We start from the raw sequence: 55980 nt of genomic DNA on the forward strand, positions 1-55980 counted from the left end.
ATGCGTGCCGATCTCCAGTGACGTCGACTGCGCTGGCGGCAGCGGGAACGGACCGGCGTATGTGCAGGGCCCGGTGCAGATCGTCGGCTCGGACATCTACGACCTCGACCGCGACGGAGACGGGATCGCCTGCGACTAGTCTCTAGTCTCCCGCCTCGAGCGACCGGTAGAAGTAGAACGCGCGCTCGCCGGAGTCCGGGTCGACGCCACTGAACCCGTGCCGCTCGTAGAAGCGCATCGCTCCGGCGTCCGACTCGTCGACGTTGATCTCGATCGCCGCGACGCCGAGCTCGCGGCAGATCTCGACCATGTGCTGCAGGATCGCACTGCCGATTCCGGTGCCCCGCTGCTCGGGCTCGACGTACATCTCGTCGAGCAGCGCGACGGGCCCGTCAGACCACACGTTCGAGCGCAGGGTCACGAGGGCGACGCCGACCGCGGGTTCGCCTCCGAGCACGGCGAACGTCGATGATTCAGCGAGCAGCACCTGCAGGCGTTGTGCGAGAACCTCGGCGCCGGGAGTCTCGGTGTCGAACTCCGTGTTGAACGCGTGCAGCATCACGGCGAGGCGGTCGGCGTCCGAGGGATCGGCCCGTCGGATGCGGGGAGTCGGGGTCATGCGGGGGCGCCTTTCTTGTGTCGTGGTGCGTTTCGTCTCGGGCCGCTCCGCGGGCCTCGCTCAACGGACAGATCACGGTCGTTGAGCGAAGACGACGAAGTCGACTGAGACGAAACGTCGACCGCGGGGGCGTTTCGTCTCGGCCTCGCTCGACGAGCGAGGTCCGCGGCACCCTCAGCGATCAGGCGCTGTCCGAGTCGGCCTTTCGCGACCCGGCCTCGAGCACGTCGCCGGCCGGAAGCTCCTGGTGTCCGCCGAACTGCAGGCGCATCGCCGACAGCACCTGGTTCGCGAACTTGTCTTCGTCGCGCGAGGCGAAGCGCTCGAACAGTGACGCCGCGAGCACCGGCACGGGCACGCCCACGTCGACAGCGGCCTTGACCGTCCAGCGGCCCTCGCCGGAATCGGAGACCCGACCGGCGAGACCGTCGAGCTGCGGATTCTCTGCCAGCGCGGCGGCCGTCAGGTCGAGCAGCCACGACGAGATGACGGACCCTCGGCGCCACAGCTCTGCGACCTTCGACGTGTCGATCGGGAACTGGTAGAACTCGGGCTCCTCCAGCGGGGCGATCTCGGCCGAGTGCTCGGCCTCGCGCACTCCGGCATCCGCGTTGTGCAGCAGGTTGAGGCCCTCGGCGATCGACGCCATGATGCCGTATTCGATGCCGTTGTGCACCATCTTCACGAAGTGCCCCGCGCCCGACGGCCCGCAGTGCAGATAGCCCTGCTCCTCGGGGGTGAGATCTCCCGTGCGCCCGGGAGTGCGCTCGATCTCGCCGACCCCCGGAGCGATCGTGCGCAGCACCGGCTCGATGCGCTGCACGGCCTCGTCCGGTCCGCCGACCATCAGGCAGTATCCGCGGTCGAGCCCGAACACTCCGCCGCTCGTGCCGACATCGACGTAGTGGATGCCGCGCTCACGGAAGGCCTTCGCCCGCCGCACGTCGTCGCGATAGTTCGAGTTGCCGCCGTCGATCAGGATGTCGCCCTCGTCGAGCACCTCCGCGACCTGGTCGGCCACCGCTCCCGTGAGCGATGCGGGCACCATCATCCATACAGCCCGCGGCGCTTCGAGCTTCGACGCCAGGTCGGCCATGCTGTCTGCACCCACGGCTCCCTCGGCGACCAGCGCCTGCACCGCATCGGCATTCACGTCATAGACCACGCACTCGTGCCCCGCCCGCATGAGGCGGCGCACAATGTTGGCACCCATCCGACCGAGTCCGATCATCGCCAGCTGCATGAGAATCCCTTCGTCCCCGCCCCCGATGGGCCGAGTCGGGGCAATCCTGGCACGGGTTCAGGGGTGGCTCAATGCCGTGGCGCGGTGGGCGCTCGATACGGGGTCGATGATGCACCGCTGGCCTCGGTTTGCGGTGCAGAAGTGACCTCGCACGCATCGGGCACTCGGTGCGGGGTCGAAAACGCATCCGAACGGCCGTCTTTCGATGTGAAAGTGACCCCGCACGCGGCCGGCGCCCGGGTTCCGATGCGGAAGTGACCCCGCACGAACCCCACCTCGGTGAGGGCCGCGTCCGGACAGCCTTCCGCATCCGGGCCGAGGGCTCCCGGTGGATGGAAGGATTGAAGAATGACCACCGGAACGTTCGACCAGATCACGCAAGACGACCTGCGAGCGGCAGGCAGCCTGAAATGGACGAACTTCCCCGACATGATCGGCGCGTTCGTCGCCGAGATGGACTTCGGACTCGCCCCCGCGATCAACAGCGCGGTGAAGGATGCGTTGGATCTGGGTGTCACCGGCTACCTGCCCGAGAAGCTCGCCAAGGACCTCTCGCAGGCCACGGCGCGCTGGTACTCGGATTCGTATGGGTGGGAGATCTCGCCCGAGCGGGTGCACCATGTGCCCGATGTGATCGCCGCGTTCGAGCTGGCGATAGAGCACTTCACGACTCCCGGCTCGGCGATCATCGTGCCGACGCCCGCATACATGCCGTTCCTCCTGGTGCCGCCGATGCATGACCGTCGAGTGATCGAGGTGCCGAGCATCGAGGTCGACGGACGCTGGGTCATGGACCTGGATGCCGTCGCCCAGGCGTTCCGCGACGGCGGCGAGATGCTGGTGCTCTGCAACCCGCACAACCCCCTCGGCACCGTGGCGACCCGTGACGAGCTGCTCGCGATCGCCTCGGTCGTGACGGATGCCGGAGGCCGGGTGTTCTCCGACGAGATCCACGCCCCCATCGTCTACGCGCCGGCTCAGCACATTCCCTACGCATCGGTGTCGGAGGCGGCGGCGTCGCACACGCTGACCGCGACGTCGGCGTCGAAGGCGTGGAACCTCGCAGGCCTCAAGTGCGCGCAGGTCATCCTCTCGAACGATGCAGACGCCGCGCTCTGGGAGAGCCTCGGATTCTGGGCAGGGCACGGCACCTCGACGCTCGGCGTCGTCGCGAACATCGCCGCCTACACGGGCGGCCGCGAGTGGCTCGACGAGGTGGTCGACTACCTCGACGGCAACCGGCGGATGCTGGCGCAGCTCGTCGACGAGAAGCTGCCCGGCGTGCGGATGATCGTGCCCGAGGGCAGCTACATCGCGCTTCTCGACTTCCGCGAGACCGAGGTGACCGGAGATCTCGGCGAGTGGTTCCGTGAGCACGCCGGGGTCGCGATGACGGACGGTGCCGCCTGTGGTGAGGCAGCGATCGGATACACGCGCTTCGTCTTCGCGCTCCCCCGACCGGTCATGGTCGAGGCGGTCGACCGGATCGCCGCCGCACTGCGCGACCGGGCCGTCTGAGCGCGTTTCGTCTCGCTCCGCTCGCTCAACGACCGGTGCTGCTCTTCCGCTCTCAGTCGCTGGCCGAGGACGGCACCCCTCCCCACCCCGGTCATTGAGCGAGGACGGCGCCCCCCTCTCCCCGGTCGTTGAGCGAGGACGGCGCCCCCCTCTCCCCGGTCGTTGAGCGAGGACGGCGAAGCCGACCGAGACGAAACGCACCCACACCCCCTCCTCCCGGTCGTTGAGCGAGGACGGCGAAGCCGCCCGAGACGAAACGCACCCACACTGCGGACGGCGGCGATTGTCGGCATCCGCGCGTACGCTCCGGCTGCATGGGATACGTCTACATTCTTCGCTGCTCCGACGGCACGCTCTACGTCGGCAGCACCCGCGATCTCACCAAGCGGATCGTCCAGCACCAGGAGGGGATGGGCAGCGAGTACACGAAACGGCGGCTCCCGGTCGAACTCATCTGGAGCAGCGAGCACGCCCGCATCGATGACGCCTTCGCATGGGAGAAGCGCCTGCAGGGGTGGAGCCACGCGAAGCGACTGGCGTTCATCGACGGCGGGCTGGATGCGGTGCGTGGGTGGAGCGTGCGGGAGCGGCGCGAGCGGGCGGCTCGGGGGAAGCGTCCCGCGGTGAGGTAGCGCGTTTCGTCTCGGGCGGCTCCGCCGGCCTCGCTCAACGACCGGGGGCGAAGGCGCTCACCGGGGGGGGGGGGGGGGGACGAAAGCTCCGGCGGGAATCCGGAACACCGCATCCGCATCCGCATCCGCATCCGCATCCGCATCCGCATCCGCATCCGCCAGACCATCGCCGATCCCAGGCGCGCAGCTGCGCCAGGCGACGCTGGGCTCCCGTGACGCCGAGCATCATCGCGCCGGTGACCATGCACGATTCGGACCCCGGGCCAGAACCAGACGAATAGGTATACTTATTCCCAGGGAGCAGCGCCCAGAATCGCGGGATTCCAGCCATCTCGTACATAACTAAACATATAAATAGATTTAATCTGCATTCCGGGCTACACTCGGCGATGTCGTCCAGAGCGGGGCGACCTCAGGTTCACCGAGGAGCATCGTGGCTCAGACCCATTCGGACTTCATCCACTCCGTCGCAGAGCGCGTGCGATCGCGCACAGACGAGGCGACAGCGGCCATGTTCGAGCGCTGCTTCGAGAACACCCTCGGCACCACCCTGCGCGAGATGCCCGACGGCACCCTGTTCATGCTGACGGGCGACATCCCCGCGATGTGGCTGCGCGACTCGACCGCCCAGCTCGGCCCGTACCTGCACTTCGCTGCCGAGGACCAGACCATCAGCGACATGATCGCCGCGGTGTCGCGCCGGCAGATCGAGTACGTGCTGCTCGACCCGTATGCCAACGCCTTCAACGCCGCACCCGACGGCAGCGGACACCAGAGCGACCGCACCGAGCAGTCGCCCTGGATCTGGGAGCGCAAGTACGAGGTCGACTCCCTCTGCTACCCCGTGCAGCTCGCACACGACCTGTGGGCGACGACGGGCCGCGCCGACCATCTCGGCGACTCCTTCGCCCGTGCCGCACGCGTGATCATCGAGCTCTGGCGCACCGAGCAGGACCACGAGGCCCACTCGACGTACCGGTTCGAGCGCTTCGACTGCCCGCCCAGCGACACACTCGTGCGCGAGGGGCGCGGCAGCGAGACGGCGCCGACGGGCCTCACCTGGTCGGCGTTCCGCCCGAGCGACGACGCCTGCGAGTACGGCTACAACGTGCCGGGGAACATGTTCGCCGCAGTCGAGCTGCAGCACATCGAGAGCATCGCGATCGAGGTGCTGCACGACGAAGACCTCGCGGCGAGCGCTCGCGACCTGCGCGCCGACATCGAGCGCGGCATCGCCGAGCACACGGTCGTCACGAGCCCTTCGGGCGACGACATCTATGCCTACGAGGTCGACGGTCGCGGCGGCATCCTGCTTCTCGACGACGCGAATGTGCCGAGCCTGCTGTCGCTGCCGCTGATCGGCTGGTGCGGAACGGACGATCCGCTCTACCTCGCAACCCGCCGCTTCATCCTGAGCACCGCGAATCCGGTCTTCTTCACGGGCACCCTCGCCTCGGGAACCGACTCGAGCGGCCTCGGCAGCCCGCACACCCCGGTCGACCACGTCTGGCCGATCGGCCTCTGCATCGAAGCGCTCACGACTGACGATCGGGCCGAGAAGGAGCGCATCCTGCGGCTGCTGCTCGAGACGGATGCCGGAACCGGCCTCATGCACGAGTCGTTCCTCGTCACCGATCCATCTGTCTTCACCCGGGAGTGGTTCTCGTGGGCGAACGCGATGTTCTGCGAACTCGTGCTCGACATGACCGGACTCGCCACTCCCCGTCGAGAGCCCGTCCGCCGCGAGCCCCTCACCGAAGCGCGACCGGCATGAGCGCCACGACCACGGACGCTCCGGCATCCGTCGACGAGTCCCGCCCGACGAACACGGGGCCCACACCCGGCAAGCCGCGCAAGTCCCGCAACCCCAGCGCGAGGCAGATGACCTGGAACGCCTGGCTGTTCCTGCTCGTGCCCGGCGTGCTGTTCGTCGTCTTCATGGCGCTGCCGATCGTCATCGCGCTCGTGCTGAGCCTCACCGACTACGCGATCGTCGGCGACTTCGAGTGGCTGGGCATCCAGAACTACCTCGACATCGCGGTCGACCCGTTCTTCTGGATCGCCCTGCGCAACACCGCGTACTACACGGTGCTGTACGTGCCGGCGGGTCTCGTCGTCGCCCTCGGCACCGCCCTGCTTCTCAATCGCCGCCACCGTGCGGTGCGCCTGTTCCGCACCCTCTTCTACATCCCCGTCGTCGCCTCGACAGTGGCGACCGCGACGATCTGGTTCTGGATGCTGAACCCGCAGAACGGTCTGCTGAACGTGGCGCTCAGCTGGTTCGGCATCGACGGGCCCGCGTGGCTGTACGAGTCGCAGTGGGCGATGATCGCGATCGTCATGATGAGCGTCTGGGCCGGGTTCGGCGCCAACATGATCATCTTCCTCGGGGGCCTGCAGGGAGTGCCCGGGGAGCTCTACGAAGCGGCCCGCCTCGACGGGGCGAACGCCTGGCAGCAGTTCCGCTACGTGACGCTCCCGTCGCTCACGCGCACGACGTTCCTCGTGTCGACGCTGCTCATCATCGGCGCGTTCCAGGTCTTCGACCAGGCCTATGTGCTGACGAAGGGCGGACCGGGCAACTCGACCGTCACGATGGTCTATTACATCTACAACAAGGGCTTCGGCGCGCTCGAGATGGGCTACGCGTCGGCCCTGTCGTTCGTGCTCTTCCTGATCATCCTCGTGTTCTCGCTTCTGAACGCGAAGCTCAACAACCGGAAGGGCGTCTGATGACGAACACGCTCAGCGGTGGCCGCGCCATCGAGACCGCGCTGGCCGCCAGCGCCCCGGTGGCCGCGCCTCTGCCCTCTCGCCGCAAGCCGACGACCCGAAAGCGCATCGCGACGGTCGGCTGGTACATCGGCGTCATCCTGATCAGCGTCGTCACCGTCGCCCCGCTCGTCTGGACGATCTCGACCTCGTTGAAGCCCGCCACCGAGATCCTCTCGGGCGCGCTCAACCTGATCCCCGCGAACGCCACACTCGAGAACTACCTGCAGGTGTTCGAGGAGGTGCCGTTCGGCCGCTACTTCGTGAACTCGCTCGTGCTCGGCATCGGCGGGGCCGTGACGAACATCTTCTTCGGCGCCCTCGGCGGCTATGCGCTGGCCAAGCTGCAGTTCAAGGGCCGCGCGGCGGTCTTCGCGGTGTTCCTCTCGTCGCTCATGATCCCCGGCATCATCACGATGATCCCGTCGTTCCTGATCCTGCGCTCGATCCCGTTCGCCGGCGGCAATGACGTCTTCGGACAGGGCGGTCTCGGCCTGATCAACACCTACTGGGCCGTGATCATCCCCGGTGCCGCCGGAGCCTTCGCCGTGTTCTTCATGAAGCAGTTCTTCGAGACGCTTCCCGACGAGCTGGGCGAAGCGGCCCGCATCGACGGCGCGAGCGAGTTCCGCATCTTCGCGATCATCTACTTCCCCCTCGCCAAGGCCGGGCTCGCTGTGCTGGGCATCATCAGCTTCCAGGCCGGATGGAACAACTTCCTCTGGCCGCTGATCGTGCTCAACAGCCAGGACATGATGACCGTCCAGGTCGGCCTCGCCTCGTTCGTCAACAACTACGAGACCGCTTTCGGTCCCCTCATGGCCGGCACCGTGATCGCCAGCCTCCCGGTGCTGCTCGTGTTCCTCTTCGCGCAGCGCTACATCATCGAGGGCGTCGCCCACGTCGGGTCGAAGTGATCCACCGGTTTTCCCTTTCCCACCACACCCACCACACGCATCACACCAAGGAGATTTCGATGAAGAAGCACCTGAGAGTCCTGACCGTGTTCGCCACGGCATCCCTCGTCGTGACCGTCGCCGGCTGTGCATCCGGCAGCGACGCCGGCGGCGGCGACGGCCCCGAGCCCGTCGTCATGTGGGGCTCGTGGTCCGGCGACCAGGTCGACCAGCTCGAAGCCCAGGCCGAACGGTTCAACGAGTCGCAGGACGACTACGAGGTCTCGTACGTGCCGCAGGAGCTCGTCGAGGAGAAGCTCCTCACCTCGCTCGCCGGCGGTCAGGTTCCTGACGTCGTGCTCTGGGACCGCTATCAGACCTCGCTCTACGCACCCAAGGGAGCACTCGCCCCGATCGACGAGTTCATGGAAGAGGATGCCGTCGACACGAGCATCTTCTACGAGCCGGCGCTCGGCGAGATGGAGGTCGATGGCGAGCTCTACGGCCTGCCGCTGCTCGTCGACAACCGGTCGCTGCTCTTCAACCAGACGCTGCTGACGGATGCCGGAGTCACCGCACCCACCGACTGGGACGAGCTGAAGACCGCCGCCGAGGCGCTCACCGTGAAGGACGGCGGCAAGCTGACGCAGGCCGGCCTCGACCTCAGCGACCCCGGCCTGTTCAACATGTACCTCGCGCAGGCGGGCGGTCAGCTGCTCAACGACGACCAGACGAAGACCGCGTTCAACAGCCCTGAGGGCCTCGAGGTGCTGAACTTCTGGCAGTGCCTGCTCGATGCGGGCGTCTACGAGCAGGGCTTCGGCGACACGGGAGACTCGTTCGCCGAGAGCCGCACGGCCATGAAGCTCGACGGGCCCTGGGCGCTCTCGACCCTCGACAAGGTCGACGGCCTCGAATACGGCGTCGTGCAGCCGCCCGCCGGACCGAACGGCGACCAGGGCGCCTACATGGGCGGCTTCGGACTCGTCATCCCCGAGGGCGCGAAGAACGCCGAAGGCGCGTGGGAGTTCATGAAGTGGTGGACGACCGAGGCCGAGAACGGCGTCGCGTTCGGTGAGATCTCGGGCTGGATCCCGGCCAACATCGAGGCCGCGAACGACCCGTTCTTCACCGAGGACGAGCACTACGCCGCCTTCATCGAGACGATGAACTACGCGCAGACCCGCCCCAACGTGCAGGGCTTCTCGGACGTCGAGGGCAAGGCGCTCGTGCCCGCGCTCGAGCGGTTCCTGTCTGGCGAGATCTCGGCCGAGCAGGCGCTGAAGGATGCCCAGGAGCAGGGCGACCAGCTTCTCGAACAGAACCGCTGACCCCCGTCGGATCGCGCAGCCGTCTCAGGCGGCCGCGCGATCCGCCGCCATCCACCCTCAGGAAAAGGACACATGACCAGCACTTCCGCGCAGACCTGGTCGGCCCGTGCCGACACCGCGCAGCAGAGCCTCGACCACTTCTTCGGTGTTCCCGGCATCCAGTTCCTCGCGAACAGCCACCCGCATGACCGCGGCAACACCGAGGTCTTCAACTACTGGTGGCTCGCCCACGTGATCGACGCCCGGGTGGATGCCTGGGTGCGCACCGACGACGACGCCTGGATCGCGCAGGCGATCACCGCACGCGACAACATCGTCGAGCGCAACGGCGGGCAGCTCTTCAACGACTACTTCGACGACATGCTGTGGTTCGCTCTCGCGCTCGAGCGCGTGCACCGGGCGACCGCCGAGCGGCAGTACCTCGACGAGGCGATCGCGATCTGGGATCACGTCATCGCCGAGGGCTGGAACGAGACTCTCGGGTGGAGCCTCGCCTGGCGCAAACAGCAGCTCGCCTACAAGAACACTCCGGCGAACGGGCCGCTCGTGATCCTCGGGGTGCGATTGAGTCGCCTCGACACGTCGCGCGACTATCTGTCGTATGCGCGGCGGGCCTTCGACTGGCTGACCGCGAACCTGGTCGGCGACGACGGCTTCGTCGAAGACGGCATCAACCGCACCGGTGACGGCGCCGTCGACACCCAGTGGCGCTTCACCTACAACCAGGGGCTCTATGTCGGCGCCGCGGTCGAACTGTTCCGCGCCACGGGCGACGACGTCTTCTTGCAGCGGGCCGTGCAGACGGCGATCACCGCGGTGCGCGAGCTGAGCGACGGGACGGTCTTCCCCGACGAGGGAGACGGCGGCGACGAAGGCCTCTTCAAGGGCGTCTACTATCGCTACCTCGGTGAGCTGCTGGCGGTTCTGACCGAGTCGGACTCCTTCGCCCCGGAGCGGGTCGAGCTCGATGGCTTCGTGCGAGCCGGCACCGATGCGCTGTGGCAGAACGGCCTGGTCGACGAGCACCTGCGCCCGGGCAACGACTGGTCGCAGCCGCCGGTCGAGTGGATCCCCTACTCGACGATGGTCAGCGCGATCTTCGCCGTCGAGCAGCGGGCACGACTCGAGGCTCGAGAGGTCGGCGGTGTTGTCGGCGGTGTTGTCGGCGCTTCGGTCGGTGCTGCGGGAGCCGGGGCTGAGGCTCCGGCGGGTGCGGCTCCGTTGGGTGCGGCTCAGGTGGGTGCGGCTCAGGTGGGTGCGGCGCGCGTAGCACGCTGAGACCGGCTCCATGATCCGCCCGTGGGCTTCGGCCTGCGGGTGGATCGCTGCGTTCGGGGGGTCTCCGCGTCCGACCGGATCTCGGCCTGCGGGGGCGGGGCAGCGGTCTCGTATTCAGCATGATCGGCCGGGATCAGCGCCTCTACGACGGTTTCGAGCCGCGAATCCGAGATCCGTGCTGAATTGTGAACGCGCAGCCGGTCAGACGCGACGAGTCAGCCGCGCGGAGCGGCCGACGACGAACCGAGGATGAGCTCCGTGGGCAGCACGACCTTCTCGATCTCGCTCGGTGCGCTGATCTGGCGCCTCACCGACTCGACGGCCTTCTCGCCGAGAGTGCGCTGTTGCTGGCGGATGTGGGTGTAGCGGAACAGCCGTGTGTCGAACGTGGCATCCGGGTGGTCGAAGCAGACGATCGAGATGTCCGCCGGAACCTCGAGCCCGAGTCTGTGGCATGCCTCGCGTAGCATCAGCGCGATGTTGTACTCGGCCGCGACGTAGCCGGTGATGTCGGGATGCTCTTCGATGAACGCGACCAACCGGGCGATGTCCTGCTCGATGGTGTCGGCGCTGCCGGGCACGGTCGAGCCGATCGAGCGCAGCTCGGCGCTGTTCTCGAGGGGCAGATGGTTGGAGGCGTGAGCGTGGATGTACCCGTTGCGCCGATCGTCGCTCGATGAGACGTGGCTGGTCGAGCTCACGAATCCGATGGTCTTGTGTCCGAGGTCCAGCAGGTGCTCGGTCGCAGCGCGCCCACCCGCGAGGTTGTCGGAGCAGACGGCCGAGACCGGGATCCCGTCGAAGAGGCGGTCGAGGATCACGACGGGGAACTTCTTGGCGACCAGTTCGAGGGCGGCGGGCGGGATGTACTCAGACGAGCTCGGAAGCAGGATCAGGCCCTCGACACCGGCGCCGACCAGGGCGCGGATGCAGGCGTCCTCGTCGGCGAGGTCGCCTCCGGATCGCTTGAAGACGACATGGGTGTCGGCGCCGGTCGCCGCGAGGATGCCCTCGATCACCTTGTTGCCGAAGCTGTCGTCGAAGCTGGTGATCACGCACCCGATCAGAGAGGGGCTGCGGTCGGCGTCGTTCTGCGCACGGGCGGGAGCCTGCGGCGCCGTGGGCGTGAGGCTGGTGACCACCGTGCCGATTCGCGGGCGGCGCATGATCAGACCGTCGGTGCGCAGAAGATCGAGCGCCCGTTTGATCGTGATGGGGCTGACATCGAACCGGCTCGACAGCTCCGCCTCGGACGGCATCCGGTCGCCGACCGCGTACTCGCCCCGCAAGATCGACTCGCGCAACGCTTCGTACACCTGCTTGTAGAGCACGTCTGTCCGATCGTTTCAGCCAATAGTTATATTTAATCTACAGGCTTCGTGAACGGATGTCGCGCCGTATGCCACCTCGCCGCCGCGGGAACGATTCACCGCGCGAGAACGGCATCCCCCATCGCCGCGAACGCCTCGCGCAGGATCGGCCGGGGAGTCGCGAACACGACGCGTACGAAGTCCTCGTACCCGCGTCCGAGCAGCGCCCCCTCGGTCAGCACGACTCCGGCGTGGTCGCGGAAGAAGGCGGCCGGCGCGCCCTCGATGCCCAGCGCGCTCGTGTCGATCCAGCCGATGTAGGTCGCATCCGGTTCGCGATAGATCGCGCCGGGAAGATGTTTGGCGACGAGCGACCCCAGAAGGTGCCGCGTCTCGGAGAGATACGCGAGCACCCCGTCGAGCCATGGCTTGCCCTCGCGATAGGCCGCGGTCGACGCGACCACGCCGAGCGTCGCTGCGCCGTGCTGCACCGAGAACCCGAACCGGCGGTAGAGCTCCTGGTCGGCGTCATTGGACGTGATCAGCTGAGCGGTCTTGAGCCCGGGGATGTTCCATGCCTTCGACGCGCTCGTGCCGGTGACGGTGTGCGCGGCCGTGGCCTCAGACACCGACGCATAGGGGATGAACGGCCGGCCGTCGAAGCGCAGCGGCGCGTGGATCTCATCCGCGAACACCCGACCGCCGTGGCGCTCCACGATCTCGGCGAGCGCCTCGAGCTCGGCTCTCTCGACGACGGTTCCGGTCGGGTTGTGCGGGTTGCAGAGCACGAGCGTGCGGGCACCGGCGGCGAACGCCTCATCGATGCGCTGCAGGTCGTGATGCCAGCGTCCGTCGACCTCGACACCGGGGATCTCGATCACCGGATGACCGATCGCGGGCAGATATGTCAGGAACGGCATATATGCGGGAGTGGGCACGATGACCGGTGATCCCGCGGGTGCGTACTCCTCCACCGCGACGCGCAGCGCGGCCATCACGTCGGACACCGGATGCACGCGCTCCGGATCGATCGCCCAGTCGTACTCCCGCTGCATCCACTCGGCGGTCGCCTCACCGAGCCGGGCGGCCAGCGGGGGCGACAGGTATCCGAGGTTCTCTTCATCGATCGCTCGGTGCATGGCATCGGCGATCACGGGCGCGACGCCGAAGTCCATCTCGGCGACCCACGCGCCGATGCGTCCAGGGTGCAGACTCCACTTGCGGCTCTCAGGTCGATCGAGGTCGAACCTCGTGCGGGAGTCGAACGGATGCGGGTCAGTGCGCGCGCGGTGATCGGTCATGGCGAGCGGCTCTCAGCAGCCCGCGAACCGACATCGAGCAGCGCCACCGGCACGACGGGTGCTCACGCGGTCACCCGTCGCAGGTCGACCGGCGCGGTCGGTGGTCGTGATCTCAGACACGAGTACTCCTTCACAGCGTGAGCTTCCACACTAAGGAAGGTCCTGTCGTCGTGCGATTCTCGTTTCGGTGAGTGACGGTCAGGATGCCGCGTCGCGTCGGCCGGCGAAGGCGATCCCGCTCGCCGTGCGCACCAGCGTCGCGTTGTCGGGAGCGGTCCGCCCGTCGGGGAGGGAGAGCGTGTCTTCGAGTCCGATGCGCGAATCGAGTTCGAGCTCGACGGCGAGCGTGAACGCGGGCCACGCCGATCGCAGTTCCCCATGCAGCAGGATCGGGATGATCGGCTCGTCGAGCCGCACGTGCGCGATCAGCCCCTCGGCGTGGCGACGAACGACTTCGACGGCCTCGTCGGGCAGTTCGATGAGCACGCGTGTGCATCGGCTGCGGACAGGCGACTGAGTCCAGGCCTCGAGCCCAGTCGCGTCCCAGATGCCCGCTTCGACTCCGACTCCTCGGCTGAGCAGCAGCTCGGCCACGTCGTCAGCGCCGGCCTCGTGCCAGTTGACAGATGCGAAGTCCGGGAGGTCCGTCCACTCCGAGATCGCGGCCAGCCGCCGCTCGACATCGGGCTCGATCCACGCTCCGGTCGTCACACCGATCGGCGCCTCGGGGCACGCGGCCCTCAAAGCCCGCAGCCACCGCCCGACGTCAGCGGCAGCCAGGCTGTCGCGCCCCGCGGCATCCTTCGGGTGCACATGGATCTCGGTCGCTCCCGCGGCCACGGCCCGCGCCGCATCAGCTGCGGAGAGGGCTGCGTCGGCGCTCAGTGCCGGATGCTCTGTTGCCGAACGGGCGCCGTTGATGCAGGCCTGCAACAGCATCCGTCGGTCTGATCGGTCCAACGAATCGCCGCCCATCAGTTCATGAGGTCGCGCGGATGCCAGTCATACAGATTTCCGGTGTCGGATGGTCCCTCGTCGGTGCGCACGGTGTGCTGCACCTGACGCGCCGCCGCAGCTCCGCGGCCGGCCCGGACGGCTTCGTCTTGGGTCCCGAAGCTGGAACCCAGGGTGCGGGATTCGCCCTCGATGCGGTTGAACCAGATCCCGTCACGCTGGAAGGTCTCGATGTCGCCTGCGGCCATGCCACGTCCTTTCGATCTGCCTCCTTTCTACGTGACGGGCCTGACACCGGGTGAGCCCCTTGACAGTGTGCCGCCCCGTCGTCAGACGAGTCATGAGCGTCGCGATGAGGGTCGAAAGAGCGGACCATTCACCAAATAGTCGCGACGTCAAGCCCTGTGACGAGCTCTGCTCGTGCGGTTTACGGTTATCAGATGCATGACCCGGATGCATCAGCAGGGAGCAAGTGATGACGTTGGAAGTGGTCTCGCCCACGGCTGCACTCCTCGACGGACGGTACGTGCTGCACGACCGCGTCGGGCAGGGCGGCATGGCGACCGTCTATCGTGCTGAAGACACGCACCTCGGACGCATCGTCGCGATCAAGATGATCCACGGCGAGGGCCCGGTCGCATCGATCGAGCGGGCGCACACCGAGAAGGCGCTTCTCGCGTCGCTGAGTCACCCTTCGCTCGTGACGCTCTACGACGCGCAGCTCGTCCCCGGGCGCCCCCAATACCTCGTCATGGAGTTCGTCGACGGACCGACCCTCGCCGCGCGCATGGCCGAAGGCCCGCTGCCACCCCGAGACGTCGCGCGCATCACTCGCGACCTCGCCGAGGGACTGGCCGCGGTGCACGCAGCGGGGATCGTGCACCGTGACGTCAAGCCGTCGAACGTGCTGCTGGCACGGGGTCGGTCGGGCCGGCCTCTCGCCGCGAAGCTCGCCGACTTCGGCATCGCCACGTCGATCGAGGACACTCGGCTCACGACGCCGGGGATCGTGCTCGGCACACTCACCTATATGGCTCCGGAGCAGCTGCGCGACGCCGCCCCCGGCACTCCGGTCGATATCTTCGCGCTGGGCCTGGTCGTACTCGAAGCCCTCTCGGGGGAGACCGGATACGCCGCGCTCGGCTCCGGACGCGCGGCGGCGATCGCCCGCCTCGCGCAACCGCCGAGGATCTCCGAGACGGTTCCCCAGGAGTGGCGCGATCTGCTGACCCGCATGACGCGGCTCGAGCCCGAAGAGCGACCGACCGCGGCCGAGGTCGCTCGTGCAGCGCGAGGTCTGCTGCGGGGCTACGCGTCTGACGCCAACGGTTCCGCAGTCGCTGCGGCGGCGGCAGCCATCGTCGCGTCGGCCGGAGCGGATCCTGTGGCAAGCACGGCGCCGGTGGAGGATGCCGGTGCGGATTCAGCTCGCGGCGGGACTCCGCCGAGTGAGGCTGTCGTCGGTCAGCCGGACGGCAGCGCCGCACCGCCGGCGGCGCCGGAGGCCGCTGCCAGCCCGACAACCCGGACGACGCAGATCGCCGGCACCACCGGCGCGACGGCGGTGCTCGATGCGTCGTCACTCCCGCCGACGCGAGTGCGCACGCGTCCCCACCCCCGCCGACGAATGCTCGTCGGCGCAGCGGGACTCGTCGCGACGGGCGCACTCGTCGTGGGTCTCGCGGCCTTCACCGCGCCGAACCCCGATCTCGGCCGACTCGCGTCGGCTGTGGCGGCTCGCACCGCCGTGACGCCTGCGGAGACCACGCCCGCAGAAACCGTGACCGAAGAGGCCCCCGCCGCACCGGTCGAGGTCGTCACTGACTCGGGCAATCAGGGCAACGGCAACAAAGAAGACAAGGCCGACAAGGGCAACCCGGGGAACTCCGGGAACTCGGGGAACTCGGACAAGGGCCAGTCCAACGGCAAGGCGCCGAAGGAGAAGGACAAGTAGCACTGGCGAACACTCCGCGCTCGGCAGGTTCGTGCATGCGGCGGGGTGGGTTCCGCGTCTCGGTTGACACCTCTCGTCGGTATCCCCTCGGAACACCGACAGCAGGTGCCAACCCAAAAACTCGACCGCCGACGCCGTCGCCCGGCCGCGACGGCGCGACAGTCTCGCTGTGCGTCAGCCCGCGTAGGCGGCCCGCACGTCGAGCACCCAGGTCACGCCGAAGCGGTCGGTGAGCATCCCGAACCCGGGCGACCACGCCGACGCGGCGAGCGGCTCGACGATCGAGGCGCCGTCTGCGAGAGCGTCCCAGTATCCGGTGAGCTCGTCGAGCGAGTCGGCGCGCAGCGACTGGAAAAAGGAGCGGTCGGTGATCGTCATCCCGTTCTCCCGCGAGGTCGTGCCTGCGGTCGCGTCAGAGTCATCCGCGCCGGGGATGTCGTATGCCATCAACCGGAAGCCGTCGGCGTTCTCGACCTGCCCGAACACGATCTTGTCGGCGCCGGGCACGCCCGCAGGCATCCCGAAGTCGCCGTAGGTGGCGAGTGTCGGCTCGCCGCCGAAGACAGCTCCGTAGAACTCGAGCGCCTGGCGAGCGGTGCCGCGGAAGTTCAGGTGGGTGGTGGTTGCGATGCTCATGATGTCTCCTCGATCGTCGTGCGGCGGATTCGCCGTCGAGACCAACACTCACAGCAGAAGAGGACAGTTTCGGTCCTCTACCTGACGCAGAATGGATGCCATGACCGGCAGCTCCTCGCGCATGCTCGCCCTGCTCTCGCTGCTGCAGACGCAGCGCGACTGGCCGGGGCAGGTGCTCGCCGACCGCCTCGACGTCACACCGCGCACGGTGCGCCGAGACGTCGACCGCCTGCGCGAACTGGGCTATCGGATCAGCGCGATCAAGGGCCCTGACGGCGGATACCGGTTGGCCGCCGGCTCCGAGCTTCCTCCTCTTCTCTTCGACGACGAGCAGGCCGTCGCCATCGCGGTCGCGCTGCAGAGCGTCTCGGCCACGGGGATCGACATCGACGAGGGCGCCGCTCGTGCGCTCGCCACCGTGCGCCAAGTGATGCCATCGCGCCTGCGGCACCGGGTCGACGGCATCCGCTTCACCGGCGTCGAGAACGAGACCCGGGTGGATCCCGCGGTGCTCGAGGCCGTCAGCGCCGCGGTACGCGACCGGCACGTGCTCCGCTTCGACTACGGCGACCACGACCGCCCGGCCCGGCGCACCGAGCCGCACGCCGTCGTCGCCCGCGAAGGACGCTGGTACCTGCTCGCGTGGGATCTCGAGGCCGACGACTGGCGCACCTTCCGGCTCGATCGGATGACGCCGCGCATCCCGACCGGCCCCGCCTTCACGCCGCGCGAACTTCCCGCCGCCGACGCGCAGACCTACCTCGCGGCTCGCGCGAAGGGATCGGATGCCGAGGACCGCTGGCCCTGCATCGGCGAGCTCGTGCTCGACCTGCCCACCTACGAGGTCGCGCAGTGGATCGGCCGCGATGGCACGGTGGAGCCCATCGACGACGTTTCGTGTCGCGTCACGGTCGGGTCGTGGTCGTGGGTCGGCATCCTCGCGTCGATCGCCCGCTTCGATGCGCCGTTCACGGTCGTCGGGCCACCCGCTCTGGCGGATGCTGCTCGCACCCTCACGGGGCGGTTCGCCGCCGCATCCTGATCTGCGGCCTGCATCGCTTCCCGTGCGTGGTCAAATGTGCATGCTCCAGCGTTGATTCGGATGCCTTTTCGACCACGCACCCGGTTCAGGATGCGTTTTCGACCACGCACTCGTCTTGCTCCTCCGCCCGGGCGATCGGCCACAGCATCCCCCGGTAGACTGGCCATGCCCCGCCGGCCCCTCATCTAGGAGTGCGCGTGACCACCGCCCCTGCACCTGCCCACAAGCACGTCCCCGACTCCGTCGAGAACGCAGCCGCGACTCCGGAGAAGGAACAGCCCTACGCAGCGCTGGGCCTCAAGGACGACGAGTACGCCCGCATCAGGGAGATCCTGGGCCGCCGCCCGACCTCCGGTGAGCTGGCCATGTACTCCGTGATGTGGTCGGAGCACTGCTCCTACAAGTCGTCGAAGAACTACCTGCGCCGTTTCGGCCAGAAGGTCTCAGACGAGATGAAGGAACGCCTGATGGTGGGCATGGGCCAGAACGCGGGCGTCATCGACGTCGGCGAGGGCTGGGCCGTCACCTTCAAGGCCGAGTCGCACAACCACCCCTCGTTCATCGAGCCGTTCCAGGGAGCAGCTACCGGCGTCGGCGGCATCGTCCGCGACATCATCTCGATGGGCGCACGCCCGGTCGCGATCATGGACGCCCTGCGTTTCGGCGCGATCGACCACCCCGACACCGCCCGCGTCGTGCACGGCGTGACCAGCGGCATCAGCTTCTACGGCAACTGCCTGGGCCTTCCGAACATCGGCGGCGAGACGGTCTTCGACTCCGTCTACCAGGCCAACCCGCTCGTCAACGCGCTCGCGGTCGGCGTCCTTCGCCACGAAGACCTCAAGCTCGCCAATGCCACGGGCGTCGGCAACAAGGTCGTGCTGTTCGGCGCCCGCACGGGTGGCGACGGCATCGGCGGCGCCAGCATCCTGGCATCCGACTCGTTCGACAGCACCGGACCCACCAAGCGCCCCGCGGTGCAGGTGGGCGACCCGTTCGCCGAGAAGGTGCTCATCGAGTGCTGCCTCGAGCTCTACCGCGACGAGCTCGTCGAGGCGATCCAAGACCTCGGTGCCGCGGGAATCTCGTGCGCGACCAGCGAGCTCGCGGCCAACGGCAACAGCGGCATGAAGGTCTCGCTCGACAACGTCCTGCTGCGCGACCCCTCGCTCACGGCTGAGGAGATCCTCATGTCGGAGTCGCAGGAGCGCATGATGGCGATCGTCGCCCCCGAGAAGCTCGACGCGTTCCTCGCGGTCGTGCAGAAGTGGGACGTCGAGACGTCGGTGCTGGGCGAGGTCACCGGAGACGGCCGCCTCATCATCGACTGGCAGGGCGAGCGCATCGTCGACGTCGACCCCTCGACCGTCGCGGTCGACGGCCCGGTCTACGACCGCCCGGTCGCGTACCCGACGTGGATCGACGCACTGCAGGCGGATGCCGCCGAGAACCTGCCCCGCTCGAACGACCCCGAGGTGCTGCGCGAGCAGTTCCTCGACCTGGTCGCCTCACCGAACCTGGCCGACACCCGCTGGATCACCAACCAGTACGACTACTACGTGCTCGGCAACACGGCCCTCTCGTTCCCCGATGACGCCGGCATGATCCGCGTCGACGAGGAGTCGGGTCTCGGCTTCGCGATCTCGACCGACGCGAACGGCCGCTACTGCCAGCTCGACCCGTATGCGGGGGCGCAGCTGGCCCTGGCCGAGGCGTACCGCAACGTCGCCGTCACCGGTGCCGTGCCCACCGCGATCACCGACTGCCTGAACTTCGGCTCTCCCGAGAACCCCGAGGTCATGTGGCAGTTCGGGCAGACCGTCGACGGTCTCGCCGACGGATGCTACGAGCTCGGCACCCCGGTCACCGGCGGCAACGTCTCGTTCTACAACCAGACCGGCGACGTGCCGATCCACCCGACCCCGCTCGTCGGCGTGCTCGGCATCATCGACGACGTCTCGCGCCGCATCCCCTCGGGATGGCAGGACGAGGGCCAGAACATCTACCTGCTCGGCACGACCTCGACCGAGCTGTCGGGTTCTGCGTGGGCCGAGACCGTGCACCAGCACCTCGGCGGACTGCCCCCGAAGGTCGACCTCGCGGGCGAGAAGCGCCTCGCAGGTCTGCTCGGTGCGGCACGCGACGAGTGGCTGATCTCGTCGGCGCACGACGTGTCGGAGGGTGGCCTCGCACAGGCCCTCGCCGAGGGCGTCTCACGCTTCGGGGTCGGCGCACGCGTCTGGCTCAACGAGATCATCGAGCGCGACGGAGTGGATGCTGCGACCGCACTGTTCTCCGAGTCGACCGGTCGCGTCATCGTGACTGTCCCGCGTGAGGACGACGTGAAGTTCCGTGGGCTCTGCGAGGGCCGCGACTACCCCGTGATGCGCATCGGCGTGACCGACTCCGAGGGCGCGAAGCTCGAGGTGCAGGACGTCTTCACGGTTCCCGTCGCCGAGATCCGCGAGCGCTCGCAGGCCACTCTGCCCGCCGCCTTCGGCCCGACCGTCAGCGAGCCGGTCAGCGCATGAGCGGTGACGGCCTGAGCGAGGACTACGGCGACCTGGGCGAGAAGCGCAATCGCCGCCTGCGCATCGTCGCCTGGAGCGTCATCATCGCGCTCATCCTCGGCGGCGGCGGCGCGACCGTCATCACACTGCTGCTCGGCTGAGTTCGGGTCCTCCTCCTTCGGGTGCCGAGGCGGGTCGGGTGCTCCTTTGCGCCTGCCCTCCTCGCCCTGCCTCCCTCCTTCGTCCTGCCTGCCGCCCTCCTGCGGGGCATGACTTCGGACTCGACGGTCGACACTCGGGTGACCGGGTCACCTCGACCGCATGTCGCTGCCTGCAGTCCGAATCTGTGCCCGGGCAATCGCCCGCGTCCTCTTCTACACCGGCACCCGCTCGTCCGGGGATGTCAACGGAACCCGAGAACGAGCATCCGAATGTAGGCGCCCCCGCGAAGGATTCGAGGCATCACAGATCCAAGGGGGATGCCATGACCGAAGCCAAACTCGACCTGATCGCCAAGCTGCTGGCGAAGGCCGAGAGCACGACGCCCGAGGAGGCCGAGGCTCTGACCGAGCACGCCGAGCGCCTGATCGTGAAGTACGGGATCGAGCAGGCGCAGATCGACGAACGACGGGGGCTGCTGGGGCAGGTGAAGGAGCAGATCGTGACCGAGCGGATGCTGTTCCGCGGCGTCTACGCGAAAGACCTCCGCGAGATCGGGATCGGAGTCGCCAGAGCGCTCGAGACCGTGCGGCCTCTCGTCGGAGAGTTCCCGCCGGTCGCCGCCCTCTATCTGGTCGGTCATGCGTCCGACGCGCGGCAGGCGCAGACGCTGACCGCGAGCCTCGAGGTGCAGGCGATGGTCGCGATGCGCAGCTGGTGGCTCGAGCATCGTGACCTGTATGCCGAGCACCGCGAGGGCGACCGACGGCGGGCACGCAGCGGCTTCCTCCGCGGATTCGCCGTGGGGGTCATGAACCGCATCACAGAGAGCCGACGCGTCGCAGTCGAGGAGAGCGGCGACGGCACAGAGCTCGTGCTCGTCTCCCGTCGGAGCCGGGTCGACGAAGCAGTCGACGAGATGGCGACGAAGGCCGCCCGGCCGAGGCGAGGAGCGGATGCGACGTCGTTCGCGTACGGGCATCGATCGGGTCTGGACGCGCAGACAGGTGGCCGGACAGCGGTGGCTCGGTGAGCCGGACGACTACCGCGAGAAGAAGAAGCGGGTCAGCCGCACGATCGAATCAGGGTCGTGGTGCTCGCGCCCCAGCGATTCGACGATGATCGCGCCGAGGATCGCTCGTCCGAGCTGCTCGACAGGCGCCTCCTCAGCGAGCTGCCCGTCGCGGATGCCACCTCGGAGGCGTTCGGTGAGGTACTTCTCGACCCCGAGGCTGTCGCCGAGGTGCGCTCCGACTCCGGCGTCCTCCGTCGCCGCGGCGACGAGCGAGCGCAGAAGAGCGCCTCCCTCGGGCGCCTCGAGGATCGACAGCACGCTGCGCAGCCAGGTCTCGACATCGGCGGCGAGGTCTCCGGTGTCGGGAACGACGAAGTCGACGGGGATGAGCCGACCTTCCGCGAGGCATTCGCCGATGAGGGCTCCGCGTGACGGCCACCAGCGATAGATGGTCTGTTTGCCGACGCCGGCCTCTTTCGCGATGCCTTCGATCGTGAGCCGGTCGTACCCCTGGTTGTGGAACAGACGAGAGGTCGCGTCGAGGATCGCTTCACGGGCAGCAGTACTGCGCACGGGTCCGCTTCGATGCTCGTTCACCACACGTTCAGGATAACCACAGAACACTAGACGAGACGCCCCGTATGATCTATCCGTCTGAAGGAGATCGTTGTGGCTGCACTGCTGTACCGCCTGGGTTCGTTCGCTGCACGCAAGGCGTGGACGGTGATCGTCTCGTGGGTCGTCATCCTCGGCCTGGGTGTCGGCGCGTTCCTCACGCTCGGGGGCACACTGAGCAACAGCTTCGACATCCCCGGCACGGCCTCGGGTGCCGTGACCGACCAGCTCGCCGAGAAGCTGCCCGACACCGCCGGCGGCACGGGAACCGTGGTCTACCAGACGACCGACGGATCGGCCTTCACCGAACAGCAGAAGCAGGAGATCTCGGACCTCGCGTCGAGCGCCGAGGATCTCGACGGCGTCGCATCCGTGATCGATCCGTTCGACGCTCAGCAGCAGCAGGCCGTGCAGGCGCAGGACCTCGCTGACGGCAAGGACCAGATCGACGGCGGCCGCGCCCAGCTGGATGCCGGTCAGACCCAGCTCGATGACGGACGCACCCAGCTCGATGCGGGTCTCGAACAGCTCACCACCGCTCGATCACAGGCCGAGGCGGGCGGTGCTCCCGCCGAGCAGCTCGCGGCGTTGGATGCTCAGATCGCCGCCCTCAATGGCCAGCTCACCGAGCTCGACGCCCAGCAGAAGACGATCGACGAGTCGCGCGACGAGCTCGACGCCAACGCCGAGAAGGTCGACCTCGGATCCACGCTCCTCGATCTCACGAACGGCATCGGCGTCGTATCCGAAGACGGCTCGACCGCGATCGTCAACGTCTCGTTCGAAGACCCCCGCCTCGAACTCTCCGAAGAGGTCAAACAGGGCACGATCGAGCACTTCGACTCCTCCCCCATCGATGGCGTCGAGGTGAACTTCGGCACCGACATCGCGCAGGGGGTCCCCGAGATCTTCGGCGTCGGAGAGGCGATCGGCCTCGCGTTCGCTGCGGTCGTGCTGATCGTGATGCTCGGCACACTCATCGGCGCGGCCCTGCCGATCGTCACCGCAGTCGTCGGCGTGGGCGTCGGCGTGACCGCATCCCTCGCCTTCTCGGGCGTCGTCGACATGGCATCCGTCACCCCGGTGCTGGGTGTGATGCTGGGCCTCGCGGTCGGCATCGACTACTCGCTCTTCATCGTGAACCGGCACCGCAAGCAGCTGCTGAACGGCGTGCCGGTGAGGGAGTCCATCGGCCTCGCCACCGGCACCTCGGGCACCGCCGTCGTGTTCGCCGGCACCACGGTCATCGTCGCTCTGCTTGCCCTCAACGTGACGGGCGTGCCGTTCCTCGGCCTCATGGGCACGGTCGGCGCAGTCTGCGTCGCGGTCGCCGTGCTCGTCGCGATCACGCTCGCCCCCGCGATCCTCGGACTCGTCGGCACTCGCCTGCTCAGCGGCAGGGCCCGCGCCACAATCGGGCAGCCGCATGCCGCGGGCAAGCCCGTGAAGCAGATGTCGACGCTGCGTGCGATCGTCACCGTGCTCGTCAGCGTCATCGCGCTGCTGATCGTCGCGATCCCGTCGATGTCGATGCGCCTCGGCCTGCCCGACGGCGCGAGCGAGCCCTCCGACTCGACCAGCTACCGCGCGTTCCACATCGTCGACGAGCAGTTCGGCGAGGGGGCGAACGGTCCGCTGCTCGTCACCGCCACTCTCGACGACGCGGTCAGCGACGACGACCTGCTCGCCACGCAGGTCGAGATCGCCCAGACTCTCTCCGACCAGGACGACGTCGTCGGCGTCGCCCCGATCGCGACGTCCGACGACAACACGCTGCTCGCGTTCCAGGTGCTCCCCGCAGAGGGCCCGAACAGCGCCTCCACAGAGAAGCTCGTGCAGGACATCCGCGCACTGCCGCAGCTCGACGGCGGCATCACTCTCGGAGTCGCCGGCCAGGCGGCCACCAACATCGACATCTCCGAGGCGCTGGCCGGCGTGCTGCCGCTCTACCTCGTGGTCGTCGTCGGGCTCTCGCTGCTCATCATGATCGTCGTGTTCCGCTCGCTGCTCGTGCCCATCATCGCGACCGGAGGCTTCGTGCTCTCGCTCTTCGCGACCTACGGCCTGATCGTCGCCGTGTTCCAGTGGGGCTGGGGCGCCGAGATCATCGGTCTGCACAGCACCGGTCCGATCCTGAGCTTCCTGCCGGTGATCCTCGTCGGCATCCTGTTCGGGCTCGCGATGGACTACCAGCTGTTCCTCGCCTCGGGCATGCGCGAGGCGTATGTGCACGGCGCCTCAGCCCGGGATGCGGTGGCCCAGGGCTTCCGAGCCGGGCGCTCGGTCGTCGTCGCCGCGGCCCTCATCATGGTCTCGGTCTTCGGCGGGTTCATCTTCTCGGAGTCGACGATCATCCGCTCGATCGGCTTCGGCCTCGCCTTCGGTGTGCTGCTCGACGCCTTCGTCGTGCGGATGCTGCTCATGCCAGCCCTCATGCACCTGCTCGGCCGTTCGGCCTGGTGGCTGCCGCGGTGGCTCGACCGCATCCTCCCCAACGTCGACATGGAAGGTGCAGCGCTCGAGCGCGACCACCCCGGTGTGCGGACCGACACGGTTCAGGTCGTCGCGCCCGCAGACGACGCAGAAGCGCGCTGACGTCACGCACCCCGGAACCCGGATGAGGCGGCAACAGCACGCCGCCTCTTCCGCGGACGCTCGAGCGTGGGTAGCCTCGGCCAGCAAGGAGGCACCATGGCCATCGCACCCGTCGACGTGGCCCTCGACGCGAACATCGAGGGCCACCTGATCGGCTCACCCGTCAGCATCATCCGCGAGTTCACCTCGACCCTCGGCAGCGGGCCGCGACTTCACCGGCATCCGTACGTCGAGACCTTCGTGATCCACCGAGGCCGCGCGCTCTTCACCGTGGGCGACGAGAAGGTCGTCGGATCCGGAGGACAGGTGCTCGTCGTCCCGGCGCTCGTCAGCCACCGTTTCGAGGTGCTCGACGGCGGCACGTACGAGGCCACCCACATCCATTCGAGCGATCGGTTCATCACGGAGTGGCTGGAGTAGTCACTCTTCTCGTCACCAGGCGTGCGATCTCCAGCCGGATGAACTCGGCGACCCGCACATCGGGTCAGACCACCATCCCGCGCCAGATCACCTCGACGGCAGCCCTCAGACGGGCGGCGACTGCAGGGTCGTCCATCCGGTCGCCGCGCACGACGATCTGGTAGTACGCGGTGCCGGCGATCGCATCGAAGCACGCGTCGACGTCGAGATCCGGGCGCAGCTCACCGCGCGCGACCCCTGCGCGCAGCGCGTTCAGCAGCGGCACCCGCCTTCGCGACACATGCGACTGCCAGTACGCCTTCTGCAGCGCACGGTCCGACATCACGAGCCGGATGCGCTGACGGAATCGCTCCTCCGCATACCCGGATGCTGCGACCGACAGAGCCACTCCGCTCTCGCCGAGCCCGAGCCCGTCGAACAGCGCATCGCGAAGGTCGACGTCGTCCGGATACTCCAGCGGCACCATGCGCCCGACGTCGAGCGCGGCCGCGATCAAGGTCGTGAGCGACGGCCATCGGCGGTACAGCGCCGCCCGACTCACCCCGCTCCGCGCGACCACGCGGCTGACGGTCACCTCCTCCCCCGCGTCGATGATCTCGAGCGTCGCGGCGACGATCTGCCCGTCGATGTCCTCATCACGCGGACGGCCGGGGCGGCGGCGAACCGCAGCCCCGACAGCATCCTGTGCCACAGCCGTGATCACACCAGCGCCCGCTCGCGAAGACGCGTGATCGTCGCGTCCGACAGCCCTGCCGCTCGCAGCGGTGCGAGAGCATCGCCGTGCTGCTCGCGGAGCGTGTCGAGCAGGGTGCGCATCGACACCTCCATCGAGCCTTCGAGCAGCGCCGCGCTGGCCCCGGCGGCACCCGCGTCGAACCCGAGCGCCTTCCACATCGCGCCCATCACCGGAGCAGTGCGCTGCATGATCGCGACCATGTTGCCGCCGGTGAGGGCATAGTCGGCGACGATGTCGTCATCCGCCGCACCGAGAGCGAGCAGCAGCATCGCCGCGACCACACCGGTGCGATCGCGCCCCGCCGCGCAGTGGAACGCCGCGGTTCCCGGTGTGTGCGCGATGACGTTCAGCGCCGTGACCAGCTGCGGTGCGGCGACCTCGACCATGCGCAGGTACATCCGCCCCATCGCGTCGTGGGTGAGCTCGGGGGCATCCCGGTTCATCGACTCTCCGACATCCGCGATCAACGGCAGGTGGTGGTAGGCCACGGGGTACTCGGCGAGAGGGCCGCGACCGGTGACCGAGACCTCCAGCGGCGAGCGCAGGTCGATGATCGCGGTGAGCCCCGCGGCGACGAGCTGTGCGGCGACGTCGGTCGTGACGTAGGCGAGGTCGTCGGTGCGAATGGCGAGGCCCTCGCGCAGCACGCCGCCGTCGATCGGAATGCCGCCGAGATCGCGCAGGTTGACGGGGGCGCTGAGCACCAGGTCGATGTCGGCGATGGTCATGTGATTCTCCTTCGGATGAGGGCGCTGCCCTGGTCGATCGCCGTGACGAGCACGATGATGCAGATGATGATGGCGCTGAGGTGTCCGTAGTCGTACATGCGCATCGCGGTGGTCAGCTCGAGGCCGATGCCACCGGCGCCGACGAGACCCAGGATGGTCGCGCCGCGCACGTTGCCTTCGAACAGCAGCAGCGTGTACGAGGTCAGCAGGGGTGCGGACTGCGGCAGGATGCCGTATTGGATGACCTGCCGCTTCGAGGCGCCGACGGCCTCCATCGCGACGACCGGTCCGCGGTCGACCTGCTCCATGGCCTCGGCGAAGATCTTGCCGATCGATCCGATCGATCCGAGGGTCATGGCCAGGATGCCGGCGAACGGGCCGAGTCCGACGGCCGAGACGAACATGAGCGCGAACACGAGATCGGGCACCGAGCGGATGATGTTCATCACCCATCTCGTCGGGTAGTAGACCCACTTCGGCGCGATGTTCGACGATGCGCCGAACGCGGCGAGCAGCGACAGCACGGCGCCGAGCACCGTGCCGACGACAGCCATCTGGAACGTCTCGAGCAGCAGCGCGAGGATGGTGCCGATCTTCGAGAAGTCCGGCGGGAACAGCCGGGAAAGGAACTCGCCCATGTTGACGGCGCCGTCACCCAGCTTGATGAAGTTGAACTCGGCGCCGTTGAACGACCAGATCAGCAGCAGCGCGGCGATCGGCAGGCCGATCAGGAAGCGAGCCCGCGGGATGCGGAACGCGCGCTCCAGGCGCGAGCGCTCCCCGGCACCCAGGGTCGGGCGAGTGGACGGCCGGTCGGCCTTGCCGCCTGGGGCATCCGTCGAGCGGCCCGCCGGGCCATCCGTCGAACGGGGATCAGTGGTGAGCGTCATCGTCGTGCTCCTCGTCGTCGTAGAGCGGCGCGAGTGCCGCGGCATCCAGCTGCGATGTGGCGCCCGCGACCAGCATCCGTCCGTGCCGCAGTCCGATGATGCGGTCGCTGTGCGCGAGCGCGAGCGGCAGCACATGCAGGCTGACGAGCACCGGGATGCCGTCTTCGGTGGCGATCTCGCGCAGCAGTTCGAGCACCGAATCGGCGAGCTTGGGGTCGAGCGATGCGACCGGCTCGTCAGCGAGGATCACCTTGGGCTGCTGCATGAGCGCCCTGGCGATCGCCACGCGCTGCTGCTGGCCGCCCGAGAGCGACCGCGCAGGGGCAGTGGCCTTGTGAGCGATGCCGACGCGGTCGAGCAGTTCGAGCGCGCGGCGGCGATGCGCGGTCGAGAAGCCGCCCACCAGATTGATCGCGCCGGCGCCGTGCAGCGCTCCGGTGAGCACGTTCGTCATGACGCTGAGCCGCGGGATCAGGTTGAACTGCTGGAACACCTGGCCGACATCCGAACGCAGCGTGCGCAGCTCGCCGCGCGCGAGGTTGGTGACGTCATGGCCGGCGACCCTGACCGACCCCGCAGAGATCGGGGCGAACCCGGTGAGGCTGCGCATGAGGGTCGATTTGCCCGAACCCGAGGCGCCGAGCAGCGCGACCATCTCACCGGGGAACAGGTCGAGGTCCACGCCGTCGAGCACCGTGGTGGCGTCATACGCGACGCTCAGGTCGCGCACCGACACGAGCGGGAGCGCCTGTCGGACTTCGGCCGTGGGCGTGCGGCCGGGGGCGGACGTTTCGTCTCGTCGCTCCGCTCCTCGCTCAACGACCAGGACTTCTTTGCTCGTTGAGCGAGCGGAGCGAGACGAAACGCTCGCACTCGTCATTTCAGGTCCTTGAGCTCGACGCCCGCGACCTCGGCGATCTCGGCGAACGAGGCGAACGACGAGCCGTCGGGGTCGACCGTCTGCTCGGCCGCGGCGAAGGCACCGTAGGCTCCGAGAGCTTCGGCGTTCTCGGGCGAGAAGACCTCGGCGATGCCGTCCTGGATGAGCTTGCGCGTCTCGTCGTCGAGCGACTGACGGCCGAGCACCGCGCCCTGGATGTCCATGGCCGGGCTCTCGCCCACCGCGCGCCACTCGCCGTCGGCGAAGGGGAACATCGGGGCGCCCAGCTCGGTGAGCATGACAGCGGTGCACGCGGCATCGACCTGCCCCTGCTGCAGCGCCGCGAAACTGCCCTCGTGGCCGCCCGCGAAGATCGCCTCGTAGTCGGTTCCCTGTTCGAGCCCTGCTTCGTGCAGCATGTACACCGGCATGAAGTAGCCCGAGCTCGACGCCTGGTCGGCGAAGGCGACCGTCTTGCCCTCGAGGTCCTCGACGGTCTCGATCGGCGAATCGTTCAGCACGACGCAGGTCGAGACGGGCTTGCCGTCTCCCTGGAAGGCGACGAGTGCATCGACCTCGCCCGTGTTGACGGCGAGCGCCGAGGGGAAACCGCTCATGATGCCGATGTCGACGTGGTCGGCGCGGATCGCCTCGACCACGCTCAGGTAATCGGGCACATCGGTGATCTCGACATCGCGGCCGGTGGACTCTTCGAGGAGTTCGGCGAAGACCTCGATCGGGTTCTCGGCGGTGGGGTCGTCGCCGACGGGAAGCGTCGCGATCGTGATGGGAGCGTTCGGGTCGGCGGGAGCCGCTTCGGCGGTCGGGCTCTGGCAGCCGGTCAGGGCGAGGGCGGCGAGGCCGAGGAGGCCGACGGCGGGCAGGGTGAGGCGGCGCATGATGACCTTTCGGGAGGAGGCGTTCCCGAATTCCGAGAACAGGAGTATTCCAACTCGCGAAGGTGACAGGGAATTACGAGACCGCTGTACTCGAAACGGAACGCTGAGTGAACGGCTGGTGTCGGTGGTCACGGGCACGGATGTCGGTGACCGGGCCTAGAGTGTGCGGATGACCCCTGATGTCCGTGCTCGCCTCGAAGAGCTGCGCGCCCAGGCGGCAGAGCGGGTCGCAGCGACCGGGGCCACCCTCGCCGAGCTGATGCACGACCGGGAGGGGTCGAACGACGACGACGAGCACGACCCCGAGGGCGTCACGCTCTCGTCGGAGTGGTCACGGCTGACGGGGCTCGCCGAGGCGGCGGCATCCGAACTCGCGCAGGTCGACGATGCGATCGCTCGGTGGGATGCCGGCACCTACGGCATCTGCGCGAACTGCGGCCGCCCGATTCCGCAGGCTCGTCTCGAGGTCCGCCCGTTCGCGACGCACTGCGTCGCCTGTGCCGAGAAGCTCGGCCTCTGAGCCGGAGCTCTCGCCGACCCGACGACGTGTCATCTCGGGCGGCTCAGCCGTCGTCGCTCGACGACTGAGCGCGCCGCGACGCCCCGCACCAGGTCACCAGGTCACCGGGTCACCAGAGGAACGTGACGCCCACGGTGAGCACCGCTCCGAGCACGGCGACCGCCCACCAGCACCACGCCCGCCGGCGAGGGAGGAAGGGCAGGCGAGCCCGCGACCCACGGAGGACGAGGATGCCGATCGCGGCGAGCGCCGGCGCGAAGGCGATGCCCCACAGCCAGCCGCCGACGGAGAACCACGGTCCGCTGTGCCAGAGCAGCAGGAGGCCGAAGGCCGCCCAGATCAGGTCGCCGATCGACGGCAGCAGCGCCTTCCCGCGGAACGCGCGGATCAGGGCGACCAGGCTCAACAGCAGTGCGAGCCCGAAGATGCCCCACGCGATGCCGACGGATGCGCTGTCGACCGCGGGAATCGGCGCGCCCGACACATACGACATGGCGATGTAGTCGGCCGGGGTCACGGTGTTCGACAGCGCGAGGAAGGCGGTGCCGGCCTCCCGATTGAGGGTGAGCATGGTGCGGAATCCCCCGGTTCCGCCGTTGTGCCAGGTCTGCAGGCCGTCGCCGTCGAACGATGCCGACGTGATCCATCCCCATCCGATCTCAGCCCCCTCTCCCATGGGCGCGGTCGGGTCGAGGGCTGCTGAGCCTGGGGCGGTGCCGTCGAGGTTGGCCTGCGCCCACAGCGCGAGGTCTGCCGCGGTGGTGAACGTCGACGCGCCGGCGGGCAGGTAGCCCTCTCCCCACCACCGAGGAGCGGGGACGCCGTTGATCAGGAATCCGGGCACGGCATCAGCCGGCACCTCGTCGGCCGTCGCCGTGACGACCGTGTCGTCCATGCCGAGCGGTTCCGTGATGCGCTCCCTCAGCAGGGCCGCGTAGTCGTCGGCATCCGCTGCCTCGACCAGCGCCGTTCCGAGCAGAGAGACGGCGAAGTTCGAATAGACCGACCCCTGATCGGGGTCGACCGGGGCGACTGCGGCGTCGGCGATCAGCTGCTCGGTCGTCGTGGTCGCGTAGGGGTTCTCGTTGAGGAGGACGCCGCTCAGTGCCTCCGCCTCCGCCGTGGCGCCGAGTCCGGGCAGCCCCGACGAGTGCTGCGACAGCGACGCGAGGGTCACCTCGCCTGCGGCCGTGCCCTCGAGGTCGGGAAGATGTTCGGCGAGCTGATCGTCGGCGCTGACCTCTCCGCGCTCGATCGCGTCGGCGAAGAGTGCGCCGGTGAAGGTCTTGGTGATGGATCCGAGCTCGAACACCGTGTCGGCGGTCGGGGCTCCAGTGTGTGACGGGTCGGCGTCGCCGAGCCCGGCGAAGACCGCTCCGTCCGGGCCGATCTCAGCGACCGAGAGCGCCCGGAAGCTGTCGAGACTGCCGGGAAGCGAGCGGATGCGGTCGGCGAGCGCCTCATCGCCTGCGGTCGACGCGCTGACCGTCTGCTGCTGCGGACCGATCGCCGCACCGAGTGCGACGCCGACGACCGCAGCGACGCCGATCACGGCGAGGATCGCTCGCGTGGGGCGGCGGCGCGGGGCATCCGCTGCGCTCTGGCGGTCCTGCAGGTCTGGGGACGGGATCGAGGGGGTGGTCACGGTGGGCTCCTCAGCTCGAAGCGATCATGGTCAGGACGAGAAGGGGCACCACGCGGGCGGCCGGCACCTCGTAGTACCCGCGGCGCGGAGAGACGAGCCACCCCGCAGTGACGAGCTGCCGCAGGTGGTGGTAGAGCTGGCCCGACGAGGCGAGGTGCTCGAGCTGCAGCAGCTCGGCCGTCGTGTGCGCTCCGCGCATCACCTGGCGCACGAGCTCGATGCGCGCCGGGTGCCCCAGGGCTTCGAGCGGACGGGCGAGATCGCTCCAGTCGTGCGCGAGCAGCCCTTCGGCGTGCAGGCCGTACTGCCAGCGCACCGGCCCCGCCTGCGTCTCGACCGCACCGGCCATCATCACCGCGCCGGGCGCACGGCGTCCGAGCTCGTTCACGAACCAGAGCGGATCGTCGGCGCCGGTCGGCTCGGGCACAGCATCCGCCGCCTGCGGTTCCGCACCCGCTTCCGCACCCGATTCCGCACGATCAGCGGGTGCGGGGACGTGAGCAGCGAGTGCGGACAGCCGTGCGACCTCGTGCTCGAGGTCGGCCAGTCGGCGCTCGATCGTGCTCCGGTCGTCGGGTTCCATGATTCGAACCTATCAAAAGTTCGTAATTACGGAAAACAGATGGGCGAGAAGGCGGAACCGCGGGCGACGCCGCGAAGCCCGAGAAGTAGGCTGAGGACATCATGGACGAGTTCATCCGGGGCTTCTGGATCTTTGCGGGCAACTACTGGTGGCTCGCCTTCCCGATCCTCGGCATGGCCGGAGGTGCCGCGAAGGCGTGGGAGCGCAGCGCGAAGCGCCGCCACGAACGACGCATCGAGACTCTGCGCCTCAAGGCCGAGATCAAGACCGCCCAACTCGAGGCGCGCAACGGCCGTGCGAAGCGCATCGGCCCGGCCGTCGTCGACACCACGGCATCGGTCACACCGAACACCCTGCTCGAGCGTCTCTTCTCCGAGCACGACGAGATCACCGCCCGCTGGCTCGACTACGAGCTCGACGTCGCGAAGCTCATCGCCTTCCCCGCCATGAGCGACGGTCGCCAGCCGCTGGTCGCCGCCTTCCTGCGGGCCAAGAAGACGGCGGATGCGTTGCGCCCGCCGTCTGCCGACTCGACCGTGACCGAGCGGCAGGTCTCGGAGTACCTCGACGCGGTGGGCGCGTATGCCGTGGCATTCGAGATCGCCGAGAAGGATGCCCGCAGGCTGCGCGACTCGACCTTCACCGACCCCGAGCGCAAGCGTCTGGACCGTGCGCAGCAGCTGCTCAAGGTCGCGGTCGACGAATCCGCCACGCAGGCCGAACGCAACGTCGCCTACCGCCGCGTGCGCGACGAACTGGAAGGGCTGATCCTGCTGAGCGACGAGGCCGTGCAGGTGCTCGAGAAGCAGGTGGCCCGTGAGCTGCCCGAGCACGCGACGGCCGCCGCCTCGCCTGCTCCAGAGCCCGACAGGATCGTCCTGCCCTCCGCGACGAAGACACCCCCGCCCCGAACCAGAACAACCGAGCCCGCGCAGCCGAGCGCGAACGACGACCGGGAGACCCCGCAGTGATCACCCGATTCGAAGAGCTCGACTGGCAGAAGACCCCGATCGGCGAGCTGACGCTGCGCCGACGCACCGAGCCTGCAGTCGGCCAGGAGATCTACGAGGTCAGGCTCGGCGACGAATACCTCATGTCGAGCCTGTTCACGGTGGCCGAGGAGGAGCTCTCGAACCTGGGTCTGGCCGCTGTCGGCGGCGACGGTCTCTCGGTCCTCGTCGGAGGGCTCGGGCTCGGATACACCGCGGTCGCCGCACTGCGAGACGAGCGCGTGGCTTCGCTCACCGTGGTCGATCGGCTCGGCGCCGTGATCAGCTGGCACCAGCGCCGCCTGCTGCCCGTGTCGGCAGAGCTCGTCGACGACCCGCGCACCAGTCTGGTCGAAGACGACTTCTTCGCCCTGGTCCGGGCAGCACCCCGTGGAGACCACCCCGGATACTCCGCGATACTGCTGGACGTCGACCACTCGCCGCGCCACCGACTCGACCCCACGCACGCCGACCTCTACACGGCGGACGGCCTGCGCGCACTCGACCGGCACCTCGCCGCCGCCGGCGTCTTCGCCCTGTGGTCGGACGATCCACCCGACGAGGACTTCATGGGCCTGATGCACGCCGTGTTCGATGATGCGGTCGCCCACGTGGTCGACTTCGCGAACGCCGTCACGGGCGGCACCTCCTCGAACACCGTCTATGTCGCGCGCAGCCGCCGCACGGCGGATGCGGATGCGACCGCCGGGCATGCGCAGAAGGTGGCCTCGTGACCCCGAAGACGGTCGTGCTCACCGGAGCATCCGACGGCATCGGCGCAGCCGCAGCGCGCCAGCTCACCGCATCCGGTCACCGACTCGTCCTCGTCGGCCGCTCTGTCGAGAAGACGCGGGCGGTGGCCGCCGATACCGGTGCCGAGTGGTTCACCGCCGACTTCGCCAGACTCGACGACGTGCGCGAGCTCGCGACGAAGATCGCCGGCACCGTGGGCGACGGCGGGATAGACGTGCTCGCGAACAACGCCGGTGGCATCTTCGGCGATCAGACCCCGACGATCGACGGCTTCGAGAAGACCCTGCAGGTGAACCACCTGGCGCCGTTCCTGCTGACGAACCTGCTGCTGCCCCAGCTGCGCGCCGGCCGCGCGTCGATCATCAACACGTCGAGCGTCGCGCACCGCCTGTTCGCGCGGCTGGACATCGACGACCTCGACAATCGCAAGAACTTCAGCGCGAACAGGGCCTATGGCGACGCGAAGCTCGCCAACGTGCTGTTCACGAAGAGTCTGCACACCAAGTTCCACGGCGAGGGCCTGAGCTCGGTCGCCTTTCACCCCGGCACCGTGCAGACGAACTTCGCCTCGGACTCGAACACGCTCATGCGGTTCGTCTACCGCACCCCGCTCAAGCGTCTGCTGCTGATCAGCAGCGAGAAGGGCGGCAGCACGCTGAGCTGGTTCATCGAGGGAACACCCGACGAGACCTGGATCTCGGGCGAGTACTACGACGAGCGGGTGCTGACGCGTCGCGTGAATCCGCGCATCGAGGATGCCGCACTCGCCGAGGCGCTGTGGCAGAAGAGCGCCGAACTCGTCGGCATCAGCGCCTGAACGCCTCCGCTCCGCCCGGAGATCGCGTCCAGGATGCAGGAGTATGCTGGCGAGTCGGGTCACGTGACCCGTTCAGAGCGCGAGAGGCGGTGATGGCGATGTCCGGTGATAGTTGCGACGCCGCCCCCGTTGCGTCGCGTCTGACGGCATCCGTGCGTTGAGCTTCGGCTCCGCACCTGCACGTCCTGCTTCGCAGCCGTCGGCGGCGTCTTCCGCCCCCTGACGAATTCTGCGCACGCCCTCTCTGATCCGGCGTGCGCCTGCGAGAACGGAGCCAGCCATGGCCCTCATCGACAACGGCGTGTACGTGCACGGACGCCGCGTGGAGACCCCGAAGAACCTCGACGAGACCTACCGGTCGCTCGACGCCCACGGCGGCATCGCGTGGATCGGCCTGTATCGACCGAGCCCCCTCGAGGTCGCCTCGGTCGCGCGCGAATTCGACCTGCATCCGCTCGCCGTCGAAGACGCGCTCTCGGGCCACCAGCGATCGAAGGTCGAGCGCTACGGCGACACGCTCTTCGCCGTGCTGCGCCCCGCTCGCTACCGCGACGAGCAGGAGTCGATCGAGTTCGGCGAGCTGCACCTGTTCGTCGGCCCCGACTTCGTGGTGACGATCCGGCACGCGGAGTCGCCCGACCTCGCGGCCGTCCGCCGCCGCATGGAGGCGCACCCCGAGCTGCTCGCGATGGGACCGGAGGCGGTGTTCTACGCGATCCTCGACGAGGTCGTCGACGGCTACGAGCCGATCGTCACCGGGCTGCTCAACGACATCGACGAGATCGAGGACCAGCTCTTCGGCGACAGCGACGACGACGCGCTGTCCCGGCGCATCTACGAGCTCTCGCGCGAGGTCATCAACTTCCAGCGTGCGGTGCACCCGCTCGCCGGGATGCTGGAGTGGCTCCGCCGCGGCTCGGAGAAGTACCGCATCGACGAGGAGCTGCAGCGGTCGCTGCGCGATGTGCTCGACCACGTCATCCGCGTCAACGAGCGCGTCGACTCGTTCCGGGCGATCCTCGAGAACGCCCTCACGGTGCATTCCGCTCTCGTCGCACGACGGCAGACCGAGGCGGGGCTGGCCCAGAACGACGAGATCAAGAAGATCTCCTCGTGGGCGGCGATCATCTTCGCGCCCACGCTCGTCGGCACGGTCTACGGCATGAACTTCGAGGTCATGCCCGAGCTGCACTGGGCACACGGATACCCGATGGCGATCGGAGCGATGGCCGCCTTCGCGGTCGCCCTCTACGGGGTGTTCAAGTACAAGAAGTGGTTGTGAGGCCGGGCGGGCTCAGCGGTCGTCGCCGCTGAGCCTGTCGAGCAGATCGTCGATGTCGTCGACCTCGACGGTCTCGACCTCGGTGCGATCGCGCACCTCGATGTTGGCGACCTCGAGGTCGTCGTCGAGCTGCACGAGGATCCGCGAGTCGGGGAACTGCTTCGGCGCGTCGAAGGCGATCAGCACCGCGTCGGCGAACACCACCACGGAGGTGGCCTCGAGATCGTCGCGCAGGTCGATCTGCTCGAGCACCGGCTCGTCGTCGACAGCCTCGTCGATGTCGTCGGCGACCTCGTCGATCACCGCACGCCACCGCGTCTCGGACACCGACAGGATGCGCGTGATCGCCTCGAGCAGCGCGTCGTCGTCGAGTGTCTCCTCGTCGTCCTCCAGCTCGGGATCGACGTTGACCGTCACCACCGCGCCGGCGGCATCGATGGTCGCGCGGCCGTAGACGAGACCGTTCTCGGCGACCGGATCATCGAGAAGGCCGCTGTCGACGATGCGGGCGAGAAGGTGGTCGAGCAGTGACGAGGCCATGAGACCAGTCTTCCACGTCGCCGCCGCTAGGCTCGTGTGCGTGCCGAATGCAGACGCCCCCGCCTCCGCCGCATCCGACCTCAGCCGCATCGCGGCGTCGCTCGTCGGCCCCGATCCGCTGAACTGGGTCATCACCGGCGACTCGATCACCCACGGACTCGTCCACACGCAGGGCGGTCGCAGCTATGCCGAGCATCTGCACGAGCTGATCCGCGGCGAACTCGCGCGCACCCGTGACGCCGTCATCAACACCGCGATCAGCGGGCACCGAATCACCGACATCCTGGACGACTGGGATCGCCGCGTCGCGTCCTGGCAGCCGGACATCGTCACCCTCATGATCGGCACGAACGACATGGCGACCGGCCCCGGTCAGGTCACCGTCGAGCCCGCCGCGTTCGCCGCCTCGCTGCGCGAGTTCGTCTCGCGAGTGCGCGCGTCCGGCGCTGTTCCGGTGCTGCAGACCCCGCCGTCGATCGACGTGGCGAACGCACCCGGGCGCGAGCGGATCATCGAGTTCGCGGATGCCGTGCGCGAGGTCGCCGCATCGGAGGACGTGATCCTCGTCGACCAGCACGCCCGTTTCACCGAGCTCGGCAACGGCGGTGTGCCGTGGGGGCTGATGGGCGACCCGTTCCACCCGAACGCCGCGGGTCATGCCGCACTGGCGCTCGAGCTCGCGAACGCGCTCGACATCTGCCCGCCGCACGACCGCGACCGCACCCTGCCGCTGCTCGAGGCGCAGGTCGCGATGGCGCGCCTCAACGCCTGAGCCGACTCCGCCCACCCCGTGGTGGGTGGTCACACGCGCATCCGGCACTCGGTGGGTGGTCGAAAACGCATCCCCCAGCCCTGACAGCGGTGCTTTTTCGACCACCCACCTCTCGCCCGCCCCTCGCGACTCGACCCGCAAGATGCACTGGTGCATCGATTCGTATACCAGTATCTTGAAGCGCATCCGAAGTCGTACCGCGGGGGAGCGATGAAGGGGGGGACGCTGTGTCTCATGTAGTGGCAACAGGTGCAGGCAAGGCGATGATGGAGCGCCGGAACGATCCGACGCACGACTACATCCTCGGGCTCACTCGAAAGAAGAGACCGCGCGTGCTGTTCGTCGGCACCGCGACCGGCGACGACGCGGCCTACATCGTGAGTTTCTACTCGACGTATGACTCCGACCGCTGCGCGCCGCATCACCTGCCGCTCTTCCACCGCTCGGTCGACGACCTCGCGGGCTTCGTGAAGGGATTCGACGTCATCCACGTCGGCGGCGGCAACACGGCGAACATGCTCGACGTGTGGAAGCGGCAGGGCCTCGACGAGATCATGCGCGAGATGTGGGAGGACCCCGACTCGAACGTCGTCTTCACCGGAGGCAGCGCCGGCGGCATCTGCTGGTTCGAGGGCGGCACGACCGACAGCTACGGACCCACGCTGCAGGTGCTCCCCGAAGGGCTCGGATTCCTGCACGGCAGCTTCTGCCCGCACTACGACGCCGAGGATCAGCGCCGCCCGCTGTTCCACGCATCGCTGCTGAGCGGCGAGCTCGCCACGGGATACGCGGTCGGCAACCTGCAGTCACTGCACTTCGAGAACTCCGAGTTCGTGACGGCGATCAGCCCGGTCGAGAACGCGCTCGCCCTGCGCGTCGAAGCCATCGACGGCAAGATCGTCGAGACAGAGCTGGCCACCGAGATCCTCACCGGCTCTGGCCCCATCACGAAGGGGCCGTCGACATGAACGACAACGTGTGGATCCTCATCGCCCAACTGATCGTCGTCATCCTCGCGATCTACATGGGCACCCGCACCAGCGGGATCGGTCTGGGAGTGTGGGGTCTCGTCGGTGTGGCCGTGCTCATCTTCGTCTTCGGAGAGGCCCCGGGCAACGCACCGGTGGATGCGGTCTTCATCGTCATCACGGTGATCACCGCCGCATCCACCATGCAGGCCGCCGGAGGCATCGACTGGATGGTCTCGGTCGCCGCCAAGGTGATCAGGCGCAAACCCAAGTCGGTCGTCTTCCTCGCACCGGCGATGTCGTTCCTCTTCACGGTCGGAGCGGGCACCGGGAACATCTTCTACCCGTTGCTCCCGGTGATCTACGACGTGTCGTACCAGCAGAAGATCCGACCGGAGCGCGCGCTGTCGGTCTCGGCCGTGGCCTCGCAGGTCGGCATCCTCTGCTCCCCCGTCTCCGCCGCGACGGCCTCGATGGTCGTGCTGCTGGCGCCCCAGGGCGTCGACCTCGGTGGACTACTGCTGATCATGTGGCCGGCGTCGATCGCCGGTCTCTTCGTCGCCGCACTCGTGATGATGCGGCACGGCAAAGACCTCGAGGACGACCCCGAATTCCAGCGCCGTCTCGAGAGTCACCAGATCAAGCCACCGGTGGTGGACGCGCACGACACGAAGCTGCCGCGCACCGCGGTGCTGTCGGCCGCGCTGTTCCTGATCGGCGTCGGCGTCATCGTGCTGTTCGGGCTCTTCGAGGGGCTGCGCCCGGTGATCGGCACGGATGACGCCGGCGACCCCGTTCGTCTGAGCGTGACCGTCATCATCGAGGTGGTGATGGGCATCATCGCGGCTCTCATCTTCGTGTTCTGCAAGGTCAAGGCCGCAGACGTGCCGAAGCAGCCGACGTTCCCCGCCGGTATCGTCGGTGCGATCGCCCTGTTCGGCATCGCCTGGCTCGCCAACACGTTCGTCGCGGCGAACCAGACGCTCATCGTCGATGGCCTCGGCTCGGTGGTCTCGGGATCGTCGGCGTTCCTCGGCGCGCTGCTCTTCGCGCTCGCCCTGTTCGCCGTCGCGATGCTGACCACGAGCCAATCCAGTGCGACCAACGCGATCGTCCCGATCGGCATCACGATCGGGCTGCCCGCGCCGCTGCTGGTGGGGCTCTGGCCGTCGACCATGGGCATCTACACGCTGCCGGCCAACGGCAGCCAGGTCGCGACCGTGGCGTTCGACCAGACCGGCACGACGAAGATGGGCAAGTTCGTCTTCGACCACTCGTTCCAGCTGCCGAACCTCGTCTACGTCGGCGTCGCGATCGTCGTGGGTGTGGTGCTCTCCTTCCTGTTCTCGTGACGTGAGGGTCCCCTGAGATGCCGGTGGACCTCGATCGCTCGGCCCTGCGCCAGTTCCTCCTGGGACTCGCGCAGGGCATGAACGCGTCAGCCGAGTCGGTCGACCGCATCCGCGACACGGTGACGACGGTCGCAGAGGCCTACGGCGCCGACGACACGGACTTCGTCGTGCTCCCGACGATCATCATCGTCGAGACGGGTGACGACGAGGATTCTCGCGTCGCGATCCGCTCGGCGACCAACGCGTCGTTCCGGTTCGACCAGATCGCCGCTCTGTACGAGCTGATAGCGCAGGCGCGCACGGCGTCGGTGTCGCCCCTCGACGGCATCCGTCGCCTGAACGAGATCGGAGCCATGCGACCTCGCCTGGGCTGGGTCACCCGCACGTTCGGGCACGCCGTTCTGACGACCGGCCTCGCCCTGCTGCTCGCTCCGACCTGGCAGGGAGCGATCGTCGCGTTCGCCCTGGGGGCGGGCATCGGTCTGCTCAAGCTCGTGCGCTCTCCCACTCTGCAGCTGATCATGCCGATCGCGGCGGCGTTCGTCTGCGCGGCCGCGGTGTTCCTGCTCGCCGAGGTCATCGAGATCGGCGATCCGATCCGCCTGCTCATCGCGCCGTTGGTCACGTTCCTTCCCGGGGGCGTGCTCACCACGGCGACCGTGGAGCTCGCGTCGGGGCAGATGATCTCCGGCGCCTCCCGCCTGGTCTACGGCTTCGTGCAGCTGGCGCTGCTCGCCTTCGGCATCCTCGCGGCCGGCACCGTCGTGGGTGTCGAGTCCCGCACCTACGAGCCGCTCGAAGTGGCGTCCTCGCTGCCGTGGTGGGTCGCGTTGATCGGCATCCTGGTCTTCGCGCTCGGCAACTACCTGCATTTCTCCGCACCCGCCTCGACGTTCGGCTGGGTGCTGCTCGCGCTCATCGTCGCCTATGCCGGACAGTGTGTGGGGGCGGCGTTGCTGGGCCCCCTCGTGGGCGGCTTCGTCGGCGCCGTCGCGATGGCCGTCGTGGTGTTCTGGATCGGTTCACTGCGGCACGGCACACCGGTGCAGATCACCTTCCTGCCGGCGTTCTGGCTGCTGGTTCCGGGGGCTGCGGGGCTGGTCGGGCTCACCGAGGCCGTCGCCACCGACGGCGGACTCGCCGACTTCATGGAGGCGCTCGTCTCGGTCATGTCGATCGCGCTCGGCGTTCTGATCGGCACCGCGCTCTACCGCGTCGTGCACCATGGCGCGGAGGAGATCGTGCAGTTCGCGGTCGCGGTGCCGACGGCGGTGACGGATGCCGTGCAGCCGCGCCTGTGGGAGCGACTGCTGCCGTGGCGGCGGAGAAGGGCCGACGCGCCCTAGCGACGCACCCGCCGGGCAACCCGCGGCACGATCGCCGCCGCGGCGAGCGCGAGTGCCACGCCGACGAGTGTCATTCCGACGCGTTCCACGAACCAGTGGGCGGGTGTGCCGCTGTCTTCGAGCAGCAGCATCGACAGCACGATGAATGTCGAGAACAGCGGGAAGACGTACCACCGACTGCCTGCCGTGCCGGTGCCGAGTGTCAGGATCACGACGAGGAGTATCGCCGAGAACGCGGGGAGCGGATGCAGGGCCGCGACGGCGATCGCGAGCAGAGCTCCGACGACGACCGCCACGGGCCTGCCCCATCCGCGTGTGATCAGCATCGCGTGATTCGGCCGACTCACCATGAGCGCCGCGGTGCACGCCCATCCGGGGTGGTCGACGCCCAGCGCGAAGCCGATCGCGGCACCGATCGCCCCCGCGAGACCGATCTGGATGCCGTAGACGAGCATGGCCGAGCGCGTCGTCGGGGGTGGCGAGGGGCGCGGGCCGGATGACGAGTCCGGCCAGACCAGCGACACGAGGAACGCGTAGAGCGACCCCGCGAGGATGAGCCCCGCACCGGCGAGCCCGGTCGCAACCGACGGGAACGAGAGCCCGACGCCGAGCAGCGGCACCCCGAGCACGAGCACCGGTGTCGCGAGGTGCCGTGAACGATCGGCGGCCAGCACGGCGACGACCACGCACAGCGCGAACACCACGAGCACCGCCAGCGCGGGGGTGCGCGTCACCGCCGACCCGAGCAGAACCGAGATCGCCGCGATGCCGCCGACGACGAGGCTCATCGCCCGCTGCCTGCGAGTGCTCGACACTCCGAGCCCCGCCGCGGGGAGCACGCCGACTGCGAGCGCCAAGCCGATCTGCGGGTCGCTCAGCGTCGCGATGCCCGCTGGCAGACCGATCACCGCCCCATGCAGGGCGTTCCTCCACGACCAGGCCAGTGCCGCCATGTGCTCACTCTGGAGTCTCCCGCCCCGGAAGTACAGAACCACGCGCGGCGTGATGCGCACGCGCCCACCGGGAGCCACACGAGAAAGATCAGTATTCGGTGTTGCTAAGTACCGGTACTCAGTGTTACTTTGTAGTGGTACCCAGCAACACTGAGTACCGACCAACGAGAGGAGGCCTTCATGGGCAAGCAGATGACCGAGATGCTCAAGGGCACCTTGGAGGGCATCGTTCTGGCCCTCCTCGCCGAACAGCCGGCATACGGATACGAGATCACCACCCGCGTGCGTGACCACGGATTCACCGACATCGCCGAGGGCACGATCTACGCCCTGCTCGTGCGCGTCGAGCAGAAGAAGCTCGTCGACGTCGAGAAGGTGCCGAGCGAGAAGGGGCCGCCCCGCAAGGTGTACTCCCTCAACCCGGCGGGCACGCAGGAACTCGAGGAGTTCTGGAAGACCTGGAGCTTCCTCACGCAGCGCATCGACAGCCTGCGCACCGCAGTTGCGAACACCGAAGACACACACACCGACACGAACACCGACACGACCAACAAGGAGAACTGACATGGCCGCCAAATGGATCGAAGCGCTCACCGGATCGCTCGAGCAGAAGAAGCAGTACCGCGATGCGAAGAAGCGCATCGACGCCCTCCCCGAGCCCTACCGCACGGTCGCCAACGCCCAGCACCGCTACACGATGTACTACGGCGGCATCACCGACGGCGACATCCTCGTGCAGATCTTCCTCGATCTCGCCGACCTGTGGGAGCGCGCCGCCATCGACGGCACCCCGATCGACGACATCGTCGGCGACGACCCCGTCGCCTTCGCCGAGACCTACGCCGAGGCGTACGGCGGAACCCACTGGATCGACAAGGAACGCGCCCGCCTGACCGCGGCCGTCGACGACGCGAAGAAGAAGGAGACCCGATCATGACCAGCCCCGCCATCGCCGTTCGCAGCCTCGAGAAGTCCTACAAGGACCTTCACGTCCTGCGCGGCGTCGACTTCGAGGTCGAGAAGGGATCGATCTTCGCCCTGCTCGGCTCGAACGGCGCAGGCAAGACCACCGTGGTGCGCATCCTCTCGACGCTGCTGAAGCCGGATGCCGGCACGGCCGTGGTGCAGGGAGTCGATGTCACCGCCGACCCGCTCGCCGTGCGGCAGAGGATCAGCCTCACCGGCCAGTTCGCCGCGGTCGACGAGATCCTGACCGGACGAGAGAACCTCATGCTCGTCGCGAAGCTGCGGCACCTGCCCGACGCCGCGAAGGTGGCAGACGATCTGCTCACGACGTTCCGCCTGACGGATGCCGGAGCTCGCAAGGTCGGCACCTACTCGGGCGGCATGCGCCGTCGCCTCGACATCGCCATGAGCCTGGTCGGCCACCCCGAGGTCATCTACCTCGATGAGCCGACGACCGGGCTCGACCCCGAGTCCCGCATCGAGGTGTGGGACGTCATCACAGAGCTCGCGAACACCGGCACCACGGTGCTGCTCACGACTCAGTACCTCGACGAGGCCGAGCATCTGGCCGACCGCATCGCGATCCTCCACGAGGGTCGGATCATCGCCAACGGCACCCTGGCAGACCTCAAGCGTCTGCTGCCGGCGGCCAAGGTCGAGTACGTCGAGAAGCAGCCCACCCTCGGGGAGATCTTCCTCACCCTGGTCGGCCCGAAGTCGGGCTCCGCAACCGGAAAGGAGAACGCAGCATGAGCACGCACTTCGTCTCAGACACCGCGACGCTCACCGGCCGCTCGATGCGGCACATCTTCCGCAGTCCAGACACCATCATCACCACGGCGGTCACACCGATCGCTCTGATGCTGCTGTTCGTGTACGTCTTCGGAGGCGCGCTCCGCGAGAGCACCGGCGCCGAGAACTACGTGAACTACCTGCTCCCCGGCATCCTGCTCATCGCCATCGCGTCCGGCATCGCCTACACGGCCTTCCGGCTCTTCAACGATCTGCAGAGCGGCATCTTCGAGCGGTTCCACTCCATGCCGATCGCGCGATCGAGCGTGCTCTGGGCGCACGTCCTCACCTCGCTCACCGCCAACGGCATCACGCTCGCGATCATCTTCGGCGTCGGATTCCTGATGGGGTTCCGCACCGGAGCCGGTCCGCTCGCGTGGCTCGCCGTCATCGGCATCCTGTTCCTCTTCACCCTCGCCCTCACCTGGCTGGCCATCATCGCCGGCCTGAGCGCCAAGACGGTCGACGGGGCGAGCGCCTTCTCGTATCCGCTGATCTTCCTGCCGTTCATCAGCTCTGCGTTCGTGCCGACCGAGACCATGCCGGGTCCGGTGCAGTGGTTCGCCGAGAATCAGCCGGTCACCTCGATCGTCGACACCATCCAGGCGCTGTTCGCCGAGAAGCCGGTCGGCACCGACATCTGGGTCGCCCTCGCCTGGTGCGTCGGCATCCTGATCGTCGCCTACGTGTTCGCGATCATCGCGTACCGCAAGAAGGTCAGTTGAACGTCTGCAGTGAGACGGAACGCTCCGTCCGGGCCCCGCGCCCGGCCGGGGCGTTTCGCCGCGCTCGGCGTCGGAGTTCGTGGCGCTCGGCCCTGGCCATGTGACGCCCTTCGGGGAGGAGATCTGCCCTTCGGGAGGACGGATCAGCGCGAAACCTCCTCCCGAAGAGCAGTCCTCCTCCCGGAGAGGTGAGAGCGAGGGGGAGGTGGGGGCGAGGGGGGCGAGGGCGAGGGAGGGGCGAGGGCGAGGGAGGGGCGAGGGCAGGCACGGATGCCGAACAGAGCAGAGGCTGCCACCCGCCCTACCGCAACCCGAGGGGGCCGAGCACGATCCGCTGGCGCGTGCGCACCCAGACCACACCGTCGGCGCGCCGTTCGGCTCGGGTGGCGAAGCGGTAGCGATACGACACCGCTCGCACCCACCGAGGCGGCTCGCCGTCGAACGGGTCGATGCGCAGCAGCGCGAGGGTCGGAGCATCCGCTTCGAGGAGTCGCAGCAGGAACACCGTGAACCAGTCGTCGAGTGAGCGCCCGAGCGGCAGGAACCACATCAACCAGTCGAGCCGCAGATGGTACGGCGCGAACTGGCGAGGGATGCGGCGCACGTCGCCCGGCTTGCCCTTGAACTCGTATTCGCGCCACAGCAGTCCATCGTCATCGACCGACCCCTCGACGACGATCTCGATGCGCTCCTTGGTCACGGTGCCGAAGGCGCCGTAGGCGTTGCCGATCTGCCACCTGTTGAAGCTCGCGTTCATCAGCTGGCGACGCGCGAACAGGTTGCGCAGGGCCCGCCAGCTCAGGGCCACGACGAGGGTCCCGACGGCCGTGGTGATCACGAACCAGTACAGGGGGATGCCGGGCCACAGCGACTCGTCCGGGTCCGCTCGCTCGGCGACCGGAGCGCCCACCCCCGGCATCCCGATCGCCGAGAATGCGATGACGATGGTCACCCAGTTCAGCCAGGCGAAGTTGCCCGTCGCGACGAGCCACACCTGCGTCGCGATCACGATCACGGCGGCCACGGCCCCGACGATCTGCGGCACCGGTCCGGGAACCCACACCGACAGCAGCGGCGCGAACACGAAGAAGGGCACCACGAGCTGCGCGAAGTGGTTGCCGACGACCTCGCCGCGATGGAACCACCGGGGCAGCAGGTGCGCCTGACGGCTGAGCGGCCCCGGCATCGGCTGCGTCTCGTGGTGATAGGTCAGCGCGGTGAGGTCTCGCCACTCCTGCCCACCGCGGATCTTGATCATGCCAGCGCCGAACTCGACCCGGAACAGCAGCCACCAGAACAGCACGATCACGACGGTCGGCGCCGGCTGGTCGTTCGACCCGAGGAACGCGGCCAGGAACCCCGCCTCGAGCAGCAGCATCTCCCAGCCGAACGAGTAGAAGGTCTGCCCGATGCTGACCACCGACATGTATCCGAGCCACAGCCCGAGGAAGCACAGCATCGGCACCCACGGCGGACCCCACTGCGGAACGCCGATGACGAGCAGCGCCGACACGACGATCCCTGCCCCGCACAGCAGTGCGAGTCGTCGATCGGAGTACCGGATGCGGACGAAGAGGGTCGGATGCAGCATCCGCCGCCGCTCTCGCTCCTCGCCGATCCAGTCGAGCAGCACCGGCGCCGGCAGCAGCCCGTTGTCGCCGAGAAGCGCCCGGAACTGGTTCAGAGTCGAGACGAACGCGACGAGGTACAGCGCCGCGATGCCCCGCTGAAGGACCTCACGGGCGAAACCGAAGTCGACCGCCGCGAACCCGTCCACGGCCACAGGCTACGCCCCGACCGCACAGCGCAGGAGGGGGTTGCGGACAGCCGGCACCGCCACCCGCCCCGGCGGCCGTCGAGCGACCCCGGCGAAGCCGAGCGAGACGAAACGCGGTACCGATGCGCTATCGGCTCGCCACGTTTCGTCTCAGTCGACTCCGTCGTCTTCGCTCGACGACCGGCGGGATGTCGACGGTCGACAGGCGGGTCAGGTCAGCTGACGACCCAGTCGAAGTCGTCGCCGTGCTCTTCGAGCCATGCGTCGACGGCATCCGCTTCCTTGCCCTCGCCGTACTCGTTGACGACGAGGTCTTCGAGCGAGCCGTACTGCGCGTCGTCGAGCTTGATCTGCTCGATCAGCTCAGCGGCCTCGGGGTACTCCTCGGCGAAGCCCTTCGTACCGAGGAAGTGCAGGGCCTCGGCCTCGCCCATGGCGCCCTTGGGGTCTTCGAGGTCCTTCACGGGGAAGGCGTCGTTGGCCCAGAACGGACGCCACAGCGTCACGACGATGTCCTCCTGCTTGTCGGTCGCAGACTTCAGCTCGGTGAGCATCGCCGCGGTCGACGAGGTGACGAGCTCGTACTCGCTGTCGAGACCGTACTCGGGCATCATCTTCTGGGTCTGCGCCGTGAGGCCGGCCCCGGGCTCGATGCCGAAGATCTTGCCGTCGAGCTCTGCGCCCTTGCCGGCGAGATCCTCGATCGAGTTCAGGTCGGAGTACTCGGGAACCGCGAGCGTCAGCTTGGCGTTCTCGTAGTACGCACCGAGATCCTCGATGTCATCGCCGTAGGTGTTCATGTACTCGGCGTGCGTGAGCTCGGGCCAGGCCGACGGGTAGATGTCGACGTCACCCTGCGCGAGACCCGTATACAGGGGGCCGGCCTCGGTCAGCGTCTTCATCTCGACCGTGTAGCCGATCTTCTCGAGCTGGTCCTGCAGCAGGTACGCGGTGCTCAGGCCGTCGGTCCACGAGGGCAGGAAGCCCAGGGTGATCGTGCCCTTGTCGCCCGAGCCGGACTCGCTGCCGCCGGTGTCGCCGCCGGTTCCGCCCATGCCGTCGCCGCTGCAGCCGGCGAGGGTGAGGGTCGCTGCGGCGCCGATGGCCGCGATCGTCAGGATCTTCTTCTTCATGTGTATCTCTCTCGTTCCGTATATATGTGCTGTGTTGCTGTGTACTGCTGTGTTGCGTGTTCTCTTGCGGGAGGGATGAGTCAGTGCACGCCGCCGCCGACGGGGGCGCGGCGCGGGGAGGCCTTCATGCGCTCGGCCTCGTCTTCGGCATCCTTCGCAGCGGCTGCCTCGGCCGATGCGGGGGCGGATGCTGTGGCCGGCACCTCGGCGGATGCCGCGGCGAGGCGCTTCTGCGTACGACGACGAGCCAGCAGGCCGAGCAGCGACGAGCGGTTGCTGCCCAGGTCGCCGAGCGCTGCCGTGACACGGTCGAGGAAGACGGCGATGAGCACGACGCCCAGTCCCGCCTCGACGCCCTTGGCGATGTTGATGGTCGAGATCGCCTCGACGACGATCTTTCCGAGGCCGTCAGCACCGGCCATACCGGCGATGACCGCCATCGACAGCGCGAGCATGATGACCTGGTTGACGCCGGCGAGGATCGTCGGCATCGCGAGCGGAAGCTGGATGCCGCGAAGGATCTGACCCGGCTTGGCGCCGAACGCCTGGCCGGCCTCGACGGTCTCGGAGTCGACTCCGCGGATGCCGAGCTCGGTCAGTCGCACACCGGGAGGCAGAGCGAAGATCACGGTGGCGACGAGTCCGGGGACGACGCCGATGCTGAAGAACACGATCGCCGGGATCAGGTAGACGAACGCGGGCATGGTCTGCATGAAGTCGAGCACGGGCTTCAGCACCGCACGCACGGTGGCGTTGCGGGCAGACCAGATGCCCAGGGGCACCGCGATGAGCACCGCGATCGCCGCCGCGACGAGAACCAGGGCGAGCGTCTGCATCGCCGGCACCCAGAGACCCATGGCCACGATCAGTCCGAAGGAGATGACCGTGCCGATCGCCAGCTGCCACGAGCGGACGAGCCACGCGATGAACGCGGCGATCACGATGATGACGACGAAATGCGGGCTCAGGAGCGCGCGGGTGAGTCCGTCGACCAGGAAGCTGACGACGAAGGAGATGACGTCGAGCAGACCGTCGAGGTTCGTCTTGATCCAGTCGACTCCGGTCGCGACCCAGCTGCCGAGGGGAATGCGGAAACCATCCATCAGCGCACCTCCTCTGTCTTCACGGCGTCCGCCGGGTCGGCGGTCCACCCGTCATCGAGCACTGCATCGATCTCGGCCTGCGGCATCGGAAGGAGCGGCAGGGTGAGCTCGCCGGTCGCTCCGGGGCCGGGGCCCAGGGCGGCGAGCAGGGTGATGCGCGGAATCACGCCGGTCAGGCGCCCCGTGGCATCCACCACTGCCAGCGGCAGCGGCGACTCCACCGACGGGATGAAGAGGTTCATGAGGACCTCGTCTTCGCTGACGCTCTGCGGCACCGGCTTGATGATCGACGCGAGGGTCGACACGCCCTGGCGGACCAGCCTGACGGCGTCGCGGTCGGTGACGATGCCGAGCAGCTTGCGGTCGCGGCCCGTGACGTACGTGGCCGACATGAACGCGTCGCGCATCTGGCGCAGCGCCGTGCGCGGGCCGGCGGTCTCGGCGACGACCGGGCGCGGGCGCTCCATGACGTTCGCGGCCGTGAGCACACGAGCGCGGTCGACATCCTGCACGAACTGCTCGACGTAGTCGTTGGCGGGGTCCATGAGGATGTCTTCCGGCGTGCCGATCTGCACGATGCGGCCGTCGCGCATCACGGCGATGCGGTCGCCGAGGAACATGGCCTCGTTGAGGTCGTGGGTGATGAAGACGATCGTCTTCTGCAGCTTCTCCTGGAGTTCGAGCAGCTGCTCCTGCATCTCGCGACGGATCAGCGGGTCGAGGGCGCTGAACGCCTCGTCCATGAGCAGGATGTCGGAGTCGGCCGCGAGCGCACGGGCGATGCCCACGCGCTGCTGCATGCCTCCCGACAGCTCGGACGGCAGCTTGTCGGCCTGTCCCTCGAGGCCGACCAGGGTGAGGATCTCCTCGGCCTTCTTCAGGCGCTCGTCCTTGCCGACGCCCTTCAGCTCGAGGGGGTAGGCGACGTTCGCGGCGACCGTGCGGTGCGGCAGCAGTGCGAAGTGCTGGAACACCATCGAGATGCGGTCGCGGCGGATCTCACGCAGACGCGACGACGGGATGCCGGTGATGGGGTCGCCGTTCACGACGACCGATCCGTCGGTCGCGTCGTGCAGCCCGTTGAGCATGCGGATGATGGTGGATTTACCGGAACCCGAGAGGCCCATGATCACGAAGATCTCGCCGCGGTTCACGGTGAAACTGGCGTCGATGACGGCGGCGGTTCCTGCGTCGCCGACCTCGGATCTGCTCTCACCGGCCTTCAGTCGACGGACGGCACTGCTCGGATTCTTCCCGAACACCTTGTACAGATTGCGCGCTTCAAGAGCGATTTCGGACACGTTTCCCCTGCGGCTCGCCTTCGGGTGGCTGAGCCTGCTTCGGTTACGCCCGGGTGATCCTCCCGGCCGTTTCGACATGGTGCTGTGGCGGCGCGGACGGCGGATTTCGGATCCACCGCGATAGAGCATCGACCGTACGTCCACGCCTCTTCGCAGCACAGCACATTCGAAAGAAGGACGTGATCGCGGACTGGTCTTCGGGCCGTCAGGCCCACCAACCAACGTAACGAAATGGCCGGTCAGGGGCAAATCCGTCAATTTTATCGACGTTCAGTTTCGTCGGCTGACCGGGGGATTGCGCGGGTTTCGGACGCGCGTGCGAGGTCGGGCGTGGCGGGGTGCGACACGGGTCAGCGGGCGCGCCGCGAGACCGTGGCGTGCGCTTCCGACGTCCCTGTACACCTGTGAAGTCCGGATGCCGGGAAGCCGGACTCGCGAGGCGCTTTCGGACTCGCGAGGCGCACGCGATCAGCGACGGATGCTGCGCGTCACGGTGAACTTCGGAGTGCGATGCACCTGCTCGGTGGCGCCGACGAGGCGGGTGAGCTCAGCTCGGTAGCCGAGCGACGAGTTGTAGACCGTGAACAGCTCTCCGCCGGGGCGGAGGATGCGGGCCGCGGCCTCGAACAGACGGGTCGCTGCCCCGGTGTGCACGCTGCTGCCGAGATGGAAAGGCGGGTTGAGAAGCACGACATCGGCACTGGCGTCCGCGATCTCGGAGCCCGCGTCGTCGTGCATGACGGTGACGCGGTCTGCGACGCCGTTCGCGGCGACCGTTGCGCGGGCGGAGGCCACTGCCGCTGCCGATCTGTCGGTCGCGATCACGCGGGAATCGGGGTGCGCGAGAGCGTACGAGACGGCGAGCGCGCCGGTTCCGCAGCCCAGGTCGACGACGACCGGGGGCGGGCTCGGCTCTTCGGCGTTCACAACGCAGCATGAACCGGCCACATCGGCCGATTCTGGGGCGTTTTCAGTCCGTGCCGGCTCACCCGTGCTGAATTGTGAACCGTCGAGGCCGAGCACCTCGAGCAGCACACGCGTGCCGATGTCGAGGCGAGCCCCCGCGAAGGCACCGCCGTGCGCGACGAGGGTCACGCCGCCGTGCCGCGCTGTCACGGGGAACGGCGGCTCTGACGGCACCGGTCGCGGCCCGGATGCGACGACCAGCCGTGACTTGCGCTCCGCCCGCTCGGCCTGCACATGCGCGAAGCTGCGCCCCAGCACCTCGTTCTGCGCGATGGCCATGTGCTTCACGCGGCCGCCGGCGACGAGCACGACGTCCGGGACGGCCCAGCGCGCCACGGCATCCGCGATCTCTTCGAGCTCTGCCAGCGCCTTCGGCAGCTGCAGCAGCACGAGTCGGGCGCGGTCGAGCAGAGAGGCATCGAGCTCGTGCGACGAGAACCCCGAGAGGCCCAGCTCGTCGGCGTTGCGAGCCAGCGCACGGCGACCGGTCGCGAGGTCCTGGTGCACGCGAATGCCGTCGAGACCGGCATCCGTCAGCGCGAGGGTGATCGCGCCGTATTCGTCGCCGATCACCGCGATGTCCGACCCGGCGACCCCGAGCGCGAGAGCCCGCTCGACCAGCAGCAGATCGGTCGCGTCGTGGGCCTGCAGGTTGTCGGCCTCGACGTCGGGCCAACGGCGCAGTCGATCGAAGGGGAAGTCCACCCCTTCAGCCTAGGAGCGCCCTCCCTTGACACGGACTGAACACATGTTTAGTCTGCTGTACATGCGTTCAACCTCCGACGACATCACGGCTCGCGCCCGCATCCGCGACACCGCCATCGCCGCCTTCGCCCGCGATGGCTACGACGCTGCGAGCCTGCGCGCGATCGCCAGGGAGGCCGGTGTCAGCCCGGCTCTGATCGTGCACCACTTCGGCGACAAGAACGCCCTCCGCAGCGAGTGCGACGACTACGTGGTCGGCGTCTTCATCGACGAGGAGCACGACATCATCGTCGCGCCGACTCGCGACCGCATCCGCACCGCCCTCAACGACCTCGAGCGATACGGCCCCTATATCGACTACCTCGCGAGGATGCTCGTCGACGGTTCGGCTGCTTCCGATCGACTGTTCGACAGCTTCCTCTCCAACACCCGCGCCGTGCTCGCCGAACAGCGCGACGCCGGGATGCTCGAACCGATGAGCGACCCCGAGATGACGACTCTGCTGCTGACCCTGATCGGCCTCGGACCCGTCGTGATGCGCGCCCAGATCGCCCGCACCCTCGGAATGGACCAGCTGAGTCCCGCTGGGCTCCTGCGCACCACGCTGCCGACGCTGGAGCTGCTCACCCACGGCATCTATTCGACGACCGCACTGCTCGACGGTGCGCGAGACGCACTCGCGGCTGAGGGGAACACCTCGGGAGGAGACGCATCATGACCGACACGATCGAGATCGACCGTCTGCAGAAGCGCTACGGCAGTCGCATCGCGCTGCACGAGCTCGACCTGCACGTGCGACCAGGCACCGTCTTCGGACTCATCGGCCCCAACGGCGCGGGCAAGACGACGACGCTGCGCACACTCGTCGACGTCATCCGCCCGTCATCCGGCTCGGTGCGCGTGCTCGGTGAGGACCCCCGCCACGGCGGCGCCGCGCTGCGACGGCGCATCGGCTACGTTCCGGGCGAGCTGCACCTCGAAGGGCGATCGAGCGGACACCGGATGCTGTCGTTCTACGCCCAGGTCTCCGGATCCCGCGATGCAACCGCGACTCTCCGCACCGGCCGGGAGCTGGCCGACCGACTCGGGGTCGACCTGTCGCGCCCCGTGCGCACCCTGTCGAAGGGCAACAAGCAGAAGGTCGGGCTGATCCAGGCGTTCATGCACCGGCCCGAGCTGCTCATCCTCGACGAGCCCACCAGCGGCCTCGATCCACTGGTGCAGCGCGAGTTCCTGCAGATGGTCCGCGAGGCGAAGAGCGCCGGGCAGACCGTGCTGCTGAGTTCGCACGTGCTCAGCGAGATCCAGCAGACCGCAGACGAGGTCGCCGTGCTCGCGAACGGGCGGGTCGTCGCCGACGGCGATGTCGCCTCGCTGCGCCTGGGGTCGATCCGCCGCGTGCGAGCCGAGATCTCGACGACGGATGCCGCGGCCGCCCGCGCCGACTTCGATCGCGTGCCCGGTCTCGGCGGAGTCGAGATGCATGACTCCGACGGCATCCTGAGCATCTCCGGCACCGTGGACGGCGCGATCGATCCGTTCATCAAGGTGCTCGCCCGCTTCGAGGTGAGCGACCTGACCGTGGAGGAACCAGACCTCGAGGAGTCCGTGCTGCGGCTCTACGGCGCCTCTGCCGCGAACGTCGGCGCTGCCACGAGCGAGGCGGCCCTCACGAACGAGCCGCCGACGAGACGCGCCCGCCGGGGCAGGGAGGGCCGGCGATGAACGGCATCCTGCCGGTGTTCCGGCGCAACCTGCGCGAGTCGTGGCGCAGCCTCCTCGGGTGGACCATCGGCATCGCCGCCGTGCTGTTCCTCTATCTGCCGCTGTATTCGAGTCTCGGCGGCGACGGTCAGCTCGAGGCGATGATCTCGTCGCTGCCGAAGGAGCTCGTCGACACGCTCGGATATGACCAGATCTCGACGGGTGCCGGATACGCGCAGAGCACGTTCTTCGGCCTGATCGGCTTTCTGCTGCTGACGATCGCGGCGGTGATCTGGGGGTCCGCGGCCATCGCCGGCGCCGAAGAGAGCGGACGAGCAGAGCTCGATCTCGCGCACGGCATCGGCCGCGGTCAGTATGCACTCGAGTCCGCTCTGGCCGTGCTCGTCAGGCTGCTGTGGCTCGGCGCCTTCGCAGGCCTCGTCGTCTGGGCCCTGAACGGCCCCTCCGAACTCGGCATCGACGACCGCAACATCGTGGGAGCGAGCGCTGCGCTCACGGGTCTCGCGTTCCTCACGGCATCCGCCGCCCTGCTCGCCGGCGCCGCGACCGGTCGCCGCATCTGGGCGACCGGGGTCGGCGCGGGCATCGCCGTGCTGGGCTACATCCTCCAGGCGCTGGCGAAGCAGTCGAAGGACCTCGAGTGGCTGAACGCCCTCTCCCCCTACGCATGGGTCTACCAGCGACCGCCGCTCTCCGAGGGCGTCGACCTCGGCGGACTCGCCCTCGCCTGGGGCCTCGCGATCGTGTTCGTCGTCGCCTCGGTCTTCGCGTTGCGCGCTCGCGACCTCCGCGGCTGACCCCGTTCGCGTCTACTGCCCCGCGCGACCTCCCCGCCCCCACCCACTGCCCCTGGCGTGGTCAAAAACGCACCCGAATCGGCGACTTCGGGTGCTTTTTCGACCGCGGGCGCGCCGCAGACGGAAAAGACCGTTGACACGATCCAGGTTCAGTGGTTACCTAGTCGAGTAACTAACCCATCAACCACAGCGGAGGACTCGTGATCGAAGAAGGCAAGCCGCTCTTCCTCCAGATCGCCGAGCAGATCGAGGACTCGATCCTGGACGGCTCACTCTCGGAGGAATCGCAGGCGCCCTCGACCAACGAGCTCGCCGGCTTCTACCGGATCAACCCCGCGACAGCAGCCAAGGGAGTCGCCATGCTCACCGACAAGGGAGTGCTGTACAAGCGCCGCGGCATCGGCATGTTCGTCGCCGCCGGAGCGAAGGATCTGCTCCTCGGCGAGCGCCGCGCCGCATTCGCCGACCGCTACATCGACCCGCTCCTCGCCGAGGCCCGCACGCTGGGGCTCGGCGCCGAAGACCTCGCCGCCCTGCTCCGCGAGCGGGCAGCGCAGGCAGCCCAGACATCGCAGACACCCCAGACAGAAGGGAAGACCCCCGCATGACCGCCGTCATCGAGGTGCAGAACCTCACGAAGCACTACAAGGAGAAGAACGCACTCGACAACGTGTCGCTCACCCTCGAGGGCGGCGCGATCTATGGACTGCTCGGCCGCAACGGGGCGGGCAAGACCACGCTCATGTCGATCCTGACCGCGCAGAACTTCGAGTCGTCGGGCACCGTGCGCGTCTTCGGCGAGCACCCCTACGAGAACACGCACGTCCTCAACCGCATCTGCTTCGTGCGCGAGAGCCAGAAGTACCCCGACGACGCATACCCGCGTCACGCGTTCAAGGCTGCGAGCCTGTTCTTCCGCAACTGGAGCCAGGAACTCGCCGACGAGCTCATCGAGCAGTTCCAGCTGCCGATGAAGCAGACGATCAAGAAGCTCTCGCGCGGCCAGCTCTCGGCCGTCGGGGTCATCATCGGTCTCGCCTCGCGCGCCGAGCTGACCTTCTTCGACGAGCCCTACCTGGGTCTCGACGCGGTCGCCAGACAGATCTTCTACGACCGCCTGCTCGAGGACTACGCCGAGCACCCGCGAACCATCGTCCTCTCGTCGCACCTGATCGACGAGGTGTCGAACCTCATCGAGAAGGTCATCGTGATCGACAACGGTCAGATCCTGCTCGACGAAGACACGGATGCCGTGCGCGACCGCGCCGTCACCGTGGTCGGCGACGCCGCCAAGGTCGACGCCTGGGCATCCGGCCGCGAGGTTCTGCACCGGGAGGCCCTCGGCCGAGTCGCCTCCGTCACCGTGCTCGGGGCGCTGTCCGCCGCCGAGCGCGCCGAGGTCGCGGCATCCGGTCTCGATCTCGCTCCGGTGTCGCTGCAGCAGCTGATCGTGCGTCTCACCCAGAAGGCCGAGGCGGGCTCTGCCACCAGAGCCTCAGCCGCGAAAGAGGAGGTCCGCTGATGCGACGCACACTCAACGTCATCCGCCTGCAGCTGATCAACCGCCAGACATTCATCTGGGTGCCGCTGATCATCCTCGGCTCCGCGGTGGTCATCTCGATACTCATCTACGCGATGATCCCGACCGAGGGCCCGAAGTACGGCGGCGGCGGCCAGGCTCCGCTCTGGTACTTCTTCGCCATCGGCCTCTCGGCGATGACACTGACCTTCCCGTTCTCGCAGGCGATGAGCATCACCCGGCGCGACTTCTTCTTCGGGACCATGCTCACGGCGATCCTGGGCAGCGCGTTCCTGGGGATCGTGTTCCTGATCGGCGGGGGCATCGAGACGCTGACGAACGGATACGGCATCAACGGCTACGTGTTCTACCTGCCGTGGCTGTGGGAGGCGGGTCCGCTCGGGGCGTTCACCGTGTACTTCACCCTCGCCCTCTTCCTGTTCGTCGTCGGCTTCACCGGGGCGACGATCTACAAGAGCTGGGGCCCCACCGTTCTCACCATCGCGGGCGTCGGTCTGGGCCTCATCCTCGTGGGACTCGCCTTCCTCGCCACGAGACTCGAGCTGTGGGATGAGGTGTGGCGGGGGATCCTCGACGCCGGCGCGCTCGGACTCGCACTGTGGGGCCTCGTCGCGACCGCGGTGCTCGCGGGCATATCGTTCCTCGCCTTCCGCAGGGCCATCCCCTGATCACCCGGTGATCACTCGGCGCCGGTCGCTCCTCACGGGGCGGCCGGCGTCGTCGCGTTCCGACCGCTACCCGCCCTCACCGCCAGATGCAACCAGGTGCGAGGACGGATGCCGAACGGCTAGCGTCATCCCTTCGGGGAGGATGACGAGAGGATGCCGTGACGAACATCAGAACACGAGTGCGCGCGCGCCGCCCTGGCATCGTGCGCTCGCTGCGCGAGGCGGTCGACCCCGCCCGGCTGCTGCTCGTCACCAAGACCGCACTGGCGGTCGGACTCGCGTGGCTGATCGCCCCTCACACGCCCGGAGTCACCGACGAGTACCCGTAC

At 68.2% G+C, this 55980-nt stretch carries 57 protein-coding genes (2 of these 57 running past the window's edge); 35 read left to right on the plus strand and 22 right to left on the minus strand.

The window, feature by feature from the left end:
• On the plus strand, positions 1–139 hold the end of the coding sequence (locus OB895_RS10940) for a G5 domain-containing protein (RefSeq protein ID WP_311877593.1). Its footprint begins 830 nt before the window's first position; the window shows 139 of its 969 coding nt (coding positions 831–969); its start codon lies off the left edge, out of view; it ends in the stop codon at positions 137–139.
• Positions 140–142: 3 nt separating this feature from the next.
• Here the strand turns inward: OB895_RS10940 and OB895_RS10945 are convergent, their stop codons facing one another.
• Positions 143–619, minus strand: coding sequence for a GNAT family N-acetyltransferase (locus OB895_RS10945; protein ID WP_311877595.1), 477 nt, complete (start codon positions 617–619; stop codon positions 143–145).
• Between the two features lie 181 nt (positions 620–800).
• Positions 801–1862 carry a phosphogluconate dehydrogenase (NAD(+)-dependent, decarboxylating) gene (gene gnd / locus OB895_RS10950; RefSeq protein ID WP_042540663.1) on the minus strand — a complete coding sequence of 354 codons (1062 nt, stop codon included), beginning with the start codon at positions 1860–1862 and terminating at the stop codon, positions 801–803.
• A gap of 348 nt (positions 1863–2210) precedes the next feature.
• On the opposite strand from gnd, the gene OB895_RS10955 reads away from it, so the two are divergent.
• The 7 genes from OB895_RS10955 to OB895_RS10985 all read left to right on the plus strand — a co-directional run bounded on the left by OB895_RS10955 (position 2211) and on the right by OB895_RS10985 (position 10289).
• On the plus strand, positions 2211–3380 hold the full coding sequence (locus tag OB895_RS10955; protein ID WP_311877599.1) for a MalY/PatB family protein: 1170 nt from the start codon (positions 2211–2213) through the stop codon (positions 3378–3380).
• 314 nt (positions 3381–3694) lie between these two features.
• A complete protein-coding gene (locus tag OB895_RS10960; protein ID WP_311877601.1) occupies positions 3695–4012 on the plus strand; it encodes a GIY-YIG nuclease family protein in 318 nt (105 codons plus the stop codon).
• A 433-nt stretch (positions 4013–4445) separates the two neighbouring features.
• Entirely contained in the window at positions 4446–5786 is a 1341-nt protein-coding gene (locus tag OB895_RS10965; protein WP_311877603.1) for a glycoside hydrolase family 125 protein, read from the plus strand.
• The gene (locus OB895_RS10970) at positions 5783–6745 is read left to right on the plus strand and encodes a carbohydrate ABC transporter permease (RefSeq protein WP_079111992.1); all 963 of its coding nucleotides are present in this window, start codon (positions 5783–5785) and stop codon (positions 6743–6745) included. Before OB895_RS10965 ends, OB895_RS10970 begins: the two co-directional genes overlap by 4 nt.
• Positions 6745–7701 carry a carbohydrate ABC transporter permease gene (locus OB895_RS10975; RefSeq protein ID WP_311877606.1) on the plus strand — a complete coding sequence of 319 codons (957 nt, stop codon included), beginning with the start codon at positions 6745–6747 and terminating at the stop codon, positions 7699–7701. The genes OB895_RS10970 and OB895_RS10975 overlap by 1 nt, the downstream gene beginning before the upstream one ends.
• A gap of 59 nt (positions 7702–7760) precedes the next feature.
• Positions 7761–9011 (plus strand): ABC transporter substrate-binding protein, encoded by a 1251-nt coding sequence (locus tag OB895_RS10980; RefSeq protein ID WP_311877609.1) that lies wholly within the window; start codon positions 7761–7763, stop codon positions 9009–9011.
• Positions 9012–9083: 72 nt separating this feature from the next.
• Positions 9084–10289: a glycoside hydrolase family 76 protein gene (locus OB895_RS10985; RefSeq protein WP_311877612.1), complete on the plus strand. Its 1206-nt coding sequence runs from the start codon at positions 9084–9086 to the stop codon at positions 10287–10289.
• Between the two features lie 215 nt (positions 10290–10504).
• Here OB895_RS10985 and OB895_RS10990 read toward each other — a convergent pair whose 3' ends face one another.
• The 4 genes from OB895_RS10990 to OB895_RS11005 all read right to left on the minus strand — a co-directional run bounded on the left by OB895_RS10990 (position 10505) and on the right by OB895_RS11005 (position 14102).
• Positions 10505–11620 carry a GntR family transcriptional regulator gene (locus OB895_RS10990; RefSeq protein ID WP_311877614.1) on the minus strand — a complete coding sequence of 372 codons (1116 nt, stop codon included), beginning with the start codon at positions 11618–11620 and terminating at the stop codon, positions 10505–10507.
• 95 nt (positions 11621–11715) lie between these two features.
• Positions 11716–12900, minus strand: coding sequence for a MalY/PatB family protein (locus OB895_RS10995; RefSeq protein ID WP_311877615.1), 1185 nt, complete (start codon positions 12898–12900; stop codon positions 11716–11718).
• 198 nt (positions 12901–13098) lie between these two features.
• Positions 13099–13839, minus strand: coding sequence for a 3-keto-5-aminohexanoate cleavage protein (locus tag OB895_RS11000; RefSeq protein WP_311877617.1), 741 nt, complete (start codon positions 13837–13839; stop codon positions 13099–13101).
• Positions 13840–13874: 35 nt separating this feature from the next.
• Positions 13875–14102 carry a DUF2188 domain-containing protein gene (locus OB895_RS11005; protein ID WP_042540651.1) on the minus strand — a complete coding sequence of 76 codons (228 nt, stop codon included), beginning with the start codon at positions 14100–14102 and terminating at the stop codon, positions 13875–13877.
• 227 nt (positions 14103–14329) lie between these two features.
• On the opposite strand from OB895_RS11005, the gene OB895_RS11010 reads away from it, so the two are divergent.
• Entirely contained in the window at positions 14330–15808 is a 1479-nt protein-coding gene (locus OB895_RS11010; protein ID WP_311877620.1) for a serine/threonine-protein kinase, read from the plus strand.
• Positions 15809–15982: 174 nt separating this feature from the next.
• Here the strand turns inward: OB895_RS11010 and OB895_RS11015 are convergent, their stop codons facing one another.
• Positions 15983–16444 (minus strand): VOC family protein, encoded by a 462-nt coding sequence (locus tag OB895_RS11015; protein ID WP_311877622.1) that lies wholly within the window; start codon positions 16442–16444, stop codon positions 15983–15985.
• 100 nt (positions 16445–16544) lie between these two features.
• Here OB895_RS11015 and OB895_RS11020 point away from each other — a divergent pair, with 100 nt between their 5' ends.
• The 4 genes from OB895_RS11020 (at position 16545) to OB895_RS11035 (ending at position 21188) form a co-directional block, all read left to right on the plus strand.
• Complete coding sequence (locus OB895_RS11020) at positions 16545–17486, plus strand: helix-turn-helix transcriptional regulator (RefSeq protein ID WP_311877625.1); 942 nt, start codon at positions 16545–16547, stop codon at positions 17484–17486.
• Between the two features lie 197 nt (positions 17487–17683).
• The gene (purL, locus tag OB895_RS11025; protein WP_311877627.1) at positions 17684–20017 is read left to right on the plus strand and encodes a phosphoribosylformylglycinamidine synthase subunit PurL; all 2334 of its coding nucleotides are present in this window, start codon (positions 17684–17686) and stop codon (positions 20015–20017) included.
• Positions 20014–20157, plus strand: a complete 144-nt coding sequence (locus OB895_RS11030) for a hypothetical protein (RefSeq protein ID WP_164481679.1) — start codon at positions 20014–20016, stop codon at positions 20155–20157. Before purL ends, OB895_RS11030 begins: the two co-directional genes overlap by 4 nt.
• Positions 20158–20480: 323 nt before the next feature.
• The gene (locus OB895_RS11035; RefSeq protein WP_311877629.1) at positions 20481–21188 is read left to right on the plus strand and encodes a DUF2786 domain-containing protein; all 708 of its coding nucleotides are present in this window, start codon (positions 20481–20483) and stop codon (positions 21186–21188) included.
• A 9-nt stretch (positions 21189–21197) separates the two neighbouring features.
• Here OB895_RS11035 and OB895_RS11040 read toward each other — a convergent pair whose 3' ends face one another.
• Entirely contained in the window at positions 21198–21767 is a 570-nt protein-coding gene (locus OB895_RS11040) for a TetR/AcrR family transcriptional regulator (protein WP_231567518.1), read from the minus strand.
• Between the two features lie 72 nt (positions 21768–21839).
• On the opposite strand from OB895_RS11040, the gene OB895_RS11045 reads away from it, so the two are divergent.
• Together OB895_RS11045 and OB895_RS11050 are read left to right on the plus strand one after the other, a co-directional pair.
• Complete coding sequence (locus OB895_RS11045) at positions 21840–24380, plus strand: MMPL family transporter (RefSeq protein WP_311877634.1); 2541 nt, start codon at positions 21840–21842, stop codon at positions 24378–24380.
• 96 nt (positions 24381–24476) lie between these two features.
• Positions 24477–24800 (plus strand): cupin domain-containing protein, encoded by a 324-nt coding sequence (locus tag OB895_RS11050; protein WP_311877636.1) that lies wholly within the window; start codon positions 24477–24479, stop codon positions 24798–24800.
• Between the two features lie 64 nt (positions 24801–24864).
• Here the strand turns inward: OB895_RS11050 and OB895_RS11055 are convergent, their stop codons facing one another.
• From OB895_RS11055 to phnD, 5 genes are all read right to left on the minus strand, one after another.
• Positions 24865–25491, minus strand: coding sequence for a TetR/AcrR family transcriptional regulator (locus OB895_RS11055; protein ID WP_311877637.1), 627 nt, complete (start codon positions 25489–25491; stop codon positions 24865–24867).
• A gap of 8 nt (positions 25492–25499) precedes the next feature.
• Complete coding sequence (locus OB895_RS11060) at positions 25500–26264, minus strand: tyrosine-protein phosphatase (protein ID WP_079111979.1); 765 nt, start codon at positions 26262–26264, stop codon at positions 25500–25502.
• A complete protein-coding gene (gene phnE, locus OB895_RS11065; protein WP_311877640.1) occupies positions 26261–27154 on the minus strand; it encodes a phosphonate ABC transporter, permease protein PhnE in 894 nt (297 codons plus the stop codon). Before phnE ends, OB895_RS11060 begins: the two co-directional genes overlap by 4 nt.
• The gene (gene phnC, locus OB895_RS11070) at positions 27138–27890 is read right to left on the minus strand and encodes a phosphonate ABC transporter ATP-binding protein (RefSeq protein WP_311877642.1); all 753 of its coding nucleotides are present in this window, start codon (positions 27888–27890) and stop codon (positions 27138–27140) included. The genes phnE and phnC overlap by 17 nt, the downstream gene beginning before the upstream one ends.
• 140 nt (positions 27891–28030) lie before the next feature.
• Positions 28031–28933 carry a phosphate/phosphite/phosphonate ABC transporter substrate-binding protein gene (phnD, locus tag OB895_RS11075; protein WP_311877644.1) on the minus strand — a complete coding sequence of 301 codons (903 nt, stop codon included), beginning with the start codon at positions 28931–28933 and terminating at the stop codon, positions 28031–28033.
• A 169-nt stretch (positions 28934–29102) separates the two neighbouring features.
• On the opposite strand from phnD, the gene OB895_RS11080 reads away from it, so the two are divergent.
• The gene (locus tag OB895_RS11080; RefSeq protein WP_311877646.1) at positions 29103–29453 is read left to right on the plus strand and encodes a TraR/DksA family transcriptional regulator; all 351 of its coding nucleotides are present in this window, start codon (positions 29103–29105) and stop codon (positions 29451–29453) included.
• A 109-nt stretch (positions 29454–29562) separates the two neighbouring features.
• Here OB895_RS11080 and OB895_RS11085 read toward each other — a convergent pair whose 3' ends face one another.
• Together OB895_RS11085 and OB895_RS11090 are read right to left on the minus strand one after the other, a co-directional pair.
• The gene (locus OB895_RS11085) at positions 29563–31098 is read right to left on the minus strand and encodes a serine hydrolase domain-containing protein (RefSeq protein WP_311877648.1); all 1536 of its coding nucleotides are present in this window, start codon (positions 31096–31098) and stop codon (positions 29563–29565) included.
• Positions 31099–31108: 10 nt separating this feature from the next.
• Positions 31109–31681, minus strand: coding sequence for an ArsR/SmtB family transcription factor (locus OB895_RS11090; RefSeq protein WP_042540635.1), 573 nt, complete (start codon positions 31679–31681; stop codon positions 31109–31111).
• A gap of 101 nt (positions 31682–31782) precedes the next feature.
• On the opposite strand from OB895_RS11090, the gene OB895_RS11095 reads away from it, so the two are divergent.
• From OB895_RS11095 to OB895_RS11110, 4 genes are all read left to right on the plus strand, one after another.
• Positions 31783–32652 (plus strand): hypothetical protein, encoded by an 870-nt coding sequence (locus OB895_RS11095; RefSeq protein WP_311877651.1) that lies wholly within the window; start codon positions 31783–31785, stop codon positions 32650–32652.
• Positions 32649–33404: a polyamine aminopropyltransferase gene (locus tag OB895_RS11100; protein ID WP_311877652.1), complete on the plus strand. Its 756-nt coding sequence runs from the start codon at positions 32649–32651 to the stop codon at positions 33402–33404. The genes OB895_RS11095 and OB895_RS11100 overlap by 4 nt, the downstream gene beginning before the upstream one ends.
• Complete coding sequence (locus tag OB895_RS11105; RefSeq protein WP_311877653.1) at positions 33401–34240, plus strand: SDR family NAD(P)-dependent oxidoreductase; 840 nt, start codon at positions 33401–33403, stop codon at positions 34238–34240. Before OB895_RS11100 ends, OB895_RS11105 begins: the two co-directional genes overlap by 4 nt.
• A 280-nt stretch (positions 34241–34520) precedes the next feature.
• Positions 34521–35522, plus strand: coding sequence for a magnesium and cobalt transport protein CorA (locus OB895_RS11110; protein ID WP_079111971.1), 1002 nt, complete (start codon positions 34521–34523; stop codon positions 35520–35522).
• A 12-nt stretch (positions 35523–35534) separates the two neighbouring features.
• On the opposite strand, the gene OB895_RS11115 is transcribed toward OB895_RS11110, so the two are convergent.
• On the minus strand, positions 35535–36062 hold the full coding sequence (locus tag OB895_RS11115; protein WP_311877655.1) for a cytochrome C5: 528 nt from the start codon (positions 36060–36062) through the stop codon (positions 35535–35537).
• Positions 36063–36102: 40 nt separating this feature from the next.
• Between OB895_RS11115 and OB895_RS11120 the strand changes: the two genes are divergently transcribed.
• From OB895_RS11120 to OB895_RS11135, 4 genes are all read left to right on the plus strand, one after another.
• On the plus strand, positions 36103–36834 hold the full coding sequence (locus OB895_RS11120; protein WP_079113861.1) for an SGNH/GDSL hydrolase family protein: 732 nt from the start codon (positions 36103–36105) through the stop codon (positions 36832–36834).
• Between the two features lie 239 nt (positions 36835–37073).
• Complete coding sequence (locus OB895_RS11125; protein WP_228385621.1) at positions 37074–37802, plus strand: Type 1 glutamine amidotransferase-like domain-containing protein; 729 nt, start codon at positions 37074–37076, stop codon at positions 37800–37802.
• On the plus strand, positions 37799–39154 hold the full coding sequence (locus tag OB895_RS11130) for an anaerobic C4-dicarboxylate transporter family protein (protein WP_311877662.1): 1356 nt from the start codon (positions 37799–37801) through the stop codon (positions 39152–39154). The genes OB895_RS11125 and OB895_RS11130 overlap by 4 nt, the downstream gene beginning before the upstream one ends.
• Before the next feature lie 17 nt (positions 39155–39171).
• On the plus strand, positions 39172–40500 hold the full coding sequence (locus tag OB895_RS11135; protein WP_311877664.1) for a threonine/serine exporter family protein: 1329 nt from the start codon (positions 39172–39174) through the stop codon (positions 40498–40500).
• Here the strand turns inward: OB895_RS11135 and OB895_RS11140 are convergent.
• Positions 40497–41453 carry an FUSC family protein gene (locus tag OB895_RS11140; protein WP_311877665.1) on the minus strand — a complete coding sequence of 319 codons (957 nt, stop codon included), beginning with the start codon at positions 41451–41453 and terminating at the stop codon, positions 40497–40499. The genes OB895_RS11135 and OB895_RS11140 overlap by 4 nt on opposite strands.
• Before the next feature lie 180 nt (positions 41454–41633).
• Between OB895_RS11140 and OB895_RS11145 the strand changes: the two genes are divergently transcribed.
• From OB895_RS11145 to OB895_RS11160, 4 genes are read left to right on the plus strand one after another with little or no spacing between them, the layout of a single operon-like run.
• Complete coding sequence (locus OB895_RS11145) at positions 41634–42017, plus strand: PadR family transcriptional regulator (protein WP_311877666.1); 384 nt, start codon at positions 41634–41636, stop codon at positions 42015–42017.
• A gap of 1 nt (position 42018) precedes the next feature.
• The gene (locus OB895_RS11150) at positions 42019–42390 is read left to right on the plus strand and encodes a DUF1048 domain-containing protein (RefSeq protein WP_042540622.1); all 372 of its coding nucleotides are present in this window, start codon (positions 42019–42021) and stop codon (positions 42388–42390) included.
• The gene (locus OB895_RS11155) at positions 42387–43172 is read left to right on the plus strand and encodes an ABC transporter ATP-binding protein (RefSeq protein ID WP_311877667.1); all 786 of its coding nucleotides are present in this window, start codon (positions 42387–42389) and stop codon (positions 43170–43172) included. Before OB895_RS11150 ends, OB895_RS11155 begins: the two co-directional genes overlap by 4 nt.
• Positions 43169–43936 carry an ABC transporter permease gene (locus OB895_RS11160; RefSeq protein WP_311877669.1) on the plus strand — a complete coding sequence of 256 codons (768 nt, stop codon included), beginning with the start codon at positions 43169–43171 and terminating at the stop codon, positions 43934–43936. Before OB895_RS11155 ends, OB895_RS11160 begins: the two co-directional genes overlap by 4 nt.
• A gap of 301 nt (positions 43937–44237) precedes the next feature.
• On the opposite strand, the gene OB895_RS11165 is transcribed toward OB895_RS11160, so the two are convergent.
• The 5 genes from OB895_RS11165 to OB895_RS11185 form a co-directional block, all read right to left on the minus strand.
• Complete coding sequence (locus OB895_RS11165) at positions 44238–45713, minus strand: lipase maturation factor family protein (RefSeq protein ID WP_311877670.1); 1476 nt, start codon at positions 45711–45713, stop codon at positions 44238–44240.
• 215 nt (positions 45714–45928) lie between these two features.
• Positions 45929–46846, minus strand: a complete 918-nt coding sequence (locus OB895_RS11170; protein ID WP_042541230.1) for a glycine betaine ABC transporter substrate-binding protein — start codon at positions 46844–46846, stop codon at positions 45929–45931.
• An 80-nt stretch (positions 46847–46926) separates the two neighbouring features.
• Positions 46927–47949 (minus strand): ABC transporter permease, encoded by a 1023-nt coding sequence (locus OB895_RS11175; protein WP_042541229.1) that lies wholly within the window; start codon positions 47947–47949, stop codon positions 46927–46929.
• A complete protein-coding gene (locus OB895_RS11180; protein ID WP_042541227.1) occupies positions 47949–49250 on the minus strand; it encodes a quaternary amine ABC transporter ATP-binding protein in 1302 nt (433 codons plus the stop codon). Before OB895_RS11180 ends, OB895_RS11175 begins: the two co-directional genes overlap by 1 nt.
• Positions 49251–49718: 468 nt before the next feature.
• Complete coding sequence (locus tag OB895_RS11185; protein WP_311877674.1) at positions 49719–50921, minus strand: methyltransferase; 1203 nt, start codon at positions 50919–50921, stop codon at positions 49719–49721.
• 61 nt (positions 50922–50982) lie between these two features.
• On the opposite strand from OB895_RS11185, the gene OB895_RS11190 reads away from it, so the two are divergent.
• From OB895_RS11190 to OB895_RS11220, 7 genes are all read left to right on the plus strand, one after another.
• A complete protein-coding gene (locus tag OB895_RS11190) occupies positions 50983–51639 on the plus strand; it encodes a TetR/AcrR family transcriptional regulator (RefSeq protein WP_311877675.1) in 657 nt (218 codons plus the stop codon).
• Entirely contained in the window at positions 51636–52646 is a 1011-nt protein-coding gene (locus tag OB895_RS11195; RefSeq protein WP_311877677.1) for an ABC transporter ATP-binding protein, read from the plus strand. The genes OB895_RS11190 and OB895_RS11195 overlap by 4 nt, the downstream gene beginning before the upstream one ends.
• Positions 52643–53443 carry an efflux permease Rv1217c-related protein gene (locus OB895_RS11200; RefSeq protein WP_311877678.1) on the plus strand — a complete coding sequence of 267 codons (801 nt, stop codon included), beginning with the start codon at positions 52643–52645 and terminating at the stop codon, positions 53441–53443. The genes OB895_RS11195 and OB895_RS11200 overlap by 4 nt, the downstream gene beginning before the upstream one ends.
• Positions 53444–53643: 200 nt before the next feature.
• Entirely contained in the window at positions 53644–54051 is a 408-nt protein-coding gene (locus OB895_RS11205; protein ID WP_042541223.1) for a GntR family transcriptional regulator, read from the plus strand.
• A complete protein-coding gene (locus tag OB895_RS11210) occupies positions 54048–54965 on the plus strand; it encodes an ABC transporter ATP-binding protein (RefSeq protein WP_311877680.1) in 918 nt (305 codons plus the stop codon). Before OB895_RS11205 ends, OB895_RS11210 begins: the two co-directional genes overlap by 4 nt.
• Complete coding sequence (locus OB895_RS11215) at positions 54965–55651, plus strand: hypothetical protein (protein ID WP_042541219.1); 687 nt, start codon at positions 54965–54967, stop codon at positions 55649–55651. The genes OB895_RS11210 and OB895_RS11215 overlap by 1 nt, the downstream gene beginning before the upstream one ends.
• Positions 55652–55809: 158 nt before the next feature.
• Positions 55810–55980, plus strand: the beginning of a protein-coding gene (locus tag OB895_RS11220) for an FUSC family protein (RefSeq protein WP_311877682.1). 975 nt of this gene lie beyond the right edge of the window; only the first 171 of its 1146 coding nucleotides appear in the window; its start codon is at positions 55810–55812; the stop codon falls past the right edge of the window.

It is taken from the genome of Microbacterium forte, assembly GCF_031885415.1.
GTDB classification, from domain to species: domain Bacteria; phylum Actinomycetota; class Actinomycetes; order Actinomycetales; family Microbacteriaceae; genus Microbacterium; species Microbacterium forte.

Excerpts from the sequence above, each read along its gene's own strand:
- OB895_RS11035 (WP_311877629.1), top strand. The coding sequence starts at position 20,481 with ATGACCGAAGCCAAACTCGACCTGATCGCCAAGCTGCTGGCGAAGGCC.
- OB895_RS10945 (WP_311877595.1), bottom strand. The coding sequence starts at position 619 with ATGACCCCGACTCCCCGCATCCGACGGGCCGATCCCTCGGACGCCGAC.
- OB895_RS11005 (WP_042540651.1), bottom strand. The coding sequence starts at position 14,102 with ATGGCCGCAGGCGACATCGAGACCTTCCAGCGTGACGGGATCTGGTTC.
- OB895_RS11145 (WP_311877666.1), top strand. The coding sequence starts at position 41,634 with ATGGGCAAGCAGATGACCGAGATGCTCAAGGGCACCTTGGAGGGCATC.
- OB895_RS11190 (WP_311877675.1), top strand. The coding sequence starts at position 50,983 with ATGCGTTCAACCTCCGACGACATCACGGCTCGCGCCCGCATCCGCGAC.
- OB895_RS11200 (WP_311877678.1), top strand. The coding sequence starts at position 52,643 with ATGAACGGCATCCTGCCGGTGTTCCGGCGCAACCTGCGCGAGTCGTGG.
- OB895_RS11170 (WP_042541230.1), bottom strand. The coding sequence starts at position 46,846 with ATGAAGAAGAAGATCCTGACGATCGCGGCCATCGGCGCCGCAGCGACC.
- OB895_RS11050 (WP_311877636.1), top strand. The coding sequence starts at position 24,477 with ATGGCCATCGCACCCGTCGACGTGGCCCTCGACGCGAACATCGAGGGC.
- OB895_RS11080 (WP_311877646.1), top strand. The coding sequence starts at position 29,103 with ATGACCCCTGATGTCCGTGCTCGCCTCGAAGAGCTGCGCGCCCAGGCG.
- OB895_RS11160 (WP_311877669.1), top strand. The coding sequence starts at position 43,169 with ATGAGCACGCACTTCGTCTCAGACACCGCGACGCTCACCGGCCGCTCG.
- OB895_RS11095 (WP_311877651.1), top strand. The coding sequence starts at position 31,783 with ATGGACGAGTTCATCCGGGGCTTCTGGATCTTTGCGGGCAACTACTGG.
- OB895_RS10980 (WP_311877609.1), top strand. The coding sequence starts at position 7,761 with ATGAAGAAGCACCTGAGAGTCCTGACCGTGTTCGCCACGGCATCCCTC.
- OB895_RS10970 (WP_079111992.1), top strand. The coding sequence starts at position 5,783 with ATGAGCGCCACGACCACGGACGCTCCGGCATCCGTCGACGAGTCCCGC.
- OB895_RS11210 (WP_311877680.1), top strand. The coding sequence starts at position 54,048 with ATGACCGCCGTCATCGAGGTGCAGAACCTCACGAAGCACTACAAGGAG.
- OB895_RS11020 (WP_311877625.1), top strand. The coding sequence starts at position 16,545 with ATGACCGGCAGCTCCTCGCGCATGCTCGCCCTGCTCTCGCTGCTGCAG.
- OB895_RS11060 (WP_079111979.1), bottom strand. The coding sequence starts at position 26,264 with ATGACCATCGCCGACATCGACCTGGTGCTCAGCGCCCCCGTCAACCTG.
- phnE (WP_311877640.1), bottom strand. The coding sequence starts at position 27,154 with ATGACGCTCACCACTGATCCCCGTTCGACGGATGGCCCGGCGGGCCGC.
- OB895_RS11115 (WP_311877655.1), bottom strand. The coding sequence starts at position 36,062 with ATGGCCTCGTCACTGCTCGACCACCTTCTCGCCCGCATCGTCGACAGC.
- OB895_RS10985 (WP_311877612.1), top strand. The coding sequence starts at position 9,084 with ATGACCAGCACTTCCGCGCAGACCTGGTCGGCCCGTGCCGACACCGCG.
- OB895_RS11140 (WP_311877665.1), bottom strand. The coding sequence starts at position 41,453 with ATGGCGGCACTGGCCTGGTCGTGGAGGAACGCCCTGCATGGGGCGGTG.
- OB895_RS11030 (WP_164481679.1), top strand. The coding sequence starts at position 20,014 with ATGAGCGGTGACGGCCTGAGCGAGGACTACGGCGACCTGGGCGAGAAG.
- OB895_RS11090 (WP_042540635.1), bottom strand. The coding sequence starts at position 31,681 with ATGGAACCCGACGACCGGAGCACGATCGAGCGCCGACTGGCCGACCTC.
- OB895_RS11110 (WP_079111971.1), top strand. The coding sequence starts at position 34,521 with ATGGCCCTCATCGACAACGGCGTGTACGTGCACGGACGCCGCGTGGAG.
- OB895_RS11135 (WP_311877664.1), top strand. The coding sequence starts at position 39,172 with ATGCCGGTGGACCTCGATCGCTCGGCCCTGCGCCAGTTCCTCCTGGGA.
- gnd (WP_042540663.1), bottom strand. The coding sequence starts at position 1,862 with ATGCAGCTGGCGATGATCGGACTCGGTCGGATGGGTGCCAACATTGTG.
- OB895_RS10995 (WP_311877615.1), bottom strand. The coding sequence starts at position 12,900 with ATGACCGATCACCGCGCGCGCACTGACCCGCATCCGTTCGACTCCCGC.
- OB895_RS11010 (WP_311877620.1), top strand. The coding sequence starts at position 14,330 with ATGACGTTGGAAGTGGTCTCGCCCACGGCTGCACTCCTCGACGGACGG.
- OB895_RS11130 (WP_311877662.1), top strand. The coding sequence starts at position 37,799 with ATGAACGACAACGTGTGGATCCTCATCGCCCAACTGATCGTCGTCATC.
- phnD (WP_311877644.1), bottom strand. The coding sequence starts at position 28,933 with ATGCGCCGCCTCACCCTGCCCGCCGTCGGCCTCCTCGGCCTCGCCGCC.
- OB895_RS11195 (WP_311877677.1), top strand. The coding sequence starts at position 51,636 with ATGACCGACACGATCGAGATCGACCGTCTGCAGAAGCGCTACGGCAGT.
- OB895_RS11150 (WP_042540622.1), top strand. The coding sequence starts at position 42,019 with ATGGCCGCCAAATGGATCGAAGCGCTCACCGGATCGCTCGAGCAGAAG.
- OB895_RS10960 (WP_311877601.1), top strand. The coding sequence starts at position 3,695 with ATGGGATACGTCTACATTCTTCGCTGCTCCGACGGCACGCTCTACGTC.
- OB895_RS11000 (WP_311877617.1), bottom strand. The coding sequence starts at position 13,839 with ATGCTGTTGCAGGCCTGCATCAACGGCGCCCGTTCGGCAACAGAGCAT.
- OB895_RS11215 (WP_042541219.1), top strand. The coding sequence starts at position 54,965 with ATGCGACGCACACTCAACGTCATCCGCCTGCAGCTGATCAACCGCCAG.
- OB895_RS10955 (WP_311877599.1), top strand. The coding sequence starts at position 2,211 with ATGACCACCGGAACGTTCGACCAGATCACGCAAGACGACCTGCGAGCG.
- OB895_RS10975 (WP_311877606.1), top strand. The coding sequence starts at position 6,745 with ATGACGAACACGCTCAGCGGTGGCCGCGCCATCGAGACCGCGCTGGCC.
- OB895_RS11175 (WP_042541229.1), bottom strand. The coding sequence starts at position 47,949 with ATGGATGGTTTCCGCATTCCCCTCGGCAGCTGGGTCGCGACCGGAGTC.
- OB895_RS11155 (WP_311877667.1), top strand. The coding sequence starts at position 42,387 with ATGACCAGCCCCGCCATCGCCGTTCGCAGCCTCGAGAAGTCCTACAAG.
- OB895_RS11015 (WP_311877622.1), bottom strand. The coding sequence starts at position 16,444 with ATGAGCATCGCAACCACCACCCACCTGAACTTCCGCGGCACCGCTCGC.